Below are 57,671 nucleotides of genomic sequence, written 5' to 3' on the forward strand. Positions count from 1 at the left end.
GGATTCATGCCCGACTTCTTCGGCGTCTACGACGACATGACCGTTGTCGAATACCTGGAATTCTTCTCCGCCGCGTACCGCATCCCGTCAGCTCAGCGACGAAAGGTGTGCGAAGAGAAACTGGAACTCGTTGACATGGCCTTCAAGCGGGATGCCATGGTCAACGAACTATCCCGCGGCCAGACACAGCGCATCGGTCTTGCGCGGACGCTGCTGCATGATCCGCAGGTGCTGTTGCTGGACGAACCGGCCAGCGGCCTGGATCCGCGGGCACGCATCGAAATCCGCAACCTGCTGAAGCGACTGGGGGAAATGAAAAAAACGGTGATTGTTTCCAGTCACATCCTTCCGGAACTTGCCGACGTGTGTACTCGCGTCGGCATGATCGAAAAGGGAAACCTGATCGTGGACGGCAACGTCGCCGAAGTGATGCGGAAGGCTCGCCAGCGAATTTTGCTGAACATCCGCGTCCGTGAACGCACCGAAGACGCGGCGAGGCTGCTGGAACAGTCCGATCTGATCGAACAGGTCGCCATCGGCAAAAACCAACTGCTGGAAGTCACCGTCAAACCGGACACGATGGACTACAGCGACATCCCGCGACTGCTGATCCAGGAGGGCTTCGCTCTGACTCTTTTCCGTGAGGAAGACGTGAACCTGGAAACCGCATTCCTGCAGTTGACGAAAGGTCTCGTGCAGTAAATCGTCCGCCAGCCGGGCTGCCCCCGCCATCGTCGTGAACAAGGCTGCAGGTCCCGAACGTCGATCGGGGCTGCGTGACGGATGCATTCGACGACCGACATCCAAAGCCTCTCGCCGATTTGCGAGCGAAGCACACCATGGCGCCGCGGTCGGCTTCCTGCGGTGGGATTCAGCCGCCGATGGAATACATCGGGCGGACAGGCTGAATGAAGCGGGCCGTGTTGATTTCGTGGCCCTCCTTCTTTTCGGCGATGCAGCACAGCATTGCAGCGGCGATCTGACCGTTCGTTCCGCCGTTTCGCAGCAGGTCGCGGATGTCGGTTTCGTCCTGACTGAACAGGCAGTTACGAAGCTTGCCGTCGGCGGTCAGCCGGAACCGGTTGCAGCTTGAACAGAATGGCTGGCTTACCGATGCAATCATGCCGATCCGGCCCCGACCGTCGGCGAATTCGAAATCGACAGCCGGAGCATTCGGGTTCGTTGAGGGCACCGGCGTGAGTGCTCCGAATTCCGCTTCCAGAACGGCGATAATTTCGTGAGCGAACAGGACTTTGTCGCGTTGCCACTGGCTGTCGGCGTCGAGTGGCATGAATTCAATGAAGCGGACCTGAGTGTCGGTTTCGCGAGCCAGTTCGCCAAACGGAATGATCTGGCTTTCCGTCATGCCCCGGACGGAAACCGCGTTGAGTTTGATCGGGCTGAAACCGGCATCGCGAGCCGCCTGGATTCCGGCGATGACCGCGTTGTAGCTGTTGCGGCGAGTGATCTGTTGGAAGACCTGCGGGTCGAGCGCGTCCAGGCTGATGTTCAGGCGAGCCAGGCCGGCGTCGCGAAGCTGCTGAGCCTGTTCGGACAGCAGCACTCCGTTCGTCGTTAGTCCGACGTCGACAATGCCGGGAACCGCGACCAGTTTCGAAATCAGTTTGGGCAGCCCGCGACGGACCAGCGGCTCGCCTCCCGTCAGCCGCACCCGGTCAATGCCGACTGTCGTTCCGATGAGGACGACGCGTTCGATTTCCTCAAACGACAACAGTTCCGCGCGCGGCATGAATTCGGCGTTGTCCGCCGGCATGCAGTAGAAGCAGCGAATGTTACAGCGATCCGTCACGCTGACTCGCAGGTTGTTGTGAACCCGGCCGAACGAATCGATCAGTGTCAGCGGATTCGCCGTCGTGTTCACATTCGATGGTTCAGGGCTCATCAAAGTTCCTTTGCCGCAGGCTGCGATATCGTGTCGGCGCCGGGATGAATCCACTCAGTTCGTCCGCCGGCGTAGACTTCCTTCTTCCAGATCGGCACGCGTTGTTTCAGTGTGTCCATGATCCACTGTCCTGCTTCGAACGCTTCGCGGCGATGGGCGGAACTGACCGCCACGGCAACGGCGATGTCTCCCAGGTCCAGCGGCCCGGTGCGGTGAACGATCGAAGCGGCGACCAGCGGCCACGTCCGCGATGCTTCGTCCGCCAACTGTCGCAGAGCGACCATAGCCATGTCGCCGTACGCTTCATATTCCAGAGACGAAGTCTGCACGTCGCCGGTGAATTCCCGAACGGTGCCCAGAAATAGCACCACGGCCCCCGCACGGTGGTCTCGCACCGATGCCGTGACTGCGGCAACGTCGATTTCTGATGTCGTGATCTGAATCATGGCGTTGCGGCGGCGGGGAACTGAAAATCCACATTTGTGAGTGTTGCCCAATGGCGGCAGTCGGCAACAATCCCGCTCGATTCTCGCGAAATTGTCCGGGGCATCCAATGCACGGCGACGTTCCCAGCGCGGGAATGTTTCATTTCTCTGACGCCAAGACCGGAAACGTCATGCGCAACCCACGGCATTCTATCCGCCAGCGAGGTTTTACTCTGATCGAATTGCTGGTGGTGATCGCAATTATCGCGATTCTCATCGCGCTGCTGCTGCCGGCCATCCAGAACGCTCGCGAGGCTGCTCGCAGAACGCAGTGCCGAAACAATCTGAAACAGATCGGACTGGCTGTTCACAACTACGTTGATATTGCGACCGTGCTGCCGCCCAGCGCCTGTGTCGATACGGACGTGACCAGCACCGGCAACAACGGGTCATGGGGAGTTCACGGCCGAATTCTGCCGTTTTTGGATCAAAGCAATCTGTACAACGCGGTTGACCTGACGCAGGCCTGGGATTTTCAGCAGGCCATTGACGGACTCAAGATCCCCGCGTACTCCTGTCCCAGCGACCCGAAAAGTGATCAGGCCCGCAACGCCGGTGCCGGTCGTCCGATCCTGTACCCGACCACATACGGCTTCAACTTCGGCACCTGGTTTGTCTTCGATCCGCAGACCGGCCGCGGCGGCGACGGAGCGTTTTTTCCGAACTCGCGAATCAGCATGGCCCACTTTGTGGACGGAACCAGCAACACTCTGCTTGCCGCCGAAGTCAAAGCCTGGACGGCCTACCGTCGCAACGGCGGGCCTCCGTCCGTGAACGTGCCGGTGTCGCTGGCCGAAGCCGAAGCCGCTGTTGCCAGTGGTGCGGAATTCAAAGACACGGGCCACACCGAATGGCCGGACGGGCGAGTCCACCATCAGGGAATCACCACGACTCTGGTCCCCAACGCAACGCTGAACTGTTCGACCGGCTCATCTACGGTCGACTGCGACTACAACTCCTGGCAGGAAGGCAAGAACGGACGCAACGGCAGCCCCAGCTACGCGATCATCACATCGCGCAGCTATCACACCGGAAGCGTGATCGCCGCCATGGTCGACGGTTCCGTTCGGTCGGTGTCGGACAACATCGATGCAGCGGTGTGGCGAAGCCTGGGAACTCGCGCCGGTGGTGAAGTCACCGGCGAGTTTTAGACGCGTTCGGCAGATGAGAACCTTCGGTCAGCGGCTGGGTTAGATGTATCCACCGCTTGACCTCGGCGAGCGGTTGATGAGTTCTTGCCGGGCAGGTTTCGTTGGGACGGCGAGACTTCCGGCGAGCCGCTGCCATGTTGGGCGTTCGTTGGCACACGCGTATCGGCAGGAGCTTCGCCGTACCGGTCCCGGGAGCAACTCTTCCGCCGGTGCTCTTATCGCATTTGTTCGGCGATCAGAAACGCGATTTCCATTGCCTGTTCGTAGTTCAGTCGCGGGTCCACCTGGCTGCGGTAGTCGCGGTGCAGGTCGGATTCCGTCAGGTTGGCCGGACCGCCGACGCATTCGGTGACATCTTCTCCGGTCAGTTCCAGATGAATGCCGCTCAGACGTGTTCCGCATTCGTTGTGAATTCGGAAGGCGGTGATCAGTTCGGACGTGATGTCGTCGAAGGAACGCGTCTTCAGGCCGGTGCGAGTTGACTGAGTATTGCCGTGCATCGGATCGCAGCTCCACAGCACATTCGAGCCGGCTTTCTTCAGGGCCGAAGCCAGCAGCGGCAGCCGCGACGCAATCTTTTCCGCGCCGAATCGGTGGATCAGCGTCAGGCGGCCGGGGATATTTTCGGGATTCAGCACGCGGACAAGATCAACCAGTTCGTCGCCGGCGATGGTATTGCCGACCTTGACCGCGATGGGGTTGCGGATGCCGCGAAAGTATTCGACGTGAGCTCCGTCGATCGCGCGCGTGCGGTCGCCGATCCACGGCAGATGAGTGCTCAGGTTGTACCAGCCTCGCTGCCGCTGGTCGGTGCGAGTCAGCGCCTGTTCAAACAAAAGATGCAGCCCTTCGTGGGATGTGAAGAAGTCCACTCGCGTCAGTTGTTCCAGCTCGCCGGACGACACGGCTTCCATGAACCGGATCGAATCGCTCAGCGCGTCCAGCAACTGCTGATACTTGCGCGATCCCGGCGTGTTGCGGACGAATTCCAGATCCCAGTTTTCCGGATGATGCAGGTCGGCGAATCCTCCTTCACTGAGAGCCCGGATGTAGTTGATCGTCAGCGCGGCTCGTTCGTACGCGCGAAGCATGAGTTCGGGGTTGGGCCGCCGTTCGTCTTCGGTAAAGCCGCTGCGGTTGACGATATCGCCGCGGTAGCTGGGCAGTTCGACGCCATCGCGAGTCTCCGTGTTGGCGGACCGCGGCTTCGCATACTGTCCGGCAATGCGGCCGATGCGAACGATTTTCTGCTTCGACCCGCAGATCAGCACCAGGCTCATCTGAATCAGGACTTTCAGCTTCCGCAGAATGACGGTGGCGTTGCAGTCATCAAAGCTTTCCGAACAGTCGCCGCCCTGCAGCACGAACGCCTTTCCCGCGGCGGCGTCGCCAAGCTGACGGCGCAGGCGGTCAACTTCCCACGCCGTAACCAGCGGAGGAAGCTTCGCCAGAGTCTGCAGCACCGCCACGACTGCTGACTCGTCGCTGTAGACGGGCTGCTGCTGAGCCAGCTTTGATTGCCATGAATCGGGAGTCCACACGTCTTTCATGGGCGGGATTGTTTCGACCTGCGGCTCGGTTGTCACTTGAACGGAGTGGATTTGTGAATGTTCGACGGCATTGCCTCAATCGTCGTCATTTCTTCGGATCTGCCGGGGAATCGGTGTGTCGGAATGCTGATGCCCGGAGGGCCGGCACAGCCTCTGCCGGAGTCAGCCGGTTCCGGTAGCCGGCAACCTCGCGCCTGCAGGTCTGACGGGCCGACACATTGACGTTGCGAGGTTGCGCGACGCTGTGTCGGTCCGCCGGGCCTGAAACGCATTTGGAAAAACAACTCCAGTTCGAGAATGAACCATTTTTCGCACTCGTCTCTCGTCATCGTGTTTTCGTACTCGACGTCGCGAATCCGAGGACGAGGTACGACGACGGCGTCAAGTAATTGGGAGGGCGAGTAATGGGAGGGCGAGGCTCCTGCCGAGCCGCGTGCGCCAGAAGACGTCCAATTCGGCAGCGGCTCGGCAGGAGCCTCGCCCTCCCAAACGACAGGCTGACCAACTTGAAGACCGATTTCCGCCCGCTTTGTTTACGGCAGGAATCCGCGTTCTCGAAGTTCCTGAACGTTGCCGGGAGCACTCATGCGAACGCGTTCGGCGGCGTATTTCAGCAGGGCGAATCCGGCCATGCCGGACGGTGCCGACAGAATCGCGGTATGCTCTTCTTCTTCCGCATCCAACTGTTGGTTCAGACGTTCGACGGCTTCGTCCAGCGTGTCGGTGACGATCTTGTCTGGCCCGTGCCGGTTGCTGAGCTTCAGGTTGGAGAACGCGGCCGTGCGAGTCATCAGGAATTCGACGAATCCGAAATCGTCGTTGTCTTCAAAGAAGTCGCGAAACTCCGGCCGCATGCTGTCGGGTGTAATGATCTTCGGCCGAGTGATGGTGACCTGGCCGCGGCGGATGGCAACGGTATCGTCGTCGTGTGTGGCGGGAGTGACCAGAAAATACGGCAGGTCCGAGTCGCCGAACGTGAACAGCGAAAAGTGAACCGGCCGTTCGATCCGAACGGCCTTCCACAATCTTTGAAATCGCTGTTCCGGTCCGAAATCGTCAAACATCAGTCGGCTTCAATTCCCAAACTCGCGAAACGTCATGCGAACGCCTCCGCCGACAGGTGACCGACGGCCTGGATTCGTTCCAGCAGTCTCGCCGACGGGCAACTTTTGTCAACGATTGTTTCAAAACCAGGTCGCACGGTAGCCAACGATCAGCGATGGCGATATCAACCGCTCATGACAAAAATCGCACGACAATCCACGGGAATCGACCGGCTGGACGCCGCACTGGGAGGCGGGCTGATTCCCGGAACGCTGACGGTTGTCATGGGTGCCACCGGAATCGGAAAGACGCAGCTTGGCATCAGCTACGCTCACGCCGGAACCGCCCAGGAAGGCGAACCGGGGATTATTTTTGATCTGACAACGCGCGGCGATTCTCAGAACCAGCACGAATACGCGTTGAACATGCGGGACTGGAAACTTCGCCAGCGACAGCTTGTCGATCGCATTGATCCGGCCATTGTGTGGGACGCGGCGGACATACGTTCGGACTATCTGCACGTGTTCCACCGCGGCGGACGGCGAGTCACCATCGGCGACATGCAGCCGGAGGAATGGCAGGAATTCAAAGCCGACCTGATGAGGCGGCTCGATCAGACCATCGCGTTTTTCTACGGGAACTTCGTCCACGGCGTGCGGCGCTGTGTGATTGATGGTGTCGAACCGACCGACCGCGACGCGGACTCGTTTCAGTTCCACCTGTTCGACTACATCTATCACCAGGTGCTGCGCAAGGAACACGACTGGCTGGCTCGCGATCTGTTCCGCGTCCACTATCGTTCGCAGCAGGACGCCGTGCAGAAGCACGCGTATGATCATCGCGAAACCTGCGGAATGCTGCTTTACACCAGCCACGAAGTCATGCTGGACGGCCTGATTTCTCGACCGCTGCAGTCCGGCGACGTGCTGTCCAACGCCAACACCGTCATCCTGATGGGGAAGACTCGCGACGGAAACCGCATGGGCCGAGCTTTGTATATCGCCAAACATCGCGGCAGTGCCTGTGAAGAGACCATTCTGCCATACACGATTTCCGATCGCGGAATTCAGTTGCAATGACAAGTGCAGCGCGGTTCGGCGAGCAGCGCAACCTCAGTCCGCTTTCACGCGGCACGTCGCAGCCGCGATGTTTCCGTGAGCGGCGCTAGCCATCCACATCTCAGATTTCAAATCCCCGAATCCTGAATCCCGAACCCCGTGACCGAGCCTGAAGAATCATCCGCCCTGCACAATAGTCGCTTCATGAAGGCTGTGCGCCGTGAACCGGTCGACACAACACCCGTCTGGATCATGCGGCAGGCGGGGCGATACCTGCCGGAATACATGGCGGTGCGCAATAAGGTGACGTTCATGGAGTTGTGCAAGACTCCGGAACTGGCCTGCGAAGTCACGGTGACCGCTCGCAATGTCCTGGGCGTCGACGCCGCGATTCTGTTCGCGGACCTGCTGCCGATTCTGCAGCCGATGGGAATCGATCTGGAATATGTCAGGGGTGAAGGTCCGGTCATCCATAATCCTCTGCGCGAACCCGGCTGCGTCGACCGGCTGACAGTCCTGGATTCCGTCGAGCCGCTGGATTATGTATTTCAGGCCGTGAAGATGATCCGATCTGCGCTGCCGCACGACATTCCACTGCTGGGATTTGCCGGAGCACCGTTTACTCTGGCTTCGTACTGCATCGAAGGCGGCGGTTCGAAGAATTACGTGTACACCAAGTCGCTGATGTATAACGATGAAGGGGCATGGAATGTGCTCATGAATCGGCTGGTGGATTCCGTGAGCATTTACCTGAAGGAGCAGATTCGAAGTGGATGTCAGGCGGTTCAGGTATTTGACAGTTGGGCCGGCTGCCTTTCTCCGTCGGACTATCGACGGTACGTGCTGCCGTATACAAAACGTCTGATCGGATCGGTCATCAATGATGCTCCGGTGATCAATTTTCTGACCGGCAATCCAGCGCTGCTGCCGCTGCAGAAGGAAGCCGGCGGAACAGTGATGGGAATCGACTGGCGGACGGAACTGCGTGACGCCTGGGAAACTGTCGGACATGAATTTGCCATTCAGGGCAACATGGATCCTGTGGCCATTTATGCGAATCTGAAGATGATGAAACAGAAGGCGCGAGATGTCCTGAATTCCGCAGATGGAAGACCGGGACATATTTTTAATCTCGGACACGGTGTGATGCCGGACATGAACCCGGACCACGTGAAGGCGCTGGTAGATTTCGTCCACGAAGCCGGGGCAGCACGGTGACGCATCGCGCCGGCAAGACGCCTTCAGGCGGGCAGTTCCGCGTGGCAATCATCGGCGGAGGAATCACCGGACTGTCGGCGGCTCAACGGCTTGTTTCGGCGTCACCGCAGGTTCAGGTGACGCTGCTGGAAGCGTCGTCTCGCCTGGGTGGCATCATTCGCACGGAGGAAGCGGACGGTTTTCTGATGGAACTGGGCCCGGATTCGTTCATCACCAACAAGCCCGGTGCCATTCGTCTGTGCGAGGACATCGGATACGAAGACCGGCTGATCCCGACGGACGCCGCGTTTCGAAAATCGCTGGTGCTGCACCGCGGCCGGCCTCAGCCCGTGCCGGACGGGTTTATGCTGATGGCCCCCGCGAATCCGTGGGCCGTTGTGACGACACCAATTCTGTCGCTGCGCGGCAAAGCACGGTTGCTCGCCGAACGCTTCATTCCCCGCCGAACGACGGACGACGACGAAAGCCTGGCTGACTTCGTCCGTCGCCGATTCGGCCGCGAAGCGCTGGACCGACTGGTCCAGCCGCTGGTCGGAGGAATCTACACGTCGGACCCCGAACGGCTCAGCCTGAAAGCCACGCTGCCTCGGTTTGTTGAAATGGAACAGCAGTACGGCAGCATCATCAAAGCCACGCTGGCCCAGGAAAGGCAGCGGCACCGAAACGGCGCCGGTGGCGCCTTTGAAGAAGAAACCTCCGGCAGCGGAGCTCGCTACGGACTGTTCGCCGCTCCGCGAAACGGGCTGGGCGACATGGTGCAGGAAATCGAAGCCGGCCTGCGCGACAGCGGCAGGACCTGCATCCGGCTGCGGGCGTCGGTAAAGTCTGTGCAATCAGCCGCATGCGACGCCGACTGCACGCGGTGGAGAATTTTGTTTGAAGGCAGCGACCACGGGGAAGACTTTGATGCCGTCGTCATCGGCCTGGCCGCGTATCAGGCGGCTAACTTGCTGCAAGGTGACGGGCTGGTCGAGTTGAAGTCGGAACTGAACGCGATTCCGTACGCGTCGAGCGCCATCATCGTCAGCGGTCACCGGCTGGCCGACTTCGCTCATCCGCTGGACGCATTCGGTCTGGTGGTTCCCGCGATCGAAAACCGCGAAATCCTGGCCGTGTCATTCACCAGCCGCAAATTCCCCGGTCGTGCTCCCGATGGTCACGTTCTGCTCCGAACATTCGTCGGAGGAGCCATGCAGCCGGAACTGCTTCAGCGCGACGATGACGAACTGGTCGCCACCGTCAACCGCGAATTGCGGGAACTGCTGGGGATGAACGCAGAGCCGCTTTTCAGCGAAGTCGTGCGGTACGAAGACGCGATGCCGCAATATCACGTCGGGCACATTGACCGAGTGAAGCGGATCGAAAACGCGATCGGTAAGCAGCCCGGCCTGGCCGTCGCGGGCAGCGCGTATCACGGAGTCGGCATACCTGACAGCATCGCCAGCGGCCGCGACGCGGCGGATCGAGTCCTGGCCGTCGCGAAGTGAGCCGCGGAGTTCAGGACATCATGGTCGGCCGCAATCACCGTTCTTCCGCCGGAAGCGAACAGACTTCCGAGGCATCGGGCGAATTCAACACACTGCGGCTGAATGCCGGATGCCCGGAATCGCCCCCGGCGATGATCCATGCCAGCAGATCAAGCACTTCGTCGCGAGTCAGCGTGTCCAGCAGCCCTTCCGGCATGACGGAAATCATCGACTCACTGCGTTCGTCGATGTCGGCCTTCAGAATGTCGACAACATGTTTCGTCTGATCCAGCGGGCTGTGCGCGAGCCGGATGTGATCGTCGGTTTCTTCGACGACAATTCCGCCGTGCAGTCGCCCGTCGCCGGTGACGATGATCTGAGTCCGATACTTCGGTTCGATCTCATTCGACGGCTGCAGAATCGCCCGCAACAGATCCTTCGGTGAAATCGTTCCGGCAGCGAGTTTCTCGCCGACGATCGTGAGGTCCGGGCCAACGTCGCCGCCCTGACCCTTCATCCGGTGGCACTGCAGGCAGGAAAGTTCTTTGAACAGCGAATTCCCGCGAACGAACACGCGGCCTTCGTTCAGGTTGGCGAGTGCCGGTTCGAGTTCCTCCAGCTTCCACTTGCGAACGAACTGCCGCTGAGGCATCTCGCCGGCCTCAACTTCGCCTGCCGGGTTCGACTGATCGAACGGGATGTCGCTGACGTCGGCCACCACGTGCAGCGTTCCCCACATCGTTCGCCAGTGTCCGGGGAACGTGCACACGAACTGCAGATCGGCTGGTTCCGTCGGAGCCGTCAGTTGCAGCTTTTGACTCCCGCCCGGCTGCAGCATGTTCGTGCCGCGCAGAATTTTGTCGCTGTCGGGAATGAAATTTCTGGCGAACGCATCGGGCGACGCTCCCATTTGTTCGGCCAGCAGTCCGACTTCCGTCCGCGAATCGGGCTGTGTGACCACAAGGTTGTGCGGCATGATGTCCACGTTGTCCAGCACGATCTCAAACGGCCTGCCCGCCTGGACATACAGGTCGGTGCGGTCGTAAATCATGCGATGAGGCACCGGCCGCACGATGAACACGTCGACGGCCAGGTCGCTGATTCTGCGGCGCAGGTCGAGGGCTTCTTCCCGAGGCAGCGTGGTTGACAGATCGCGGGCAAGCTGGATCGCGTCCAGGACGTCTCCCGCAGTGCGATCCGTCGGCGGAACGGATTCGATCCATTTGATGAGTTCGTCGATGACCGGACGAGTTTCATTCGGCGGCAGTTCCCTGCGGTTCAGCTTCTGAGCGGCCCGGACGGCGATGTCGCGGAAGTCCGGCTGAACCATCAGCGGCTTCAGCGAACGGAAGGATTCGACGTCGTGGTTCGGGATCGAAGCGAGAGCAACGGCTGCGGAACGTCGAATGGACTCAGCCGAATCGCCGGACGCGGAAGTCAGCAGCGGCTGGATTCGATCGTACAGCGATTCTCGAACGCCGGCGTTTTGAATCAGCGGGACAGCTTCCAGCAACGCGTTGAGCTTCACCGCGTTTGACTTTGCATCGTCCCACAACTGATCGGCGGAACCATCGGCGGCGACCAAAGCGACCGTTGCCACTTTTCGAGTGATGCCGCGATTGGCGGATTCGGACAGCGATGCAATCTGATCTCGTTTGGGTTTCAGATCAGTGGGTTTCGTCATGCCGATCATGTGAGTCATGTCGGCGATGACTCGATCGGCCTGTTCCAATTCAGATTCGTCCAGTCGCCGGATTGCGGACAGAGTTTCGGTGACCGGATCGGTGCCCCGCAGTTGGGCCAGGCCGTTGATCGCTTCCATGCGGTAACTGTGAACGATGCCGTCTCGCGTCAGCAATTCGGTGTAAACCGGTTCGCTGCGTTTCATGCCCAACAGATCGGACGTGGGAACCCGGCTGACGATGTATTCGATGCCTTTTGGGTTGCCGACCGCGAACGGCTGCCCGGTACCCAGCGCCGGCATCCAGTACGGTTCGAGTCGGCGGATCGTGTGCCGCAACGTGTAGTCGATGTAGTAGTCGGTGGGATGTTTGAGAGCTTCGAGAGCGATCTCGGCAGCTTCCGGCGTTTCGAAGAAGCTACACGCTCGAATGGCTTCAAGACGGACTCGCGGGTGCTTGTCATTCACAGCGCTGCGAAGCAATCCCAATCCAGTCAGGCCCTCCGGCATGTTTGGTGGATGAGATCCTTCCCGCGAATGCCGTTCAAATCTCGTGGGAAAGACCGCTCTTGCGGGCTCCTCGTCCAATTGGGCCGCTGCAATGAGTTCATCGATGGCATGCCACCAGTGTCCGCATATCCGCGTTGCAGCAGCTCTGACGTGATAGTCGTCAGAAGTTATGCACAGCAATAGGTACCAGTTTGCCATACTGCGCAGTATCGGGTTCGACGAAGAAACGGTGTCGTGATGTTGCAAAACCCACAGTGCTTCCAAGATGTTGTGATCGTGACGCGGGCGCTCCTTAACGCTTCGTTCCAACCATCGCTCGAGCGCGATTGCTACCTCAAGTGTGTCGAATTTCCGCAACTTCAGCCTCGCCCGATAGCGAGTCCGATATTCCGGTTCGGCCAGCAACTCCACCAGACCTTCAATATCGTTATCTGCAACATCCGGCGGCGTTAAGAGATCCCTTCCCTTCGCCGTGATTCGCCAGATGCGGCCGTGAGTTTTGTCTCGGTTGGGATCTCGCAGACTGTGCTGCATGTGGCCGATCAGCGGGTTGAACCAGTCGACCACGTACAACGCTCCGTCGCCGCCGAATTCCAGGTCCACCGGGCGGAAGTTGCGGTCGGTTGAGTACAGCAGCGGTTCAATCTCCTTCCCTTCAAAACCGCTGCCGACTTCCTTCACCGTGTGCTGCAGAATTCCCTGAAAGCCAATGACATTGTTCAGCAGAAAATTGCCCTGCGCTTCCGGAGGGAAGTGGCGGCTGCTGACGAATTCGCAGCCGGATGTCGGCCGGACTCGCTTGGGAAACCACTGCTGTATTTGTTCCTGATACGCGAAACGAAACGGCCCGAAATCGTCCTGTCCGGTGTACTGCGGAGCCCGAGTGCTGAGCGGCGTGGCGAAATAGTTTTCGCCGCCGGACGCATCCGCGACGAACATGTTGCCCCATTCATCAAACGCCGAGCCCCACGGATTTGCGAAGTTGTAATGAATGAAGGTCTCAAACTTTTCGCGAGTTGGATCGAAACGATAGACGCCTCCAAATGCGTTTCGCACAGGTCCATACGGCGTTTCCACGGAGGTCACATGAAACGTGCCCTCGTGCATGTAGAGACCTCCGCCGGGTCCCCACGTGAACGCTCCGATGGCGTGGTGCGAGTCGGCGGAATCGAAACCATGCAGCACGATTCGGCGTTCGTCGCCGACCAGGTCGCCGTTTGTGTCACGAATATGAATCAGGTTCGGTTCCTGAGCGACATAGGCTCCTCCGTCGCCGAGTTCAAAACCGGTCGGCAGGTGCAGCCCGTCGGCGAAGACGGTTTGCTTGTCGGCTCTGCCGTCGCCGTCGGTGTCTTCCAGAACAAGAATCTTGTCGTCGGGTTTGTTCGGCGGCAGGTACTGAGGATACGACGGCATCGTCGCGACCCAGCAGCGGCCCTTCAGATCGAACGTCATTTGCACCGGGTTCTTCAGATCGGGGAATTCAACTTCGCTGGCGAACAGATTGACGTCGTATCCGTCGGCCAGAACGAATTTCTGTTTCGCTTCTTCGGGCGGCAGAATTCGCACGGGCTGGTGGAAATTGGTCGGCACGTCGTACAGCGGCCGAGTCGCACTGTCATCAATTTCGGCGGGAACCGTTTCGCCGCGAGCGACCGCCCAGATCCGCTGATCTCGCAGCGATACCATTTCATCGAGTTTGGCTCGTTCGTTTTCGACGACATACGAATCCGTGAACGGCGGGTTGCCGTGGTCAAGCTGAGACCGACCGCCGTAGATGTAGTAGCCGTTGACGGCTCGGTAGCGGTGGAAGAAGTGGAAGTTTTTTTCGAGAACCTCTGCGCGAAGGGGTACGAAGGACTGGGAGTAGCTTGCCATGTTTAACCGCGACCCCTGGGGAGCGCGTCGCTCTGGCGGCAGCTGATTGGTTGCGGCTTGCTTGTTTTCTGCGGGCTTGCGGTCTTGTTGTGCTGTTCCAGGTGCGTCCCCGCTGCCGTCGGAAGTCGGTGAGCCAAGCGCTCGCCAGGGCTCGCGGTTAAACAGTTGATGCATCAGCACCGGAGCCAGCGTCTTGTAACCGTCTTCGGAAAGATGCACGCTGTTGAGCGTCAGGTTTTCGTCGTGCTGGATGTACAAATCGAGCGTCGGGCCCATGAGGTCGACGAACGGCACGCCGTGCCTGTCGGCGATTCCCTGCATGGCTTGCGTGTAAAGTTGCAGGTTGACGTTTGTCGCGGAGGCGTCCGGCAGGTGAGGATTCCCGGTGTCTTCAGCCGCGATGGGAGACACCAGCACCAGCCGGGGAACTGATTCACCGTTGTATTTCTGTTCCAGCGTATGAGTGACGAACGCATCAAGCTCGGCTTCGAATGTAGGCAGTCCTTCCGGCCCGCTGAACGATTCATTGAAGCCGAAGAACGCCAGAACGACGTCGGCCTGCTGCATTGTCAGGTGCTGGTCGGGAGTTCCAAATCCCTTCGATCGCGGGCGAAAGCGAACTTCGTCGCCGGAATATCCCAGATTCCGCACGACCAGATTGTGACCTGGAAACTTCGCATGCAGCAGCGTTTCGAAGTAGCCGAAATGCTGCATCCGTTCGGCCAGCGTATTGCCGATCACGCAGACGCGATCGCCGGGTTGCAGCGTCAGAGGTTCGTTGGCCTGAACAGACACCGAAAGAAGCAGCATCGCGGCAACGGCCGGCAAGACAGCGACCATCTGTCGTGGGAAGACGTGTGTCACTAGAGACTTCCGAAAAAATGATCCATCGGATGCCGCCGCGTTCGCGAATGCCACAGTTGCCGGCTGACGAAGCTGTGGACACCGATGAAGCAAGCGTACGCGGTCCGACAGCGTCACTCAAGGAAGTTCGATCTGCCCGTCCGTGGCCTTGCCGCATACACTGCCGGCGGACGCGAGCTCCTGGCAGGCTCTCACCGCGATTTTTCTGGCGTACGCCGAAAAATCTCCCTCTCCCGCTTCTCGGCCGAGGGGATAATGCGTGACGCTCGCGGAGAAGATGAACGTTGTTGTGGTTAACCCGTGGTCGCCAGTCCGGGACGCGTACCGGACGACGATACGAAAGATGGAAACTCGGATGCTTCGTTCACCGGTCAGACACCTGCCTTCACTGTTGCTGGCGGTCTGCGTTGGCGCGACGCTGACTGTTCCGGCGCGCGGTCAGTCGCCGGAAGGTCTGCCGCTGATACCTCAGGAGTTCGCGATTCAGGAACCCATGCCGGTGTCGGAACCCGTGCCGCTGTCGGACGAAGCGACGGACTTCATTCGCGGGCTGATTCTGTTGATCGCGCCGCGACAATTCGAAGACGACGACGACTGGGGTCGGCAGAAGCGAGTGCAGTCGGGACTGAATGTCGGCCTGGACGGGTTCCGTCTGGACACAAGCCGCCGCTGGAAGAACGTCAATCACGGCACATGGCAGCGAGCGGTCGTGTCGCTGGTCGACCCGGAGCAGAACCTGAAACTGCAGGTCGTCGTGCTGCCTCCGGACGATGACGGAGTCCGCAGTTTTCGAGTCACCGCGTCGACTCGCGTGCAGGTCGCCGGTCGCCGGCAGGAATGGAACCGCGGCGTGCGCCTTTACAGCATCAGCGGACGGGCGCTGGCCGATCTGTCCATCGATGCTGTGTTCGATGTGACGAATGAAGTCGTGACGCGCGACTCCGGTATCGCCTTAAGTTTCGTGCCGCAAGTTCGTTCCGCGTCGCTGCGACTGGACGGTTTTCGTCTGCAAAGCGTTAGTCACCTGAAGGGACCGGCCATCCGCGAGTTCGGCCGGGCGATTGAATCGCTGCTGGACCGTCGAATTCAAAAAGAAGGCCCGAAACTTGCCTCGCGAATCAACGCCAAAGTGCAGAAGAAACCCGAGCGGTTTGAGATCCCCATCGGCCAACTGTCGATCTTCGGATCGGAAACCGCCAAGCCGGACGAAACGCCGGAAGGACCGCCAGAGGACACGCCGGTTTCGAACAGCCCGGTGAATCCCGAAGTGCTGATCATCCCGCCGGCGGAATAACAGACGCCGCGGACACGATGTTTCATGTCGTGGACCGCACCGGCACTGGCGCGTACGATCTTGTCGCTGTGGTTGTTCCTGCGTTCGTGTCGTTGAGTGACGCTGATTGCCGATTGAGGTGCCGGGTGTCGTCGTCCAGCAACAGATTCTCTCAACCTGATGACGACGAACAGGTTGCGCTGCCGGAGGAACATGACGAATCCGCGGAGGAAGCAGATTCGAAAGTTCGCAGGATGCAGAAGCTGGCCAACATCCGGGCCGCCATCGACGCGGGCCTGTTTGATTCTGACGAGGTTCTGGAAGAGGCCATGCGGCGGCTGGTGAAGCGGATTCAGTCGGGCGCCGAAGGTGAGTGAATTCCAGGTGCCCTGGCCAACGTGTTTTGATGCACGACACCGGCTGTGCCAGTGCGTCTGCGCTAAGGCGAGCGGCAGCTGAGCTGTTACCTGCCCGCAAGCCGCACGGCGCTAGCCGCGGTTGTGTACGCTGAGAACCGGGGCTAGCGCCCTGCGGCTGGCGGGTCGATTCTCATCGGCCGCACGCCTAAGGAAACCACTGGCGCTGCCGGCGCCACGCCACGCATCAACTCACTGCTGACAAGGCATTCGCTGACGAAGAGACGTCGCCCTGACCGGGCCGCATCTGCTATGTTCCTCCGCGAGCAATGCGATCGGACTTCCGAATGGCCCGATCCGTCGTCTGACCGGAGCCGGCGACCGGATGTCGCCGCGAAAGATCAACAGCATGGATGCTCGAAAACTTCGATACCTGGCCGAATACGGTGTGTTCTGCTGCCTGGTTTTCTGTCTGCGCTGCCTGCCGGTCGCGACGGCCGGGCGAGTCGCGGATTCGGTGGCATGGTTCGTTCGACTGCTGCCCCGCAGACTCACGCGATTCCAGGTGGCCGCTGACAACATTCGCACGGCGTTTGGCGAAGACACGCCGGACGCCGAAGTTGACCGCATCGTGCTGGGAATGTGGCAACACCTGTTCCGGATGGTGTGTGAAATTATTCAGTTGCAGCGTCGATTTCGCCTGGACCGCTGCGGCAGTTATCTGGATTTTTATCAGCGGAACGAATGTGTGCAGGCGGCACTCAGCGGGCGACCGGTGCTGTTTCTGGGAGGCCACTTCGGCAACTGGGAGATTTCCGTCAACACGTTCGGCCACTTTGGTTTTCCGATGGGCGTCGTCGCGCGCGACCTGGACAACCCGTACCTGCATCGCTGGTTTCTGAAGTTTCGGGAATCCAGCGGCAACTGGATGATCTCCAAGAGCGGCGCGGGAAATGAGCTTGTGGAGGTGATGGAAGCCGGCGGCATGGCGGCCTTGCTGTGCGATCAGGACGCCGGGCGGCGGGGAGTCTTCGCCGATTTTTTCGGTAGACCGGCGTCGACGTTCAAGTCGATCGGACTGCTGGCTCTGCAGTACGACGCATTGATTGTCGTCGGTGGAGCGTACCGGCTGCCCGCCGATCAGCAGCGCAACACAAACTGGGTTCGGTTCAATCTGGCCACGCAGCAGATCATCGACAGCCGCGAATTTCGCGATGTGGAGTCTCTGACGCAGCAGTTCACGTCGGCACTGGAAGACCTGATCCGGAAGGCGCCGGAACAGTACTTCTGGGTTCATCGCCGCTGGAAAACAGCGTTGCCGGAAAAGCGAGCGGCAAAGCGTCGCCAGGCCGCGTGAAAACTGCCGCACGATGTTGCATTGACAGCGTACCGCCGCGATCACGCTGCCGCCGTGATCAGCGTGCCGTCGCGCGAAAGGTTTCGATCGTCAGCCGAATCGAATTCCCTGCGCCAGCGGCAGTTCGTTTCCGAAATTGATCGTGTTGGTGGCTCGGCGCATGTAGGCCTTCCAACTGTCGGAACCGGATTCGCGGCCGCCGCCGGTGTCTTTTTCGCCGCCGAAGGCTCCGCCGATTTCTGCTCCGCTGGGACCGAGATTGACGTTGGCGATGCCGCAGTCGCTGCCGGCGGCCGAACAGAAACGTTCCGCTTCCTTCAGGTCACTGGTGAAGATCGACGACGACAGTCCCTGGCTCACGCAGTTCTGCATCGCGATCGCGTCGTCGAAATTCGAATACCGCACGACGTACAGAATCGGCGCGAAGGTTTCCTGGAACATGATGTCGGCGTGTTGCGGCATCTCGACGATCGCCGGAGTCACATAGCAGCCGCCCGCCGGAACATTGCGCGTCACGTATTCTCCGCCGAACACGGTTCCGCCCTGATCGCGCGCGGCCTGCAGTGCGGCCATCATTTTTTCACCGGCGGCCGAGTCGATCAGCGGGCCGACAAGAGTGCCGTCGTGCAGCGGGTTTCCGATCGGCAGTGACGAATACGCGCCGCGAAGTTTCGCCAGCAGCCCGTCCGCGATTTGGCTGTGAACGATCAGCCGTCGCAGAGTCGTGCAGCGCTGTCCGCAGGTTCCGGCAGCGGCGAACACGATGCCTCGCAACGCCAGTTCCGGATCCGCTGACGGCGTGACGATGCACGCGTTGTTGCCTCCCAGTTCCAGCAGACTTCGTCCCAGTCGGCGCGCGACAGTTTGAGCAACCTCGCGCCCCATCGGCACACTTCCGGTCGCGGAAATCAGCGGCATGCGAACATCCGCCGCCAGAGCCTGTCCGACGTCTCGTCCGCCGATCACGACTGAGAACAATCCCGGCGGCACATCGGTGACATCAGCAGCGGCGCTCATCAGCAGGCTGTGGCAGGCCAGCCCACACAACGGCGTCTTTTCGGACGGCTTCCACACCACGGAATCACCGCACACCAGTGCCAGCGCCGCGTTCCAGGCCCACACCGCGACGGGAAAATTGAACGCCGAAATCACGCCGACCGGGCCGAGCGGGTGCCATTGTTCCATCATGCGGTGAGCCGGCCGTTCTGTGGCAATTGTCAGACCGTGAAGCTGCCGGCTGAGTCCAGCGGCGAACTCGCAGATGTCGATCATTTCCTGCACTTCGCCGAGTGCTTCCTGGACGATCTTGCCGGCTTCCCAGGTCACGACGGCTGCCAGATCCGCCTTGTGTTGACGCAGGATTTCTCCGAAGCGCCGAACCAGGTGGCCTCGCACGGGAGCCGGAACGCTGCGCCAATTCAGAAAGGCGTCGGCCGCCGCGGCGATGGCAGTGGCCGTGTCGGCAGGGCGTGCCAGAGCGAACCTGGCAAGTTCGGAACCGTCGATCGGCGAAGTCGCCACGCATTCTTCACCGTTGCATCGAATCCGGTCACCGCCGACTGCGACCGCAGTGACTTCGGTGACTCCCAGTCGGTTCAGAATTTCGCTGATCGGATGCATCGCGTCTGCAGCGTCCCACGACAAAGACGAATGCCGCGAGATCTCGCCGATGTGCAAGGTCGCAGACTTCAACTCTCAACTCTCAACTCTCAACTCATCCTCATCCCCGCGCGTCTACTTTCGCTTGACGCTCCTTCGGCACATCTGAGCCAGGTCGTCGAACAGGGAGTCCATGACCAGGCGGATGGGCGACATGCCGGTGATCTGCTGAGACGCGGTGACGGTTCGTTCCAGCATGGGAGCCAGCAGGTCGACTCCGGGGCGAATTCCCAGCCGCTCGGTCAGCGGGTCAGACATTTCTCCCGCGGCGAGATTTTTCAGTCGTGTCCGAATCGCGTCGGCGACGAACTTCAGCAGCCACTGAGCGTTCTGGCGCTGTTCAGGAACTCCCGACGAGATCTGTTCGATGCCGCTGGTGACCTGCGCGGCTGTTTCCAGCGGCTTCATTCGATCCAGCAGCGCCAGTTGTTCGGCCACGGCAGTTCGCAGTTGGCGAAGTTCCGGGCTGAGCAATTGCCGGGCGGTTTCCAGGCTGCCTTCGGAAAGTGATGCGACCGCCGTGGCTTCGTCATCGGACTCCACGCTGCCTTCCGCCAGCAAAATGTCGGTGACGTCCGGCTGTGGCAGGGGGAAGAACCGGACAAGCTGGCAACGCGACCGAATTGTCGGCAGCAGAGCATCCGGATCGTCGCAAATCAGAAGAATCAGCGCCTGCGCCGGCGGTTCTTCCAGAGTCTTCAGCAGTGCGTTGGAGGTCGCGGCGTTCATGCGGCTGGCGTCGTTGATGACGGCCACTCGACGGTCGGAAGCCTGCGGCGCCATCGCCAGTTCAAAACACAACCCTTCGCGTCCGCGCTTGTCGTCGTCTCCGACCATCTGCGACATGACGATTTCGTTTTTGCCGCTCAGCAGACTCAGTTCGTGGTAGTCAGGCCACGCATTGTGTTCGAATGCCCGGCAGGCTCGGCAGTCGCCGCAGACGTCCAGTTCTTCGATGTCGTGATTGCGGCAGAAAACGGATTTTGCGAGCAGTCGGGCAAACTGCCGCTTGCCGATTCCTTCCGGCCCGGCCAGCACATACGCGTGAGACAGCCGGCCGCGCTGCAGCGATCGGCGGAAGAGTTCCCTCTGTTCCGCGTGTCCCCGAAGTTGTCGCCAGTCGGTCAGCATGGCGGCAGAGTAGCGATTCGTTCCGGGAATTGGCAACGACGTGGTCGGCGCCAAGAAGTGCTTGACGCGTCCTGGTGCTTTCTAGGTTCTGGCCACCGCTCACCCGCGTGGGCATTGCGAGTCGATTTGAACCATGAAAGCTGAGTCCGAATGTCTGACCTGATTGCTCCACACGGCGGCCTACTGAGCCTGCTGCTGCACCCGTTTGCAGTCCACTCGACGATTTTCCCACGAAGCTGTCCTTCTGCCGAAAGTCCCGGTTTCCGCGGCTGATCTTTCCACCGCCTATCGATCAACCATGATGAACGTCAGGGAACGTCGGAACCGGTCCGATAATCCGCAGCGCGCAGTGGAACCAGGTACTGGAAAACGCGACGGTCGATTCCGGCGGAAAGCATGCAAACGAACTGACTCCGCTGGCATTTCCGCCTGTGACGTCGTCCGCTCGTCACCCAGCGCAAAAAGAAGGTCTCACTGGCCAAACTGGAAGGTCAGATCGTCGCGACCGTGAAGTCTGCAGCGACACCCATCCCTCGGGACAAGATGGTGGATACCAGAACGCTACCCGCGGCACGGAACGCACCGATCATCCCGGGCGCGGACATGGTGCCTGAAGAACGATGAGAAAATATCTTTTCACCCGCTGGGAGGAACCATCCGTTCGCTGCCACAGTCGAAGAACCCGGACTTTGCGCTTGCCGTCCTTGACATCCGCGTAGGTTCGAGCCAAACTGGCCAAACCGGATGGAACGTCGTCGTTGCGTTCCAGACTGCGATCCACGCCGCAACGCGTTCCACGAATACGCTCTGTGCCGCTCTGGAGGAACTGATTCGAGCCGGCAAAAACGCGGGAGCCGTGCTGAATCCGCTGATCGAAGAACCAAGGGCGACGACGTCAACGCCGCCGGCCCGCTGGATGAAAACGTACGAGAAGCCGATCGAAACCGCGATCATGAAGGTGACGTCCAGATACGCTCGTGGAGCCTCCGCGGCGAAAGCGTCCCGGATCGCGTGTTGCTGCTGGGTCTGGACATCAAGATGTTCTATGGCGGCCCGAAGGAAGGCGTCATGCACGGCATCTACCGCCAGAACATGGGCTACACTCACATTGTCATCGGTCGTAAACACGCCGACGCGCCGTATCACGACGGCACGGCGATCTGGGGCGACTTCGACGCTCAGGAAATCTTCAACAACCTGAACGGTGACCTGAAGATCAAACCGATCAACGTCGGATTCGCCGCCTACTATGAATCCCTCGGCCGCGTCGATCTGATGTCCAATCACACCGACGAAAAGCCCGTGTTCATTTCCGGCAAGGACGTGCGAGCGACACTGCTGAAAGGCGAACTTGTCGACCCGCGCATCATGCGCGAAAGCACGTCCAGCATTCTGGCAGCCGCGATGAAACAGGCCTGACGGAAGCCGGTCAGCGAACAGCGTCACCGCAGTTGGCTGCTCGGGCCGCTTCCAGAAACGCCTTCACTTTCTCAGGTGACTTTTTTCCGGGGGACGTCTCGACACCACTTGCCGTGTCGACTCCCCACGGGCGGACTTCGGTGATCGCCGATTCGACATTCTCCGGTGTCAGGCCGCCTGCCAGAATCAGCGGCGGCCAGTTTTCCCTGAATGACTGTCTCAGCAGGTTCGCGTCGACTCGTTTTCCGGTACCTCCGAATTCTCCGGCAACGAAGGCGTCCACCAGAATCGCGTCCGGAACGACTCCCCTGTCCGCAAGCTGTTCCAGGTGGCGATCGACGGTCTGCGAACCGTCGCTGTCAACGCGGATGGCCCGAATCAGCCTGGTCCCCGGCAGCCGATTCTGAACCGCGGCGATCAAATCCGGTGGTTCGTCGCCGTGGAACTGAACTCCCGTCAGTCCGACATCGCCGACAACGCGGCAGATCTCGTCCGCGGAAGAATTCACAAACACGCCGATCACTTCGGCTCGGTCACCGACCCCGCGACGAATCCGCGCCGCGCGGGAGGCATCCACGAATCGTCTGGATCCGGGAAAGAAGTTCAGTCCAACGGCATCCGCTCCGGCATCGCAGGCGACCGCAGCGTCTTCCGGATTCGTAATGCCGCAGATTTTGATCCACATGGCTGCTTCAGTGTCGGTTGGTTCAATGAACGATGGCTGGCGGATGATAATACCGTAGTGTCTGACTTGGATGGTTTCTAATTGAACGCCACTCGGGCTCGGGCGCATGTTCCGGCGCATCAGGAGCACAGCGAAGTTTTCTCAAGTGCACGCAGGCCCGGCAGGCCGAAACTTCGCAGGCGCCGGCGTGAGCCACCGAATTGAATGTAATCACCACTCGAAAGCAACGGATCATGTTCACGCGGATAGCGATTCCCATGAACAATCTCGACTCGTTTCGAAGCAAATCGCGAATCGCCGGAGCTGACGATCAGTTTGGCGTGCGGTTTGATTCCGCGATAGAATTCATTTCGTACGTTGCCGTACCTGCCCTTTGCGCCTTTCGGTAAGCGAAAGGGTTTTGAGTCACGAGCAATCGCACGTTGACGTCGGTCGCAAGCAGACCTTGCTGCGGCTTTGTGATGCCGGTCGGTGGCTGGCGCGGAGGCATTCATGCGGTACGTGATTGCAGTCATTCTCTTCACGCTCGCGCCGGCAACTGCGTATGCCGACGAAATCCTGCGAGTGGCGTCATTCAACATCAATTGGGGAAACGTCGACCTGGCCGACATCGCAAGGGCGATTGGTGATTCCGATGCTGATGTGGTCTGTCTTCAGGAATCAACACCCGAGTCCGAAGGCTTCCTGTCTCGACAGTTTGCGCAAAAATATCCGCACATGAGTTTCGATGGAGACGCCCGGAAGTTTGCGGCAGGCCGTTTTGGATTCTTGTCCAGACATCGTCTCTCCGACAGTCGGTTCATTCCCGCCGAACACGGACTGTTCGGGACATACATTGTGAACGTAAACCAGGGGGCTCAGAAGATTCAGGTGGTCAACGTCCACTTGAGCCCTTTTCGCGTCCCTCGCGACGCCTCAGTCCCACAGGTTCTTGGCTGGTTAACCGCCGTCGAAGCCGAGCACGCGAAGGAAATCGAAGTTATCGCCGGCGTGATTGACCCCGGTGCACCGACGGTTGTCTGCGGTGACTTCAACAGCATCTCAACGCTATCGGCTCCGAGCCGGCTGCGCGAACTTGGTTTGACGGACAGTTTTTCCGCCGTCACAGAGAATGCCGATGCGCACCCGACGTGGCGCTGGCCTGTGGGAAGAACCCACATCCAGTTCAGAATCGACTATGTGTTCTGCACAGATCATTTCGAATCGCTCTCGTCCAGGATCGTACCAACCACCGGGTCAGACCATTCACTTCTCGTCACCGAATTGCGCCACGCCGGTGTGCAGGACAACTAACCGGCCGGAACCTGGTTCTCGCAATGCGCGGGAAACATCGTAACCGCACCTTTGAGCAATGCAGCACGGAGCGGTGAGCAAAGCGATGACGATACCGCATTTTTCGATTGATCGGCCAGCGGATTGTTCGTCGGCACCGTGATCGCCTCCTTCGTTCCCGCGGCAGTTCGAGAAACTGATGAGCTCTGTCCGTTGCCGTGCGACATCGATCGCCTGCCCATTGACCTTACGGAGAATTCAGGCCTGCCAGTGTCAGCGGTTCGAGTCCTGCACTGGGCGCCGAGTTAACCGGACGCGTCATCCCGATCGTCGCGGCCGATTCGCAGTGAGTGTCCGTGTGCGAGTCAGATGGTGGTCGAGATGAAGCCGCCGTCGACCACAATGTTCTGGCCGGTCACGAACGATGATGCCCTGTGAGCCGCCAGCCAGACGACCGCTCCGGACAGTTCTTCCGGTTTGCCGAAGCGGGCCATCGGGGTATGTCCGATGATCTGACCGCCGCGTTCGGTGTAGCTGCCGTCGTCGTTGAACAGCAGTGCCCGGTTTTGTTCCGCGGGAAAGAAGCCGGGACTGATGGCGTTCACGCGGACGCCCTTCGTCGCCCATTCACGGGCCAGAAACTGCGTGAAGTTGATGACGGCGGCCTTCGCGGCGGAGTACGCCACGACTCGCGACAGCGGAACCATGCCGGCCATCGATGCGATGTTGATGATGCTGCCGCGCTGATTGGCGACCATCGTTTCGCCGAACACCTGAGCCGGCAGCAGTGCTCCGCCGACAAGGTTCAGATCGAAAACTTCGTTCCACGCGTCGGTGGACAATTTGCAGAAGTCACTTCCGGGAGGCAGCGTGGCTCCCGGACGATTGCCTCCCGCGGCGCTGACCAGGATGCTGACCGGGCCGAGTTGTTCGTTGACAGAATCCCGCGCGGCAGTCAGGGAGGAAACGTTCATCGCATCGGCCGAACAGAACATTGCTGTTCCGCCGACGTCTTCGATGGCTTTCACGCGAGCCGCTCCTCGTTCTTCATTGCGGCCCAGCACCGCCACTTTCGCTCCGAAGGCCGCCAGAGCATCCGCCATGCCGCCGCCAAGGACTCCCGTGCCCCCGATCACGACCGCTGTATCGCCCGACAAATCAAATAACTCATTCTTCATCGCAATGCCTTTGGAAGCTGGGAGCCATCCCGCTGCGAATTGCGGCGGCGGCCGGATACGCATGTTTCTGCAAGAGTTCCGAAGCGTAGTGGCTGACCGGCGCAGGGAACAGCGTCGGCCTCGCGGACACAACGATCGGATTGTCATCGAATGGCAGATCGTCGCCGGCAGAAATTGCCGTCCGGCGTCAGAACGATGCGGTTCGCGCAGAGCCGTGAGGATCCACCGGCGCTGCGGACGCACAGACTCGGGACACGCAACCGCAAAGTCTTCGTGTTCGCCACGGCTTGCCAGAGGGCGGTGTCCGTTTGAAACGCCTGATGCGACTGTGGCGCGTGTCGCTTTCGTGCGGCGTGTTTCTGTTCGTGCGATTCAACGGTCCGTGAAGTCGGCAGGGCAGCCTGTTCGATGCTGTTGAACGGAACGCTGCAATGCCATTTCGTTCCGACAACGCCTCTCACATTTCAGGGAAGACTTGCCGTGAGAAAACTGCTGCTGCTGCTGGCACTCTGCTGCCTGCCCTGTGCTGCGACCGGCTGCCAGTGCTGTTCGCTGACCGAACGTTACTGCGACCTGATCGACGACGTCGCATATCCGAACGTCTGTTGTGAACGCTGGTACCATTCCAAGCTGGACCTGACACGCATCAACATGCCGGACGGCATTCAGTGCTGTCCGGGCGGCGGATGCTGCAATTGCTGCCGCTGATGGAGTATGCGGGCGGTCCGCGGACGACCGCCGAAAAGCCGGCGCAATCCGCACATTCGTCTGTCGCCGTATCCTCCGAAATGCCGATGGAATCATCTCGGGGGGAGCATTCTGCCGCGACACCGGTTCCTGGTGTGCCGCAGACTGGCCACGGCAGATAACGCTGTTTCGAAAGGGCGTTCGAAGCAGTTACGGCAGCGTTCCTGGCACTGGAATGGCTGTGAAGACGGGCCGCCGCGGGGTGATTGGTTCTGCGCGCACGTTCGGGAGTTGACGGCGATATGCGGAAACGCGTTGTGAATCAGCGGCGACAGAGTGCGCGCCATCGATGGCAAACGGCGCTCGCCGGGCTGACGGTCGCGGTCCTGTTCGCGGGGCTTGCGCCTGGCGCTCACGCTCAGTCCAACATGCAGGAACTGGCGGAAAAGGTGGGTGTGCGAGTCCTGTCGGAAGGGCAATCCGGCGACGTTCACAAGGAAGCCGCTGTCCGCGCCATTCCGATGCGTGTGCTGAATGCCGCCGGACGAAAACGTGTCAACGATGTCCTGCGCGACTGTGCTCAGCACCGCAGCCTGCCGCACCTGCAGTACGTTGTCGAACCTGCGATGTACCGCTATCTGGTGGAACATCCGGACGTCGCCGTCAGCACGTGGCGAGCGATGGAGATTTCCCAGTTTGAAATGTGGCAGACCGGTCCCTACGAATACGAAGTGTCCGCCTCGGACGGATCGTTCGGGACCGCCGACGTGATCTACCGCGACGGCAGCCAGTGTCTATTCGTCTGCGAAGGAACGTACAACAGTCCGCTGCTGCCAAAGGCCATCAGTGCGTCCGCGCTGATCCTGCTGCGATACAACTTTGTGCGGGCCGCCGACGGTTCCGTTCTGGTCGATCAGACGATGGATGCGTTTGTGGCTCTTCCGGGCAACACGGCTCAAACCATCGCGAAACTCGCTTCGCCGCTGACCAATGTCATTATGGACCGGAATCTGTTCGAAGTGTCGCTGTATGCTCGCATGATGTCGAAGGCAGCCATGACCGAACCCGGCTGGGTCGAACAGCTTGCAGGGCAGTTGGACGGAGTTCTGCCGCAGCGCAGGGACGAATTGACCGCGCTGGTTCAGCGACCGGCGCCGCGCGGTGCCGCGTCGTCGTCAACAGCAGCGGCTGACGGAACTCGAAATACGGAAAACGGCGGTCCGCGGGATTCTGCGGAATTTCAGATCTTTGAATCGTCACTGTCGCGCATGAACGCGGCACTGCCCGTCGTACCGCTGCCTCAGCCAGCGCCTCCGCCGCAACGGAAACGCGTTAGCGCCAGAGCTGCAGCTCGTTCTGCTGCGAAGTCGGACGCTTCGCCGGAACCTGCGGGATCGCGACGTCGCGGTGTCGGCCTGACGGAACCTCTGTCAAAAGCACAGCCCTATCCGCCGCCGGCACCGATATCCGCCACGATTCCCGCACCTGCGGACGTTCGACGCGGTGACTCCGACGCCTTCCAACTGCAGGACGTCGTACCGCCCGTCCGGCAACCGGTGATGGAAACCGGTCCGGTCCGAAAGCAATAACCGTTCGGTCACGGCAACCTGGCGATCTGTGAAAATCGTGTTCTGGACAGTGGGCGACGCGGACTGATAAACTGCGATTCCCGCCTGACACTCTCCCACCCAGCCGCGATCATGCGAAGTTTCCGCCCGCTTTCATGCTGCATTCCCCGTCGTGCCTGTTTGACGGCTGGAGCCGCTTCCCTGTTGAGCAGCACCATTGGCGCTGTGAATGCGCCAGCTTTCGGCGCGGAGTCGCCGGTGGCGGGAATCAACGGGTTCGGCGGAGCCAAACGCTGCATCCTGCTGTTCATGTGGGGCGGGCCGAGTCAACTGGATACGTTTGACATGAAGCCGGATGCTCCCGCGGAAGTGCGCGGGGAGTTCCGTCCGGTGGCGACCGCGGTGCCCGGGTTGCAGATCTGTGAGCATTTTCGGAAGCTGCCCGCGCTGATGGACAGGCTGGCGGTCGTCAGGTCGCTGACCCACGACGATCCGGCCCATTTGTCGAGCGCTCATACGATCCTGACGGGGCATCTGCCGCCGGTCAATAAAAGCGACGCCGAGCCGCCCAGCGATCGCGATACGCCGCATCTGGGTTCTGTCCTGCAGCACTTCCGCACGGCTCCGAATTCGCTACCGGCTTTCGTCACCATGCCCTGGAAGGCTCTGCACCCGGCGGCTCCCGGAGGCGAAGCGCCGGGACAGACCGGCGGCTGGCTCGGTCATTCCGTGGACCCGCTGCTGGTGACCGGTGATCCTTCGCAGCCAGACTGGAAGGCTCCCGCGCTGAGCCTGATTGACGGAGTCGACACCGTGCGGCTGGATCATCGCCGACAATTGCTGCAGTCCATTCAGGCTCAGCAAAGCCGTCTGGAACGCATCGCTGCCACGACGGCGACGACGCAATATCAGACGGCGGCGTTTGATCTGCTAACCTCGCCGGCTGTACGTCAGGCGTTTGATCTGACGGCGGAATCCGACGCGACTCGCGACCGCTACGGACGCAACATTCACGGACAATGCGTTCTGCTCGGCCGGCGACTGCTGGAACACGGCGTGCCGATGGTGTCCGTCAACTGGCATCAGGATCACCGCAACTTCTGGGATACGCACGGCGACAATTTCAATCGACTGAAGAACGACCTGATTCCTCCGGCCGACGCCGCTCTGTCGTCGCTGCTAACGGACCTGCAGGATCGAAACATGCTGGACGACACGCTGGTTGCGTGGGTGGGCGAATTCGGTCGCCGGCCGCAGATCACCGCCGGAAACGCCGGACGTGAACATCATCCGTTTTGCTATTCCGGACTTCTGGCCGGCGCGGGAATCCGAGGCGGCAACGTCTACGGCCGCAGCGATGCCCGAGCGTACTACCCGGAAGAAAACCCGGTCAGTCCTCATGACTTCGCTGCGACGCTGCTGCATGCACTGGGAATCCCCCGCGACGCGATTCTGCCGGATCAGGTCGGCCGCCCGCATCGCCTGTACGCCGGCGAACCTCTGCTGCCGCTGTTCACGTGATGCTTCGGAAGCCCAGTGGGATCGCTTCAGGAATGAATCGCCCGCCCGTCGACGGACAGCGCGGCTTCTTTGATGGTTTCGGCCAGAGTCGGGTGGGCGTGGCAGCAGCGGGCGATGTCTTCGCTGCTGGCTCCAAATTCCATCGCCACCGCCGCTTCCGCGATCAGTTCTCCCGCGTGAGCCCCGATGATGTGAATTCCCAGAACGCGATCCGTCGCTTCATCGGCAAGGACCTTGACGAAACCTTCCGTGTGTCCTGATGCTCGCGCGCGTCCGTTCGCGGCGAACGAGAAACGGCCGCTGCGATACTTCACACCGCGTTCCTTCAAAGCGTCTTCCGTTTCGCCGACGCCCGCGATTTCCGGAGACGTGTAGATCACGGTCGGAATGACGTTGTAGTTAATGTGGCTGTGACCGGTCACCATGCGTTCGACGCAGGCGATGCCTTCTTCCTCCGCCTTGTGCGCCAGCATGGCTCCGCCGATCACGTCGCCAATCGCGTAGATGCCCGGAGCCGTCGTTTGATAGGACGAATTGACCCGAACGAATCCGCGGCGGTCGGTTTCGACGCCGACCGTTTCCAGCCCCAGATTGTCTGTGCAGGGATTGCGTCCCACTGCCACCAGAACTCGGTCGCATGAAATCGGTTCGCTGTTCTCGATCTCCACGGTGCAGTTGCGAGTCTTCGCTGTCACCGCCGTCACTTTCGTACCCAGCCGAAACGTCATTCCCTGATGCTGAAGAATCTTCTGCGCTTCCCGTGCCACCTGAGAATCAACGCCCGGCAGAATTCGCGGCAGGAATTCCAGCACCGTGACCTGCGACCCCAGTCGTCGCCAGACCGTGCCCAGTTCCAGTCCGATCACGCCGGCTCCGATCACCACCAGATGCTTCGGGACATCCGGCCATGCCAGCGCTTCGGTGCTGGTCCCGATCCGGTCACCGTCCGGGCGCATGGCCGGAAAGGAGCCTGCGACACTGCCCGTCGCGATCAGAATCTTCCTGGCAGCCAGCGTCGTGGAAGAATCGTTGCCGGTGACTTCCACGCTGCCGTCGTCGAGCAGCCGTCCGTGGCCGAGATGCCGATCGACCTTGTTCTTCTTCAGCAGCCCGTCGATGCCGCCGGCGAGCGTGGCGATGACGCTGTCCTTATGTTCCAGCATCTTTGCGATGTCCACGGACACATCGCCGGCAATGATGCCGCGTTCAGCGAAATTCCGGCAAGACTGCTCGTACAGTTCGCTGGTTTCCAGCAATGCCTTGCTGGGAATGCAGCCGATTCGAAGGCACGTGCCGCCAGGCTTTGCTTCTCGTTCGACGATGGCAACTTTCAGGCCCAACTGAGCGCCTCGAATGGCCGCAACATACCCGCCGGGCCCGGCTCCGATGACGATCAGGTCGTAGGACTTTGACATGGGGAGTTTTCAGTTGGCAGTTTTCAGTTGGCAGTTTTCAGTTGGCAGTTGGCAGTTGGCAGTTGGCGGTGTTTAGACATTCGAGGACGGAGGGGCCAGTGCATGTACGGGAAAGGTATTGCGATCGCGAAACCTCGTGACGGCACGTCGACAGCAGTCACTCAGCGCAGGCCACCGCCAACTGAGAACTGCCAACTGAATACTGAATACTGAATACTGAATACTGCCAACTGCCAACTAGAAACTCCCGCTCTCACACTTCCAGCACCAGGCGAGTGGGGTCTTCGATCAGTTCTTTGATTCGACGAAGAAACGACACGGCTTCGCGGCCATCCACGACTCGATGGTCGTATGTCAGAGCCACGTACATCATGGGCCGAATGACGACCTGTCCGTTTTCGGCGACGGGCCGGTCGACGATACCGTGCATTCCCAGGACGCCGCTTTGAGGTGGGTTGACGATCGGCGTGGACAGCAGTGATCCGTAGACACCGCCGTTGGTGATCGTGAACGTGCCGCCTTCCAGTTCTTCCAGTCCGATCTGGTTCTGTTTTGCACGGACGCCGAAATCAGCGACCGCTCGTTCGATTTCCGCGAAGCTGAGATTTTCGGCATTGCGCAGCACCGGCACGACAAGTCCCTTGCCGCCGCCGATCGCAATGCCGATGTCGCAATAGTTGTGATAAACCAACTGCTTGTCGCGCATCTGAGCGTTGATCTGCGGGTATTGCTGCAGAGCGTTCACGGCAGCCTTCACGAAGAATGACATGAAGCCGAGTTTCAGGCCGTACGTCTGCTCGAACGCTTCCCGGTATGTCGACCGCAGATTCTTGACGGCGGTCATGTCGATTTCGTTGAACGTTGTCAGCAGAGCGGCCGTTTGTTGTGCGGCGACCAGCCGCTGAGCGATCGTCTGCCGAATGGGGCTCAACGGCACCGTCCTGGTTTCGCGTGAACCGGCGGCCGCGGTGCCTCCGCCCTGCATGTGGCGAACGACGTCTTCCTTCAGCACTCTCCCGCCGGGGCCGGAGCCCGCTACGGAACCGGGCGAAATCCGGTTTTCGCTCATCAGCCGTTCGGCCGCAGGCATCACAGTCGCGGCAGACTTCGATCCGGCCGAAGACGGCACCGCGGCTGATTTCGCAGACGTTTCCGGAGTCGCTGGCGCATCGTTCGCAGGGCGATTCGGTTCGGCTGTTTTCGGAGCTTCAGACGGCGTGAGATATCCGATCACTTCGCCGATCTCGGCCGTTTCGCCCGCGGCTTTCACGATCTGGCTGACGATTCCGCCGACGGGAGCCGGAACGTCAAACGTCGCCTTATCCGTCTCCAGGCCAACCACGCCGGCGTCCGCCGCAACGTAGCTCCCCTTGCTGATGTACCACTCGCCGATGAAAACCTCGGAGATCGATTCGCCAACGGCCGGCACCCGAATTTCGACTTCTTCACCCTGCTGGACACTCATTCGCGTATCGCTTTCGTCGAACATCCCGGACCTGGTTCCGGGGAACGCCATTCTTCCCAGCGCGATCATAGCAGACGCTGACCGTGACAATCATTCAGGCGCCATTTTTCGACGTCATGCACCGGCTGGAATTCACCCGGTGGAGAATTGCGACTTCAATGTGCGCTATGTCTTAGGCGTGCGTCTGTGCGAGAACGCACACTGGTTCCGGTCGCGTTTTCTCACGCTTGCAGTTGCACGTGCGTTACGGAATTGGACGGTGGAAATTTCGGCGACCAGCCCATACTACACAGCCAGTCCTCCCGCACGCTGCCTGCAATTGCTCGCGCTGCGGACACTGATGAGACGCCGTCGTCCACCTTTCCTGAAAACGAAAGCACAGCAGTTCATGAAGAAGAACGAAGCGGTTACCAAGATCATGACGCCCAATCCGATCTCGATTTCCCGCAATGAACCGATTTCGGCAGCGCGGCGACTGCTTGAGGAAGAAGGCATCCATCATCTGCCGATCACCGATGGCGACAAGCTGGTCGGAATTCTGACGTCGAACGATTTCCTGCGAGTTTCGTTTGGAGAATTCGGCAACCAGGACGCCCGAAGTCTCGACGCGATTCTGGACCACACGTACAAGATTTCCGAAGTGATGAATCCAAATCCCGTGTCGGTCAAGAGCAGTCAGACGGTCCGGGACGCGGCCACGATTTTGTCCGAAAGCAGCTTTCATTCGCTGCCCGTTGTCGAAGGCGAAAAGCTGGTCGGAATTGTGACGTCCTCCGACCTGATCAAGTATCTGCTGGATCAGTATTGAAAACTGCGGCGACGGATTCCGTGCGCGGTATCGTTGATGCGCGCTGCGGGGCTTGAACCAGCAGTGCTTTGGAGTGCGATGATTCAGCATCGCTTTGGTTTCTTTGCGGAACCGTCGAATTCCAGGCCGTCGTTCGATCTGCGTGACATCGCCGATTCCGTGAAAAGCGAAGCGGCGACAAGCCACCGCCTTCCAGCGGCGTCGTTTGTTCGAAGCGTGGCGGCGTCCTGGAAACCGGAAGAATTCACCGACATCGCTGATGCACGGACGGCGATCGACGGACGCTTCGGTTTCGGAAGAATCTCCGTTGTGAGTCACGTAGGATATGCGCGTCTCGGATGTCCGGTGACGGCGGTTTGAAATTCCCCGCAGCGGCGCGATGGCGTTTGCGTCACTGAATTCCTGCGGGTTGATCCGGGATCGTGAGCAACGAATTCTGTGTCGAAATCGCCGGCTGACGACCAGGTCGAACGGCAAAACGAGTGTCTTCCGATGCGACGTCGAGCTTTCACGCTGATCGAACTGCTGGTCACGATCAGCATCATCGCCATTCTGATTGCTCTGTTGCTGCCGGCCGTTCAGCAGGCGCGAGAGGCCGCTCGGCGAACGCTTTGCCGAAACAATCTGCGGCAACTGGGGCTGGCGCTGCACAACTATCACGACAGTTACGGACAGTTTCCGCCGGGTTCGGTGTGCACGGCGAACAACTGCGGCGGCGACTTTCGTCACGGCAACTGGAGCACGACGTGGACGATTTCGATCCTGCCGAACATGGATCAGGCGGCGCGGTTTCAGCAATGGAACTCTGACATTCCCAGCGATCAGCAGCCGCGCGTGACGGGTGTCGCTCTGACGATCATGAAGTGTCCTTCAGCCCTGGACCGTCCGGCCGCTGTCGGGCTGGAAGCGGGCAATCGAGGAACACCGGCGGCTCCCGCGCTTTACGACAAGGGCAACTACGCCGCGAACTATGGCGGCGGCTGGGCCAATGAGCCCGCTGGAGTCAACGGCTTCGACGGTGCCGTTGCGTGGAGCGGTTCGAATCGGGGAGTGTTCAGCAGCCGGCGAGCCGGCGACGCACCCTACGGCGCGCGAATCAGTGAGATCACCGATGGAACGGCCAACACGATTCTGCTGGCGGAAATTCTGACTCGCGATTCCAACTGGGACTGTCGCGGCTGCTGGGGCCGCGCGATGGGATCGGTTGTCTCCGCGTTCACGGGAGCCGCACCGGAAAACGGGCCGCAGGGAATCGCGACTCCCAACGTGCCGGCGATCGGCGATGGCCGCGACTTTCCTGTCTACTGCGGAGGCGACGGCGACCCGGAAACGAATTGCGACGACGCTCCGGGTTCCGGTCGCGGCGGCGTCGCGGCTCGCAGCCGACACACCGGCGGAGTCCAGATTCTGCTGGCTGACGGCTCTGTTCGCTTCGCAGGCAATTCCATCGACGCCGCGCTTTGGCGAAACCTGCTGACGATTGACGGCGGCGAAGTCACCGGTGAATTCTGATTCGCCGCCCATGCGACGACGGCGCGAGCGTTCTCAATCCGGGTTACGCAAATCGCGAGGTGGCAGCCAGGCGGCCGGGTCAAGGTGATAGAAGTCCCGCAGCACTTCATAAACCGCCGGATGATGATTTCTCAGCGACCGCGGACGTTCAAAGAATGCTTCCGTCAGCACGGCAAAGAATTCCGCGGCATTCTTTGAACCGTAGCAATCAATGAACCCGTGATGGCCGCGGCGGCAGTCTTCCACCAGGCGATCGAATTCGGGTTCCAGGACCTCCACCCAGCGTTCGAACTGTTCCTGAGTTTCCATCAGCGGCGTGCCGTCGACGAACCGGCCGTTCATCATGTCAAGCTGATGAGCGAACTCGTGCAGCACCAGGTTGTGCCCCGGCGATTCCATTCGACCGCCGGCCAGCACGTCCGACCACGACAGAATCACCGGTCCCTGCCACCAGGCTTCTCCCAGCCGAGGCTCGCCGCCGTGAATCACCAGGCCGGCACGCGTGATCTGAGTTCCTGCCGCCACATAGCCCGTCGGGTAAACAAGAATTGAAAGGACATGATCGAAGTAGACATCCCGGGGCATTCCGACGACCAGCAGGCAGGCCTGCGCAGCCACAGTTACCCGGATTTCATCCGTCAGCGTAAGTCCGCCGCAACCTTCCCAGTTCTTTTCGGCGACGAACACCGGGATCAAGCGACGCAGCCGGTGCTGCTGTTCTTCGGTCAGCTGTCCGGCATGAACAACGTTGTTGGCGATGTACGATTCCCATGCGTCGGGAAACGGCCGCGCGACCAGCTTTGCCCGGCGACGGTTGCGAAACCAGTTGAAGATCATCGAAAACGCCTGCTTCCCGCGCCATCATCCACGCTGTTTTCGTCGGATCATTCGACGATGACAATTGGCCGATCATCACGGTGCTGCAGTAGATCGTTCAGGCGAGAGTCGTCGAAAACTCCGTCATGAATCAGCAGGGAGCCGTCCCGGTCAGACGTCGGTGACGGCGCAACCGGCTGCCAGCGACTCCGCAATCGCTCAGCCGCGCGACGGCGATCGTCAACCGATTCTGAAACGGACAGCGGTACAAGCACGTCTCGCTGTTCGGGGAACAGGGATGCCAGTGCTTTTGCGGCATTGAGCCGGACCGCCGCATAGGGATCGTTGAGCATCGCGGCCAAAAACGGAGTCATCCAGTCGGTGCTCGAAACGGCCGCCGCGTCCGGCTGCGCAAACTGCCACGTCGAAATCACGCGCTGCCCGGCGTCTCCCTTCAGCATCCACAACACCGCCGCGGAAACAGACTTTTCGTCATCAGAAAGTTCCGGCGCTTCGGACTGATACCATTCCGACAGAACATCAGCCGTCCACTGCTGAGTGCGGTCAAGGTGGCACAGATTGCACGCATTCAGCCGAACGTTGGGGCCAAACGAAGCGACCGCCGGGCTGTCGATCCGATGGCTGCGAATTCCCTTCAGCAGCGCGAAGCTGCTGTACGGCATATGGCAGTTCATGCATTCGCTGCCGGATGATTCCGCCGGATGATGCGTGTGCCGGGAAACATCATCCGCAAAGTCCGTGTGACACTGCAGGCACGCGTGATTGGTTCTCATGCCAGGCTTCAACTGATCGTCCGGATCGCTGCCATGCACGGCATGGCAGGACAGACATGTCAGGTTTCCTCGAAGGTAGCAGCCTGATTCGATCAGTCCGTTGTATTCGCGACCGCCGCTGCGGCAGGCTCCGTCCGACCAGAACCGGCTGACCTGAATCTGTTCCTTTCCATCGTCGAACACCGTTTCGTCGTCGATCGTCAGGAACCGAGCCACGTCGCGCATGTCCCGGCGAGGATCGTGTTCGCGACCAAGCGTCTGATGGTCCCTGTTGGCGGGATTGCCGTGATCGTATTCGTAGTGGCTGTGACACGTGCCGCACGCCTGGCTGGACAGATGCGGATTCTCCTTCGCGGGATTGAAGACTGTGCGGTCGCTTTCCGTTTCATTCAGATGGAACTGATACCGTCGAACAGGATTGCGGTTTTGCGCGACGTGCTGACCGCAGGCACCGTGGCACGATTCACACGAGATGCCCAGTTCCGCAGTTCTTGTGTGACGGTATCGGCCGCTGAGTCCCTCGAAGCCGGGCTGGCCGCCGACGCTGTGACAGTTGATGCACACCTGATTCCACACCTGGTGCCCCATCGCCGGCCGAGTCACCGGCGGCTGCAGGAACACGTCGTCGCGATGCATCCACAACCGGTCAGTGATGTTGTAGCGCCACGGAAACTGCCAGAGTTCTCCGGCATCATTGCCGACGTACCAGAACGCCTGAAACGCATGTGACCCGGTGGTCATGACCAGTTGCCGTTCGACCAGCGGAAAACCGCCCTCCGGAAGCGCCGCGCCAACCGTGGCGAACTGCAGCGTCAACTGCGGATCCTGCATCGTCGCCCAGAATTCATCGCCGCGCCGTTCGATCCGGGCTGTCTGCCCGTAGCGAGTCAGTTCCTGGCCGTCGAACGGAGCCACAACAGTTTCGGGCGTCGCCACCTGAGTCATCGTGCGGTGGAAGCTTCCGTGCCACGTGTCGTATTGCTCCGCATGGCACGAACGACACGCCGCCGAACCGGCGTACAACCCGTCAGTCCGAATTTCCGGGATGGCAACCTCGGCGGTCAACCGGCGGTTTTCCCACAGGTTCCGTTGCAGCGTGACGCCGACAGCGACTAACGCAATCGCGGCGATCGCAGCTGCCATCGTCGACAGCGATATGAGCCCCAGACGAACCGGCAACAGCCCGACGATCAGCAGCCCCGCCAGTCCCAGCAAGCCATACAGAATCCACTCAACGAACATAGCGACGCCGCTTGGAAGTTGACGGTCAGCGAACCCTTCAAAGCTTACGCCATGCCACAACGAAACGCGAGTTCCGTGCGCGGCCGGCCTCCCCCGAACTTGCTTCGCTCGTTCGACCCCTCCCTGATGGCCTTCGGCCGGGAGGGGTGCACAGGACTTGCGCGTCCGGCGCGTCCACCTCTCCCAGGCGAAGCCGGCCAGGAGAGGTCGAGCAAGCGAAGCGATGCTCGCGAGAGGGCCGAGTGGCGTTCAGCGTCCGTCGCACACAGCACGTTCAACGCGCGGCCGTGCCCTCCCCGAACTTGCTTCGCTCGTTCGACCCCTCCCTGATGGCCTTCGGCCGGGAGGGGTGCATAGAGAGCTGCGCGTCCGGCGCGTCCACCTCTCCCAGGCGAAGCCGGCCGGGAGAGGTCGAGCAAGCGAAGCGATGCTCGGGAGAGGGCCGAACGCGCGTTCAGTGTCCGTCGGTCGAGCAGCACGTTCAACGCGCGGTCGTGTCCCTCCCCAGAACTTGCTCCCCGCTCGTTCGACCCCTCCCTGATGGCCTTCGGCCGGGAGGGTGCATGGAAAGCTGAACGTCTGGCGCGAGAGGGCTGCGGACGAAGTCACCCGGCGGCGTTGTTATTCGGACCGCTGTGTGACCTGCGTGCCGGCTTCGACACGATCGCCGGGATACAGAATGACGCGATCGCCTTCCTGCAGCCCGTCGAGAACTTCCGCGTTGTCGTCGTTGCGGTGGCCTGGCTCCACGTCCCGCAGCTCCGCTCGTCCATCGGAAATCACGAACACCGCCCAGCGCTGTCCTTCACGGAACAGGGCTCCCGTCGGGACGGTAATGACGTCTTCGGACGACCATTTCACGATCTCCGCTTCGACCCGGTAACCGTCGCCCAGCGCGGGGCGCTTTTCCAGGGGATCAACGAAGTCGATGATGACATTCACGCGCTGTTCTTCGATTCCCAGCGCAGAGATTTTTGTGAATGCCGCCGGCTCGACCAGTCGCACACGGGCTTCCAGCGGATGGTCGCCTCCCCATTCCTTCAGCAGGACTCGAGCGCCCGGATGAATCTGAACGGCCGCCGACGACAGAACATCGACTTCGACTTCCAGGTCTTTGGGGTCGCCGACTTCCAGGATCTTGTCGCCGGCGTTCACGACGGTGCTGCTTTCCTGATACACCTGCAGGACTCTGCCCGACACGGGCGACGTGATGGGAAAGCTCCATTCCGTGCCGGCGGTCGCTTCCTGGCCTTCGCCGGTTCTCAGCAGCGCGGCTCTGGCCTGATCGAGTTCAAACGACGCGATCTGACCTTCCAGGCGAGCGGCGTTGTAGTCGTTTTCGGCCTGCCGAAAGGCGACTCGCTGACGATCCAGATCCTGCTGCGACGCCGATTGTTTTTCGAACAGCCGCTGAATTCGCGCGAATTCCGATTCCTGCAGGTTCAGAGCGTCCCGGGTCGTGGCGAGTTTCGGTTCCGCCTGGCTGACTCGCGCTTCGGCCGCCTTCACGCGGGCTTCCGCCTGAGCGACGGTTCGCGGATCCAGCAGCGCCGGATCGGTCGGTTCGATTGTTGTCAGCAGAGTCTGCTTCGCCACAACTTCGTCGCCGGGGTGCAGACTGATTCTGACCAGCCGGCCGTTCAGCGGAGCGGACACGACATACCGTTCGCGGATGCGGGTGCGGCCATCGTCGCTGATCGTGACGACCAGCGGCCCGCGGGCGATGACGGCGGCGTCCACCTGCACCGGTTGCGGCCGCATCGCCATCAGCACCGCGGCGATCAGACTTCCAGCCACAGCCACGTAGAACAATCGCCGAATCCAGACACCCATGAAATTATTCCTGCGCCTTCAGCACGGCGAACAAGTCGAGATGATCCAGACGCCGTCGCACCAACAGCCCTGAAATCACAGCGGCCAGCAACACAATCAGCACGGCTTCCGCATACGTTGAATCGTCAATGATCAGCGGGAACCGAAACAGGTCGGTCTGCAGAGATCGTGTGGTCAGCCATGCCATGCTGTAGCCGAACGCGAGTCCCGCCGGAAGCGCGGCCAGCGTCAGAATGGCCAGTTCACCCAGCAACACGACGGAAACTTCCGCGTGAGTGAACCCCAGAACTCGCATCGTGGCCAGTTCGCGATCCCGCTCAGACAGCGTAATGCGAGCCGTGTTGTAGACGACTCCCGCGGCGATCACGATGGCGAATCCGACCACGAAGCTCTGCATCTGCAACTGACTTTCGGCAACCGTATCGTAGAAACTCTGAATCATGGCTTCCTTCGAAACCACGCCGACGACATACGGCGTCTGCTTCAGAGTCCGGTACACGTCGTTCAGATGATCGTGGTCCACCGTCAGCCACGCGCCGGTGACTCGCGGTCCTTCGCGCCCGATGCGGCTGACCAGACTTTGCGGCGCATAGACGTTTGTGCCGGACAGATCGTCGATGGCCGCGACGACCCTTGCCGTCACAACGGGACGTTCGCCTTCCAGCACTTCCACGGTCACGGTGTCGCCGACCCGGATGTTCAGGATTTCCAGCAGAATGTCGGAAACCACCAGCCCGTCGCCGTTCAGCGGCTGTTCGATTCCTGCCTGGTTGACGACGCGATAAATCTGCCGGTCATCTTCCAGTCCCATGATGGCGGTTCTGTGGGAACGCGGTCCGTGCCGCAGCCGCACCGCGAGTCCTCGAAAAGTTTCCACCCGCCGGACGCCCTTCATGTTGCGGAAGTCGTTTGCGACATCAGTCGGCGACGGTTCGATCAGGTTGACCCACAGATCCTGTCGCTGCACGCGTCGAAACTGAAAGTCGATCAGAAACTCCAGAGCGTCGTAGCTGAAGTTGCCGACGACCAGGATTCCGACAGCCGCGGCGATTCCCATCACCGAAAACGCCGACTTGACGGGCCGTCGGCGCAGTTGTCGCAGAATCATCCGCCATGTCTGAGGCAGCAGACGCTCCACGCCAAAGCGTTCCAGAAACGATCGGCGATACTTCCCCGGCGGAGCGGGACGCATGGCTTCCGCCGGTGGCAGCCGAGTGGCCGCGCGCAGGGAATTCAGCGTCCCCAGAATGGCGGCCGCCGAACACAGCCCTGCCGTCACAACGGCCGTGCGCCAGTCGAAGTCGAAATAGAACAGGGGAAACTTGAAGTACTTCGCATACATAGACGCCATGCCGTGCCCCATCCACACGCCAACGCCCGTGCCGATTACGACTCCCACCGCCACGATTGCGCCCACGATCCGGCAGTAGTGCCAGCCGACTTCCAGGTTGTAATAACCGAACGCCTTCAGCGCCGCGATCTGCTGCCGGTGAGTATCAATGACCCGCGTCATCACCATGTTCAGCAGGAACGCGGCCACGGCCATGAAGATCGCGGGCGTGACAATTCCCATGACCTTCAACTGCGCAAGTTCGTCGGAGATAAACCGGTGCGATCTCTGGTCGTTCCGCCCGAAGCCTCCCACGCCGCCCCACGGAGCCAGCAGATTGTCCAGCCGACGAATCACGTCCGCTTCGCTGGCTCCCCGCATCAATGTCAGAGAGATGTCGTTACAGGCGGCCTTCATGTCGAAGGCCGCTTCCATTTCCGTTCGCGGAACCCAGAACAGTCCGAATCGCCTGAAGTCGGGAAGAATGTCGCCGGGATTCGATTCCACGATGTATTCGGGCGACATCACGACACCGACCATTTTCAGTGCTCGCAGCCGGCCGTTCAGAATCGCTTCCACGGAATCGCCGGGATGAAAACCGTGTTCGTTGGCGAACGATTCCCCGACCAGGACTTCCAGGCGGCCGGGCTGAGGAAAGCGGCCCCGTCGCAGATGCAGCTGATTCAGTTCCGGCTGACCATAGTCGGGAATGGAAATCAGTTTGCCGACCGCCGGTTCACGCAGACCGGGCACAATCAGATTGACGTTCTGAACGATGCGTGCCTCCACGCGCGCGACCCCGGGAATCTGCTGCACGCGCGATTCCAGAGTTTCCGGTCCGCGTTTGAAGCCGGCAAACACGTCGGCGAACCGGTACCGCTCGTAGTACGCCGCCCGCGTTCCGTCCAGCGTTCGCAGTGTGCTGAGCGACATGACCGACATCGCCACACCCGAAGCGATTACCAGCGCAATCGCAAACGCCTGGCCCTTCATCTCCAGCAGGTTGCGAATCAGTTTTCGATTGATGGCTTTCATGTGTCGTGACGCTGAAGATGTGCCGTGACGATGAAGGAACGGCCGACCCGCCGCGAGCGAACGCGGCCGGCACTGCGGACAATCCGCGAACTCACGCCGCGAGGCGCCCGTTGCTGCGGTGAACGACTACCACTGAATCTCCCGGGCGGCTCTCTTGTTGTCGTTGGTGCGCATGTCCGAAATCCTTCCATCGGAAAGGCTGATGATGCGATCCGCCATTTCGGCGATCATCGCGTTGTGAGTAATCAGCGCGGTGGTGGTGCCCATTTCGCGATTGATGCGTTCCAGCACTTCCAGCACAACAACGCCGGTCTTTGCATCAAGCGCGCCGGTGGGTTCATCGCACAGCAGAACTTCCGGACGCTTGGCGATGGCACGGGCAATAGCGACTCGCTGCTGTTCGCCGCCGGACATCTGCGACGGGAAGTGGTCCATCCGGTCGCCCAGATGAACCAGGTCCAGAGCTTCGGCCGGTTCCAGAGGATTCGTGGCGATTTCTGTCACCAGAGCCACATTTTCCCGCGCGGTCAGGCTGGGAATCAGGTTGTAGAACTGAAACACGAAACCCACGTGATGGCGGCGAAACCGGGTCAGTTGCGTGTCATCGCCCGACGTCAGATCTTCATCCAGAAACCTCACGGTACCGGACGTGGGCGTGTCCAGGCCGCCCAGAATGTTCAGCAGCGTCGACTTCCCGCTTCCCGACGGCCCCAGCAGTACCACCAGTTCGCCGCCGAACAACTGCAGCGACACACCCCGCAGCGCATGCACCAGGACTTCACCCATCTGGTAGACTCGGGTGATGTCACTGGCGGCGAATACCACGCGCGGCGATGTCTGAACCATGTTCGACATTCGAATAGCGTCCTGTTCGGTCCAGCCGGGTCGCAGCGCGAAATTCGGATCACCGCATGTCGCGAATTCGGCGGGACCATCTTCGGTCGCACGGCGTCAGCGGCCGGGAGAATGGATGACGACTGTTTTCATTTCGGTCATTTCGTCGATGGCGTACTTCGGACCTTCTTTTCCCAGACCGCTGTTTTTCAGACCGCCATACGGCATCAGATCGGTCCTCCACATGGGACCCCAGTTGATGTGAATGTTGCCGCTGTGAACCTCGCGCGCGAAGCGAAGGGCGGCGTCGATGTCCTGTGTGAACACACCGGCGCTGAGGCCGAACGTTGTGTCGTTTGCCATCCGGACGGCATCGTCGATCGAATCAGCCCGGAGAATTCCGACCGCCGGACCAAACAGTTCATCTCGCACGATTTTCATGTTCGCCGAAACGTTGTCCAGCAGCGATGGCTGCATTACGGCGCCGGAACGTTCGCCACCGCAGACCAGTCGAGCTCCCTGACTCACGGCCTCGTGAACCCATTGGCGAACACGTTCCGCATCAGCCTCGCGAACCATGGGTCCCATCTGAGTCGCTTCCTGCAACTGATCTCCGGCCGCGATGCCGGCGACGCCGGATTGCAGTGATTCCAGCAGCGAATCGTAAACTTCGCCGCAGACAATCAGTCGCTGAGCCGAAATGCAGACCTGTCCGGCGTTCGCGAAGCCGGATGTCAGCGTCGCCTGAGTCACCTTCTGCAGGTCGGCGTCGGGCAGAACAATCAGCGGACTGTTCGAACCCAGTTCCATCGTGACCTTTTTCAGTCCGGCGATCCGGCAGATGTGTTCGCCGACGTCCTGGCTGCCAGTGAAGCTGATCTTGCGAACTCGCGGGTCGCGGCAGATCGCGTCGCCGATCGTCGATCCGCTGCCCGTGATGCAGGAAATTCCCAGCGGAGGCAGACCGGATTCCAGCAGAATCTCTACCAGCTTCAGCGCCACCAGCGGAGTGTCACTGGCCGGTTTCAGAACGACCGAATTTCCCGCAGCCAGCGCCGGTCCGATCTTGTGACAAACCAGATTCAGCGGAAAGTTGAACGGAGTGATCGCCGCCACGACACCGCACGGCACGCGCAGAGTAAATCCCAGCCGTCCTTCCGTGCCCTTGCCGCCGTCCAGCGGCAGAAGTTCACCGCCCAGCCGCTTGGCTTCTTCGCCGGAAAGTTCCATGGTCTGAGCCGAGCGATCGACTTCGCCGCGAGCTTCGCGAAGAGTCTTGCCTTCTTCCCGGCTGATCGTCTGTGCCAGGTCTTCGGATCGCTGACGCATCAGTTCAGTGGTCTGACGCAGAATCAGAAAGCGGTCATAACCCTGCAGCGCGGCCATGTCTCGGGCGCCGGAGACAGCCGCGTGAACAGCCGCTTCGACATCCGCCGCCGATCCCTTCGGCACCGTGTCGACGACTTCGCCGCTGTACGGGTTCAACACGTCGATCACTTCGTCGCGATCCTGCCATTTTCCGGCCAGATAAAACTTCATCGCTGAGTTCTCCGAAAGTTCGTGACGGCACCAGCTTCCATGTCGATCAGGCGACCTGGTAGGCTCAACGTTTCGCCGGACATTGTCAACTGCACTGTGATTTGGTTCATGGCATCTGTGCGCTACGACCGAGACCCCTTGCCGGATCGTCCGGAGTGTCGTGGTCGCGCGCCGCAGCTTCGCTGGTGGAATGAGGTTTTTACCAACCGGCAGACGCAACCAACGGACGCAGCGGGAAAATGCTCAGTTGGCGGCGATCGCAACGGCAACCAGCGGAAATATCGCAAGCGCCTCGCTCTCGGAATTCGACACGACTGCGACAGTTGTTGCCAGCGCCACGACGTTGATTGACACAATCGTAAGACAGAAGACTTCGGGAGCCGCCAAAGCCACACGCAACACCGGTAAGATACGACGACTCTGCTTCGCCGGGCGTGGCTGCAGTGTTGCCAAAAGATGCACACCAGCAAACAATGACCAAACAAGCCAGGGCACCAGCGATGTTTGGAACGATTTCCCAGACAAACAGTACTTCGCAATAGGCCCGCCAACGCGGCGCAACGCAATCGCAGCTTCAACCGGACGCTTTGAATAGTTGCCTTTGAAATAAACAACGCATCAATCCGACGCCGCGCCCGTTCCACTAAAACCTCCTCCGCAGGAATGCCACATCGCGTCGTTCAAGGCAGGACCTGAAATCTTCCAGACATCCACTTTAACCACCGGCCCGAAAGCCGGTGTCCCCTTTACAGCTCAGAATGGGTAGCTTGCAGTTTTGTCATCAGATCGTTTCGGCGACGGAACACGCGGGCGATTCGGAGAGTTCACATCATGCATAGTTATCTCTCAGAACTCGTCATTCTGCGGCCGGTGGTCGCTTTTGCAATTCTGTTGTGTATCACCCCGGCAACTGCTGAAGACCGATTTGCTGGTGTTGATCAATACATCACGGCGGCGATGGAGAAATGGCAGGTTCCGGGCCTGGCAATTGAGGTGGTGAAGAACGGCGAGACGGTGCTCTCGCGTGCTTATGGCGTGCGAACCGTGGATGCACAGAACGAACCGGTGACGATCGGGACTCGGTTTTCGATCGCTTCCTGTACGAAGTCGTTCACGGCCTGTGCCATCGCGATGCTGGTGGATGAAGGCAAGCTGCACTGGGATGACACGGTCCAGTCCCACCTGCCTCAATTCAAAGTTGCTGATCCCTATGTCACTCAACACGCCACGGTCCGCGACCTGCTGTGCCATCGGACGAATCTTGTGGCCGGTGAACTCCTGCTGATGCGTGGCGATGTCTCGAACGCGGAAATGCTCCAACGGCTCGGGGACCTGCCACTGGCGAAACCGTTTCGCAGCGGATTCGCATACAGCAACCTGATGTATGATGTGCTCGGGCAAATCATTGAAGCGAAAACGGGGCAGCCGTGGCAGGCGTTTGTCGCAGAACGGATTTTCACGCCACTCGAATTGGGATCGACGGCAATCGATCGTGGCTCCATTCCCGAAGATCTGATTGCAACTCGTCATCGCATCTACGACGCCACCGTGTCACCTCTGCGATCTCAGGAGTATGACACCTACACATCGGCTGCGGGGGCGATCTATTCGACCGCGGGCGACATGAGCAAATGGTTGCAGTTTCATTTGAACGAAGGACACGTGGGAAACCGGCAGCTCGTCAGCAAAAACGTGATGCGGGAAATGTGTGCCGTTCAGCAGTCCATTCCTGTCCGTTGGCGACCGAATTCCGATGTGTATGATCCACGATTTACCGGATACGGCCTCGGCTGGTTTCTTCGTGATTATCGCGGTCGCAAGGTCGTTCAGCATGGCGGCGCGTGGGGCGCGGAAACGGCGATTCTGCCGGAGGAAGATCTGTCGATTGTTGTGTTGACCAACCGCGACTGGAACGGGCTGACGTGGATGCTGATCTTCGATGTGATCGACGCCTGCCTTGACAGCCCGGAGCGAGCGTGGCAGAAAGGCAGGAAGTGGGACAAGTGGCTGCCGCTCGGCGGACCCGACGCCCAGGACAGAACGCGGGCCGAGCAGTTTGCGAAGTTGGCCGCATCGAGAAAACAGGGTTCCCAGCCGTCGGTGGCCCTCGAGTCGTTCGCAGGCGTGTACCAGATGCCGTTCTACGGGGACCTGATCGTCAAAGTGGAGAATCGTCGACTTCACGCCGACTTCGGCCAGTATCACGTTGTTTTCGACCACTGGGACGACAATCGATTCTACGCCAGAGGCGCGATCGTTCCGCTGTTCGACTGGCTGGTTTCGTTCGACGTCGCAGACGACGGGACGGTCCGGGCACTGGAAATCAACCACATCGGCTGGGACAAACCGGACGAACGCTTTGTGTTTCGCAGGATGTGACCGGAGCTGCTGTGTGGCACGGGGAGTGTGAGTAGTTTTTTCGAGTCGACGCGACCAGAAATGATTCCTGATCGTCCTCCATTCCGATCCTGCCGTGTGAAGCGTTCAATGGCTGGAAGAATGCCGTGCTTCCGTTTCGCCATCCCATGGAGAGTGCGGTCCCTTGTGCGGCAAACGATTTGACAATTTGCCGAATCGCGCGGGCAGGAGGCTCGCCGGTCTGCAGATGGTTTGCAGAACACTCATTTGACATGAATCAATGGGAATTCGCTCACTCGCAGTCGCGCGCTGCCGTAAGGGACGAGTTGCACGCGCGTAATCGGCTCACCGGATTTCTCGATTCCCTGAGGCGGATCATCCGCCGAGTGGTTCCTCAATTGCCAGTTCGCGATCTGTTGCGCCGGCAGGCTGATGATGACCGGCGCGTCGTGTTCCCATGGCTGATACTCGCCACGGTCAGCCAAAAAGACCATCTCGCCTCGATCAGCGAACGGGAGTCCCGTGATGGCGTGCCGCTCGACCGCGGCCTCGACCGGGAGCGACTGTTCGGTCACGAGCAATCCATAATTCCAGTCGGTTGTGGGATAAATCTGCCAATCCACTGAACCCTGGTATGGAATGCTTATCGCGTTGCGCTCGCCCGTGAACGTGATTCGTTCATATTGCTTTCCCATGCGGAGCGCGAAGTAGAGCGGGCCTCGACGAATAGCGACAGCCCCCGTTGGGCGCTGCTCCAGTTGCAAAGGCATCGCCAATTCAACGTGAATCGTGTCACCGGCGCGCCATTCCCGTTCGAGGCGCACGAATTCACCACCAGGACTCTCCTGTGCCGCGACGCCGTTGACTGAGACGGAAGCTCCAGCCGACCATCCAGGGACGCGGATCGATAGAGGAAATGCCGCGGGCCTGGAAGGATTCACCTCGAAATCGATTTCTCCGTCGAAGGGATACTCTGTCGATTCACGGATCGTCACTGAAGTCCCGTTTGACAGTTGCGTTTGCACTTCCGAAGGTCCAAGAGCCGCGGCACAGAGGCCTCCGTCAGGGGTCTTCAACCACAGTTGCTGCACATAGCGCGGCCATCCCTGGTGAAACCCGACCAGACAGCAGGGATAGTTCGGCATCAAGCCATAGATATTTGCGGTGCGATCGTTCGACTGCCAGTCTCGTTCGGCAACGCTGACGACAACCTGGTTGGCCTGCTGATCGTACTGATGTGCCCAGCAGTCTGCCGTCATCCCTCCGGGAAGAGCATTGAACGCCAGCAACTCAAGCCGATCGAGCAGCCTCGGATCGCCGAAGGTGAGAAACGATCGTTCCAGCGAGTTCATGAACAACACAATCGTGCACAGTTCTGTTCCCTGAGTCGGACGCCTGCCGGCCAGGTGCTCGTCCGCAGCGTATCGCCCGCCGATTTGCCCGTGGGACTTGTCGAGAACATCCAGAATCTTCGCCAGCGTTCTGCGGTAGAACGGGTCTCCAGTCAGTTCGTACCGCAGGGCCGGATACTTAATCGCTTTGGCAATCGTGTAGCCGTGTGACGTGCTACCGTCCGAACCAAAGTTCGTGGGCAGCGTTTCCGGATCTGTCCAGGGAAAATGAGCGAAGTGCAAAGACCAATTGAAGCTTTTCTCATTCAGCTTGTCGATCAGCGGCAGAACTTCGGTATCGCCAGTTTGGCGGTAGTACCAGACTGCGGAGGCAAGATGCTCCTTGATCCGGCTGTTCCAATGCGGCGACAGTCCAAAGCTTTCGTAGGCCGCGTCCAGAAACCGGAAATATCCCTTCATGAGAGGTAAGATCCGTGAGTCCTGCGTGACCTCGTAATAGTCGCAGAGCATCATCAGCAGAATGGCATTGTATTCCGTCATATGGTCCGGGTTCCAGCCACGAACGCCACGGTCGAGACCGAACCATCCGTCAGGGCGCACACTTTCCAAAATCCAGTCCACGTATGGTTGGGCTTTGGCTTTAAGGCCGGCATCGTCCAAGACCAGACCCGTTGCGACGAGACCTTCAAGATACACGGCCATGAACTTTGCTCCACGGCCCCAGGTTCCCCCGATCAGTTGATCGCGGTAGAGCTCGCTGTCGCCACCTTTCCACACCGAATTTGTCAACCAGAATTCATCCAGATGACCAGTCAGGCCGTCACGCTGCGCCTGAAGCTGCGCGCGCAGCCAGCCCTGCGGCCGAACTGTTCCCAGCGGCAGCCTTTCGAAAGCTGGCTCAATTAACTGACGACGTTTCTGACTCTGAAGGCCCGGCTCCTCCGCAACTGCCGACGCTGTCTGCGCATGGCAGACCAACAGAACTGCAATTGAATAAAGCAACAGCAGCCGAGAAGCAGTCGCAATCAGTTCCCTGCGTCGCACCTTACCCGGCACAGGGAACGGCATGTGCCGGAGGCTGTACTTTTTATAACTCACAGACACATCCTCATCGAAGAAACGACACGCAAGGCGAATTGGAGTCGCCAATTGAGCTGTCCCGAAGCAAAGTCGACAACCTGTGGTATCTTGCGAACAGGAATCGCCGCGCGTCGGCGTTTAACACATTAACGGCAGCCAGTATCGACGGATGGGAGCAAGCGAGCCATCCTTTTGGACCAATACGCGGTCGAGCGTCTTGACTTACATACAAAACGGTCCAATACTCATGCCATGATTGGCCGACCGAGACAATTCGACAGGTGTACCGCCCTTTGCGCGGCGACTGACATGTTCTGGAAGCGAGGCTTCACGGCAACGTCGCTGGATGATTTGCTGAGTGTGATGTCGCTGTCCAAGAGCAGTTTCTATGCGGAATTTCGAAGCAAGGAAGATCTGTATCGTGTTTGTTTGAGGCACTATCAGGATACGATTGTCGAATACCTTTCGCAGTTGCGAGCAGATTCGGCGTCGACCTGCAACTTCTTCACAGCCATCTTTGGCGAAGCAGTTGAGGATGGGGCAGCGGGAGATCCGAAAGGATGCTTCATCGTCAACTCGGCAATTGAATTTGGCCAACACGACTCGCGATTTTCAGACGACGTCCGGTCCGCTCTGACAGAAGTGCAAAACGCGTTCGAGGCGGCCATACGGCAAGGCGTTCAAAGCGGAGAACTGGCAACAACTCCTTCGCCAAAGGTCATGGCCAAATATCTCCTGACGTGTTTGAGCGGCGTGCGAGCGATGGTAAAAGGTGGAATGCCTGTGACGGATGCCCGTGCGGTTGTACGCAAAGTTCTTGATTCCCTGGTGGAAGACAGCTAGTCCTCAAACCAACGAGCACGGACGGCTTTGGGCGAGCGCAGGACCGGCGGGGCGTTGGGGTTGTTGCCGGGTTTGCTGCTTCAATTGCCTCGGCCTCGCTGGTCTGATTTGTCAGAAGTGATTGCTGGCTACTTACCTATGCAGTCTACTTCCGATGCAATAGAGTGTGGTCTCTGAACGCACGAACATTTTGCCGTCGCTGATGGCGGGGGTTGAGTCGAAGCCGCTGGTATCGGCGGTCATGTCGGCAGATCCAATAATCCGGAACTCCGGTTCCGGCGCAACGATATGCACCATGCCCGACTTCTTCAGGATATAGATTCTGCCATTCGCCATGACGGGCGAAGGATAGTCGCCACCGCCGCCGCGCCCACCGGAACCGCCACGCCCGCGTCTGCCGCCGAAGCGTCCGCGACCTTCGGAAGGTCGTTCCTGGCTGGCCTCGCCGCCTCGGTTGACCTGCGGCTCCGGCTGGCCGCTTCCCGACAAGCGCTCCTGGAAGATTCGTTCTCCCGTGCGGGCGTCCAGACAGGTGATGACGTCGCCGTTAATCGCGAAGACATGACCGTCCACCACGAGCGGGCTGGAGTAGCGGCTTTGAATGGTCGATGTCCACACCGACTCTGCATTCGGCCCGTCTTCAACCAGCGCGACGGAGGAACCGTCCCGTGATGCCTGCACAAAAATGAACTTGCCATCGACATCAACCACCGGACCGATGTTCGTCTGATTTCCACCCGGCCCCGGTACCGACCACAGTTTCTCTCCCGTTGCCGGGTTGATTGCCCAAACTGATCCGGAAACAGCGGCGATCAGTTTGCCATCGAGAAGTACGGGCGTGGCCCACACGTTTGCCAGAGCCGGGTCTGAAATTCGCCACCGCTCGTCCCCTGTCTTCGCGTCGAGTGCAACCAATGACTCTGCTTCGTCAGACGCATTGATCACGACCAGATCGCCTACGAGGACGGGACTTGCGGACGAACCCCAGCGCTGGCGACCGGATCCGGTTCCAACACTGGTCTGCCAGAGCTTGTGTCCTTGCAGATCAAACGCCAGAACACCCGACTTACCAAAGAAGACGTAGACTCGTTCACCGTCAGATGTTGGCGTATGACTGGCGTATCCGTGTGAAGGAACTCCTGCGCCGGAAAACGGATCTTCAGGCTGCACGGCATCAATGTCAGCCTGCCAGATCTTTTTGCCACTTGATGCATCCACGCATAACAGATGTCGCCTGAGATCCTCGATTTGTCCTTGATCACGGCCGTAACCACTATACGCAGTCACGAACACGTTGTTTCCGACAACAATAGGACCCGACACTCCACGACCGGGAAGCTCCAGCTTCCATTTCGTCCCCTCGGTCAGTGTCCATGTTTCCGGTAAAGGCGGACCGTTCTCAGCGATTCCGGAGCCGTTCGGTCCACGGAACCGTCGCCAGTCGGCGAAACCATCGCTTTCGAGGCTTAACAGAATGACTCCCAGCAAGAGAGCCCGGTGAATTTGACGTGACATGGTGATCTGTTCCTCCATCAGGCTTCGAACGGGCGGGCTATTCAAGAATGAGTCAAGGAAAAATCACTTCAGCTTCGCCAACTCCTCAAGCACATCATTCGCGCTCGCGCGTCCGCCGTGGGAGGTGCTGGTCATGCCGAACTTCACTTTGCGATCTTTCCCGATCACGAAGGTCGATGGATACGCCGTTTCGCGCGGTGCTTCCCAGCGGAGACCCCAGGCATTCGTAAATTTATAATCCGGATCCGTCACATAGTGAAAGTTGTCAGGGAAGTCCCTGGTCCCCTGAAACTCCGTTGCGTGTTCCGCCAGAAGATCAGCCGGTCCGGGGTAGATCATTACCACCGATGCGCCTGCTTTTTGGATCTCATCCTTTTTGGTCAGAAACTCGCCGACCTGGCGGCTGCAAATCGGACACTGGTACCCCGGCCAGCCACGCAGAACGAGAACTACGACCGGTCCGCTTTCAGTCAGCTTCTTCAGTGAAACAACGTGCTCTTTAAGATTATTCAACTCAAAGTCCGGAACTTCTTCACCAACCTTCGGCGGATGAGGTGGCTCTTTTCCGGGGACTGCCTGTGATCGACGCCCTCTCTGACGTTCCTGAGACATGGCGGGCGAAGCGAGCACCATCGAAACCGTCAACAGCACCGTGAGTCCAACGAGAAATCTCGACATCAGGATGACCTCCAATAGCCGTGCTTGTGGTCCACGAACTCGATCAGGCGAAAACCCGAGGCGCAGTGTCACTTCCCTGGTCGAGCAAGATCGTTTTGAACCGAACGGTCCAATACATCAGCATTCTGAGTTCGCAGCAGGTCGTCGTCAAGCGAGGCGCAGGAAACGTCGGCAATCGGGATCACGCTCGCAATGCAAATTGATCTTCGCGCGGGATGGCTGGAAGTTCTTTCCTCCGGCGGTTTCAGCCCTCTGAACAGCAACCTCGTCCGAAGTCTGGAGGCGTGGCGAATCACGTCCCGCGCTCGCGTCGATCCGAAACGCTGGAAGAATATCCCGCGATACGACACACCGATCGGGGACGACGATGCTGGCCGAAACTGATTCCGGTCAGCGATTCCATACCTACGGCAAGTTGATTTTGAAAGTGGGCCGGTCCCACAACGGCTTCAGGTGCTTGTCGGAGAAGCGAAAGATCGCTTCGTTTTCAAAGACGTGCCCACCGGGGTGAAAGTTGAAATCAAATCTCTCTGTCACGCCCAGCCGAACTGGCGCAGCCGTTGTGAGATCGACTTGAACAGGAAAGCTTCGCCGACTTGCCCGTCGCGGGCTAAGAACCGTCCGCAGATTTCTCGCCGTCATTTCGTCGCGAATTTCTGGATCCGATGGTTGTATGAATCGACGACGAACAATTCGCCCTGGGGATTAATGGCGATGCCATGCGGCGCAGAAAACTTGCCCGCTTCGGCTCCCTGTCCCGTCTGAATGCCGCCGAGATATTTTCCGTCGGCGTCAAATTGCTGAATTCGGCCGCTCAGCGAAGCGACCCAGATATGATCATCCGCATCGACCGTGATACCCACGGGGCCTTCGAGGTACGATCCAGTGAAAGTGCCGCCGAAGTGGCCCGGCGCGTCTTTGTTCGTGCCCCACTGCAGCAGCGGCACACCTGCTTTCGTTAGCTTCTGAACACGGCAGACCATCCCTTCCGTCGTGTAAAGGTTCCCGTCGTGATCGAAGGTGAGAAACTGTGGCCCACCGACTCGCGACTGCGGATTCGTCGTTCCACCGAATTGACCGGGCTCCGTGCCGTACTCACCAAACTTCGCCAGAAAACGGCCGTCTTTATCAAAGACCTGCACTCGGCGATTCGTCTGATCGGCGACGTAGACATGGCCGTCCGGCCCGATCGCTACGCCGCCAGGCCAACTCAACTCCCCATCTCCACTCCCCGAGCGACCGAATTTCCGGAGGAGTTTTCCTGTAGAATCGTAGACCGAGATGCAGTCTCCGGACTTCACGGAATCGCTGCCGCCAGCCGGGAAATGAGAGATATACAGCAGCCCGTCCTCATCTGCTGTAATGCCTCCGGGATTGGCAATCACCGGAATCGTGGCGAGATGCGTGCCGTTAAAGTCGAACTTCTGCACGCGGTTGTTGTAATGGTCTGTGACATAGAGCGCTCGCGATGCAGAGTGACGCCAATGCAGAAGTTAAATTGGCCGTCTTCTGTTCCTTTTTCGCCCCAGGCTTTAACGAACCGGGGTTCGGCGGCAGTGACGAGGGCAGGGAAAATCAATCCCGCGACCACTGCAACGATAGACAACTGTCTCATGATGAACTCCTCGAAGATCCATTTTGGGTAAGCCTCACGAAAAACTCACGCCGGTGCCATTTCGTCGGTTTGATCGGCAACCGACGCAAGGTAACGGATTAAAGGTGCGCCTGCTGGTTGGAAGCAGCAGACGCGGCGACCCGCGCAATGCGATCAGCGTTCCGGACGTCACACTTCCGCACGCCGCGAGAACCTGACGGACAAACAGACCGTCAAGCTGAAGGACAATCTTCGCAGCGTGCGCGCCTATTTGATGCGAGGAGCCCCCCGATAAACACAACAGGGGCAGCGATTCTGGGAATACCGCAGTCCGGCCTCGGCGGGAAAGTTTCCGGACGAATGGTGCATGCGGGCTATGCGGTCAAAGATCGAACCGATGAAACAGATGGCGAAGGCTCTGCGAGGCCACCGGGAATTGTTACTGAACTGGTTTCGAGCCAAAGGCGAACTCAGCGGCGGCTGTGTGGAAGGTGTAAACGGCAAGGCCAAACTGGCGATGAAAAAGGCCTACGGTTTCAAATCCTTCGAAACCAGCGAAACCGCCCTGTATCACCAGCTGGGAAAGCTCCCCGAGCCCGAATCCACCCACAGATTCTGCTGACGAGGCTGAATTCGCGGCAAGTGCGCCGGCAGGACTGCTGAGACGGTGGCGACACCACGCCTTCACCACGTAAGATTGCAGTCTGCGCCTAACCCGTGCGATGGCGCCTCCCGCCCGATTTCCTTCCCGAGTCTTACCTTCGCGAGTCTTCCTGTCATGCGATTTGTTTTGTGCCCAAATGTGAGGCTGCGTGCCGCGCGATTGCTGCTGTTCGCGATTTGCTTTCTGTCGCCGTTCGCTTCGGGAGACGAATCGTCCGATACCGGCTCCGACAATAAGTCAGCGACCGTCGAGCCGGCAACCGATGCCGATGACAGCGCCGACGATTCCACTACCGTTGACCCGGCGCCGGATGCGGTCGTCGTGCCGGATGGGATCCTGGAAGGCGGATCCGGATGGCTGAATACGTCGAAGCCGCTGACGATGAAGGAACTGCGGGGGAAAATCGTGCTGCTGGATTTCTGGACGTATTGCTGTATCAACTGCATGCACGTTCTGCCCGACCTGAAGTTTCTGGAAGAGAAATATCCCAACGAGCTGGTGGTCATCGGTGTGCATTCCGCAAAGTTCGACAACGAGAAGGACTCCGACAACATCCGCAACGCCATCCTGCGATACGAAATCCGTCATCCCGTCATCAACGACAGCGACATGGCGGTGTGGCAGAAGTTTGGCGTGCGAGCCTGGCCGACGCTGGCTCTGGTGGACGCCGAAGGACGTTACATCGGTTCGCAGGGCGGCGAAGGTCATCGCGAACTGTTCGATCAGGTGATTGGAAAGCTGGTCGCCTATCACCGCGCGAAGGGAACGCTGAACGAAAAGCCGCTGGCATTCGATCTGGAAGCCGGTCGCGTCGAAGACACGCCGCTGCGCTATCCGGGAAAGGTCCTGGCGGATGAGACTTCGGACCGGCTGTTCATCAGTGACAGCAACCACAATCGCATCGTGGTGACCGACCTGAACGGATCACTGAAGCACGTTATCGGAACCGGTGAGATCGGTGCCGCGAATGGTGCCTTCGAAGAAGCACAGTTCAGTCGTCCGCAGGGAATGTGCCTGGTCGAATCCACGCTGTATGTGGCCGATACGGAAAACCACCTGCTGCGATCGATCGATCTGGATGCGATGACCGTAAGCACGCTGGCCGGAACCGGAAAGCAGGGCCGAGTGGGAGCGATCGACGGCAGCCTGGCTCTGACGGCGTTGAACAGTCCGTGGGACGTGTGCGACATCGGCGGCACGCTGTTCATTGCTATGGCGGGGCCACATCAAATCTGGGCTCACGAACGAGGCTCCGACCGGATCCGCATCCACGCGGGTAGCGGTCGCGAAAACGTCACCAATGGCCCGCTGCTGACGTCCGCATTCGCGCAACCGTCCGGTCTTGCTGTTTCTCCTGACGGCGCATCGTTCTTCGTCGCCGACAGTGAAGGATCGGCCATTCGCCGCGTGCCGGTTGCCAATGACGGTCTGGTCACCACGCTGGCGGGAACGTCGGAATTGCCGTCCGGTCAGTCCCTGTTTGCGTTCGGCGACGTTGATGGAGTCGGTGACGCGGCCAGGTTTCAGCATCCGCTGGGCGTCGGCGTTCTGGAAGGTTCGCTGTACGTGGCCGATTCGTACAACCACCGGATTCGCCGCGTCAACCTGAATTCGGCCGAAGTTACTTCGTGGCTGGGCACGGGGAAACCGGGTTCCGGACTGGCTCCGCCGCAGTTGGATGAGCCTGCCGGGCTGAGCGTCGCGGGCGGCCGGCTTTACATCGCCGATACCAACAATCACAGGATCTGTGTTGCGGATCCTGCTACAGCCGAAATGACCGTCCTGTCGATCGACGGCCTGATGCCGCCGGCGGCGGTCTCGGAGCAGAAGCCGGAAAAGGCGAACGATGGCAACTGAACCGTCTTCCTCGATGCCGAAGAAGGGGCGGTTGTTTGGCATCGACTACGGCACGAAACGCGTGGGAGTCGCCGTCAGCGATTTGTTCCAAAAGCTGGCGTCGCCGCTGCACAACTACCAGCGCAACGGAGCCCAGGCGGACGAACATTTCTTCCGCAAGCTGGCCGAAGAATACGAAGCTGTGGGTCTGATCGTGGGCCTGCCGGTTCACCTCAGCGGCGACGAAAGTGAGAAGTCGCGCGAGGCCAGACGTTTCGCGTCATGGCTGTCAAAGGTCACGCGGCTACCCGTTGCCTTTCAGGACGAACGGTTCACCAGTGCCGAAGCGGAGTCGATGCTGCTTCAGGCCGAACTGACGAAGAAGCAGCGCAAGGCCAGAATTGACAAGCTGGCCGCTCAACTGCTGCTGCAGGCCTGGCTGGATGCAAGAGAACAGCCGCAGCAGCCGCTGGAGTCGTATCATCCGGCCCCGCGGAGCTGACGGCACGGGCATCGGCATGCCCATCGCCGGAAACAGCAATTGTCAAATTCTCATTTGCAAATCAATATCCGTATTGCCTTACTGCGAATTCTGACCAAGAATCACTGACTTGAGCAGGTGTCTTGCTGCTCTTCGTATCTTGTTCTCAGGGAAGATCTGGAATGATGGTAACGCAGACTCACTTTCAACCCGGCGACCTGGTCATCTATCACAAGACCAAGCACAGCACGACTCCTGGTCCGCGCGCATCGGACGTTCAGCCGGCGAGAAACGGTGACACCTACAGCTATACCGTCGATAAATTCTGGATCGTCCGCGATGTTCTGAGCGATGGAACGGTGATCGCCGAAACTCGCCGCGGCAAGCGGCATCACATCAAGCCCGGCGACCCGCTGCTGAAGCGCGCCAGTTTTCTGCAGCGGCTGATGTATCGCTCGCGATTTTCCGCGCTGGCAGCCCGCGTTGAGAACGAACAGGTGGCGGCGTCGCAGAACTAAGGCGTGCGGCTTGCGGACAGGTAACAGCTCATCTGCCGCTCGCCTAAGAAGTCAGCGACTTCCCTTCGTGTCGGATCGCATCCAGCAGCGCCGACAGGTCGTCTTCCGTCGTTGTGGGATTCATCACGCACGCTCGCAGTGCAGCCTTCCCGTCCAGTTGCGTCTGGACGATGTAGAATGCTCCGGATTGAATCAGCGACGTTCGCAACTGTCGCTGAAACGTGTCGATCGTTGCGGGAGCGGCATTCCGAACAGCCGCCGGAAGATGGCGGAACGCGACGATGTTGCATTCCGGCACGTGCAGCGTTTCAAAGTCTTCCGCATCGTTCAGCATTCCGTGCAGCGTTGCGGCGAGTTCAAAAACACGGTCGACCATCGCTTCAAACAACGGCTCACCAAGCAGCGACCACAGCCCCCACAGTCCGAACCCGGTGGCTCGCTTGGTGCATTCCATCGTCGCCGTGCCGCTGTCGAACGCAGCCATCCCCGGTGCGGACGGATCAAACAGGTACGGAGCGTTCTGCCGAAACGTCTCGAACCGGTGCGACTGCTGACGATACAACACGGCCGTACACAGCGCCGGAACGAACAGCATCTTGTGAGCGTCCCAGACGACACTATCGGCGCGTTCAAGGCCGGTCAGCAGGTGTCGATGCCGGCGGCTCATCAGGACGGCTCCTCCGTGTGCCGCGTCGACGTGCAGCCAGACACGGTGCCGCTGGCAGACGTCCGCAACGTCGTCCAGCGGATCGAAAGCGCCGATCGGTGTCGCGCAGGCGCAGGCCGTAACCGCCATCACGCGCCGTCCTTCGCGAGCCAGCTTTGCCAGCAGCCTGTCCAGGGATTCGGGATCCATCCGCCGGCGATCGTCGATGGCGGTTGAAACGACCTGACGAGTGCCCAGACCGAGCACTCCCGCCGAGCGGGTCACGCTGTAGTGAGCGTCCGAGTGGGCCACCAGCACGGCATCGGTCGGCACGCCGCTTTCCCAGCAATCCGGGAACGTCACATTGCGAGCCGTCAGCAGAGCAGTCAGGTTGGCCAGCGACCCACCGTGAGTCAGCAGCCCGCCGGCCTGTTCCGAATCCCAGCCGACAAAGCGGCACAGGCGGTTCAGCAACGCGAACTCAACCGCGGTCGCCCACGGGCCCATTTCGAACACCGCCATCACCTGATTCGTTACTGCTCCGACGGCATCAAACAGCGCGGCGATCG

The 57,671-nt window shown here is 59.9% G+C and carries 45 protein-coding genes and 1 pseudogene (2 of these 46 cut by a window edge); 23 read left to right on the forward strand and 23 right to left on the reverse strand.

The window, feature by feature from the left end:
- A protein-coding gene (locus tag R3C19_07515; GenBank protein MEZ6060191.1) for an ABC transporter ATP-binding protein crosses the window boundary here: on the forward strand, positions 1 to 702 show its 3' portion. The gene continues 228 nt to the left of window position 1, outside the view; the window shows 702 of its 930 coding nt (coding positions 229–930); the start codon falls outside the window, past its left edge; it ends in the stop codon at positions 700 to 702.
- 169 nt (positions 703 to 871) lie between these two features.
- On the opposite strand, the gene moaA is transcribed toward R3C19_07515, so the two are convergent.
- Together moaA and R3C19_07525 are read right to left on the reverse strand one after the other, a co-directional pair.
- On the reverse strand, positions 872 to 1,903 hold the full coding sequence (gene moaA / locus R3C19_07520; protein MEZ6060192.1) for a GTP 3',8-cyclase MoaA: 1,032 nt from the start codon (positions 1,901 to 1,903) through the stop codon (positions 872 to 874).
- Positions 1,903 to 2,349 carry a molybdenum cofactor biosynthesis protein MoaE gene (locus tag R3C19_07525; protein MEZ6060193.1) on the reverse strand — a complete coding sequence of 149 codons (447 nt, stop codon included), beginning with the start codon at positions 2,347 to 2,349 and terminating at the stop codon, positions 1,903 to 1,905. Before R3C19_07525 ends, moaA begins: the two co-directional genes overlap by 1 nt.
- A 170-nt stretch (positions 2,350 to 2,519) precedes the next feature.
- On the opposite strand from R3C19_07525, the gene R3C19_07530 reads away from it, so the two are divergent.
- Positions 2,520 to 3,539, forward strand: coding sequence for a DUF1559 domain-containing protein (locus R3C19_07530; protein MEZ6060194.1), 1,020 nt, complete (start codon positions 2,520 to 2,522; stop codon positions 3,537 to 3,539).
- 215 nt (positions 3,540 to 3,754) lie between these two features.
- Here R3C19_07530 and R3C19_07535 read toward each other — a convergent pair whose 3' ends face one another.
- Together R3C19_07535 and R3C19_07540 are read right to left on the reverse strand one after the other, a co-directional pair.
- On the reverse strand, positions 3,755 to 5,089 hold the full coding sequence (locus R3C19_07535) for a 3-deoxy-7-phosphoheptulonate synthase class II (protein MEZ6060195.1): 1,335 nt from the start codon (positions 5,087 to 5,089) through the stop codon (positions 3,755 to 3,757).
- A 533-nt stretch (positions 5,090 to 5,622) separates the two neighbouring features.
- On the reverse strand, positions 5,623 to 6,153 hold the full coding sequence (locus R3C19_07540) for a hypothetical protein (GenBank protein ID MEZ6060196.1): 531 nt from the start codon (positions 6,151 to 6,153) through the stop codon (positions 5,623 to 5,625).
- A 174-nt stretch (positions 6,154 to 6,327) separates the two neighbouring features.
- On the opposite strand from R3C19_07540, the gene R3C19_07545 reads away from it, so the two are divergent.
- From R3C19_07545 to hemG, 3 genes are all read left to right on the forward strand, one after another.
- A complete protein-coding gene (locus R3C19_07545) occupies positions 6,328 to 7,212 on the forward strand; it encodes an ATPase domain-containing protein (protein ID MEZ6060197.1) in 885 nt (294 codons plus the stop codon).
- 138 nt (positions 7,213 to 7,350) lie between these two features.
- The gene (gene hemE / locus R3C19_07550; GenBank protein ID MEZ6060198.1) at positions 7,351 to 8,409 is read left to right on the forward strand and encodes a uroporphyrinogen decarboxylase; all 1,059 of its coding nucleotides are present in this window, start codon (positions 7,351 to 7,353) and stop codon (positions 8,407 to 8,409) included.
- Complete coding sequence (gene hemG, locus R3C19_07555) at positions 8,406 to 9,896, forward strand: protoporphyrinogen oxidase (GenBank protein ID MEZ6060199.1); 1,491 nt, start codon at positions 8,406 to 8,408, stop codon at positions 9,894 to 9,896. Before hemE ends, hemG begins: the two co-directional genes overlap by 4 nt.
- Before the next feature lie 34 nt (positions 9,897 to 9,930).
- On the opposite strand, the gene R3C19_07560 is transcribed toward hemG, so the two are convergent.
- Positions 9,931 to 14,808, reverse strand: a complete 4,878-nt coding sequence (locus tag R3C19_07560) for a GDSL-type esterase/lipase family protein (protein MEZ6060200.1) — start codon at positions 14,806 to 14,808, stop codon at positions 9,931 to 9,933.
- A 355-nt stretch (positions 14,809 to 15,163) separates the two neighbouring features.
- Here R3C19_07560 and R3C19_07565 point away from each other — a divergent pair, with 355 nt between their 5' ends.
- The 3 genes from R3C19_07565 to R3C19_07575 all read left to right on the forward strand — a co-directional run bounded on the left by R3C19_07565 (position 15,164) and on the right by R3C19_07575 (position 17,794).
- Positions 15,164 to 16,102 (forward strand): hypothetical protein, encoded by a 939-nt coding sequence (locus R3C19_07565; protein MEZ6060201.1) that lies wholly within the window; start codon positions 15,164 to 15,166, stop codon positions 16,100 to 16,102.
- 125 nt (positions 16,103 to 16,227) lie between these two features.
- The gene (locus tag R3C19_07570) at positions 16,228 to 16,458 is read left to right on the forward strand and encodes a hypothetical protein (protein MEZ6060202.1); all 231 of its coding nucleotides are present in this window, start codon (positions 16,228 to 16,230) and stop codon (positions 16,456 to 16,458) included.
- A gap of 364 nt (positions 16,459 to 16,822) precedes the next feature.
- Positions 16,823 to 17,794, forward strand: coding sequence for a lysophospholipid acyltransferase family protein (locus R3C19_07575; protein MEZ6060203.1), 972 nt, complete (start codon positions 16,823 to 16,825; stop codon positions 17,792 to 17,794).
- 90 nt (positions 17,795 to 17,884) lie between these two features.
- Here R3C19_07575 and R3C19_07580 read toward each other — a convergent pair whose 3' ends face one another.
- Both R3C19_07580 and R3C19_07585 read right to left on the reverse strand, forming a co-directional pair.
- A complete protein-coding gene (locus tag R3C19_07580; GenBank protein MEZ6060204.1) occupies positions 17,885 to 19,486 on the reverse strand; it encodes an aldehyde dehydrogenase family protein in 1,602 nt (533 codons plus the stop codon).
- Between the two features lie 42 nt (positions 19,487 to 19,528).
- Complete coding sequence (locus R3C19_07585; protein ID MEZ6060205.1) at positions 19,529 to 20,584, reverse strand: DNA polymerase III subunit; 1,056 nt, start codon at positions 20,582 to 20,584, stop codon at positions 19,529 to 19,531.
- 1,014 nt (positions 20,585 to 21,598) lie between these two features.
- Between R3C19_07585 and R3C19_07590 the strand changes: the two genes are divergently transcribed.
- A complete protein-coding gene (locus R3C19_07590; protein ID MEZ6060206.1) occupies positions 21,599 to 22,003 on the forward strand; it encodes a hypothetical protein in 405 nt (134 codons plus the stop codon).
- A gap of 10 nt (positions 22,004 to 22,013) precedes the next feature.
- Here the strand turns inward: R3C19_07590 and R3C19_07595 are convergent, their stop codons facing one another.
- On the reverse strand, positions 22,014 to 22,688 hold the full coding sequence (locus tag R3C19_07595; protein ID MEZ6060207.1) for a phosphoribosylanthranilate isomerase: 675 nt from the start codon (positions 22,686 to 22,688) through the stop codon (positions 22,014 to 22,016).
- A 492-nt stretch (positions 22,689 to 23,180) separates the two neighbouring features.
- Between R3C19_07595 and R3C19_07600 the strand changes: the two genes are divergently transcribed.
- Complete coding sequence (locus R3C19_07600; GenBank protein ID MEZ6060208.1) at positions 23,181 to 23,981, forward strand: endonuclease/exonuclease/phosphatase family protein; 801 nt, start codon at positions 23,181 to 23,183, stop codon at positions 23,979 to 23,981.
- A 344-nt stretch (positions 23,982 to 24,325) separates the two neighbouring features.
- Here the strand turns inward: R3C19_07600 and R3C19_07605 are convergent, their stop codons facing one another.
- Positions 24,326 to 25,138 carry an SDR family oxidoreductase gene (locus R3C19_07605; GenBank protein MEZ6060209.1) on the reverse strand — a complete coding sequence of 271 codons (813 nt, stop codon included), beginning with the start codon at positions 25,136 to 25,138 and terminating at the stop codon, positions 24,326 to 24,328.
- Positions 25,139 to 25,618: 480 nt separating this feature from the next.
- Between R3C19_07605 and R3C19_07610 the strand changes: the two genes are divergently transcribed.
- The 3 genes from R3C19_07610 to R3C19_07620 all read left to right on the forward strand — a co-directional run bounded on the left by R3C19_07610 (position 25,619) and on the right by R3C19_07620 (position 28,914).
- Complete coding sequence (locus tag R3C19_07610; GenBank protein MEZ6060210.1) at positions 25,619 to 25,846, forward strand: hypothetical protein; 228 nt, start codon at positions 25,619 to 25,621, stop codon at positions 25,844 to 25,846.
- A gap of 281 nt (positions 25,847 to 26,127) precedes the next feature.
- Positions 26,128 to 27,414, forward strand: a complete 1,287-nt coding sequence (locus R3C19_07615) for a hypothetical protein (GenBank protein ID MEZ6060211.1) — start codon at positions 26,128 to 26,130, stop codon at positions 27,412 to 27,414.
- Positions 27,415 to 27,651: 237 nt separating this feature from the next.
- Positions 27,652 to 28,914 carry a DUF1501 domain-containing protein gene (locus R3C19_07620; GenBank protein MEZ6060212.1) on the forward strand — a complete coding sequence of 421 codons (1,263 nt, stop codon included), beginning with the start codon at positions 27,652 to 27,654 and terminating at the stop codon, positions 28,912 to 28,914.
- A 26-nt stretch (positions 28,915 to 28,940) separates the two neighbouring features.
- On the opposite strand, the gene lpdA is transcribed toward R3C19_07620, so the two are convergent.
- Together lpdA and odhB are read right to left on the reverse strand one after the other, a co-directional pair.
- A complete protein-coding gene (lpdA, locus tag R3C19_07625; GenBank protein ID MEZ6060213.1) occupies positions 28,941 to 30,329 on the reverse strand; it encodes a dihydrolipoyl dehydrogenase in 1,389 nt (462 codons plus the stop codon).
- A gap of 253 nt (positions 30,330 to 30,582) precedes the next feature.
- On the reverse strand, positions 30,583 to 31,818 hold the full coding sequence (odhB, locus tag R3C19_07630) for a 2-oxoglutarate dehydrogenase complex dihydrolipoyllysine-residue succinyltransferase (GenBank protein MEZ6060214.1): 1,236 nt from the start codon (positions 31,816 to 31,818) through the stop codon (positions 30,583 to 30,585).
- Positions 31,819 to 32,182: 364 nt separating this feature from the next.
- Between odhB and R3C19_07635 the strand changes: the two genes are divergently transcribed.
- The 3 genes from R3C19_07635 to R3C19_07645 all read left to right on the forward strand — a co-directional run bounded on the left by R3C19_07635 (position 32,183) and on the right by R3C19_07645 (position 34,114).
- Positions 32,183 to 32,602 carry a CBS domain-containing protein gene (locus R3C19_07635; GenBank protein ID MEZ6060215.1) on the forward strand — a complete coding sequence of 140 codons (420 nt, stop codon included), beginning with the start codon at positions 32,183 to 32,185 and terminating at the stop codon, positions 32,600 to 32,602.
- Positions 32,603 to 32,680: 78 nt separating this feature from the next.
- Complete coding sequence (locus R3C19_07640; protein ID MEZ6060216.1) at positions 32,681 to 32,962, forward strand: hypothetical protein; 282 nt, start codon at positions 32,681 to 32,683, stop codon at positions 32,960 to 32,962.
- A gap of 132 nt (positions 32,963 to 33,094) precedes the next feature.
- Positions 33,095 to 34,114, forward strand: coding sequence for a DUF1559 domain-containing protein (locus R3C19_07645; protein MEZ6060217.1), 1,020 nt, complete (start codon positions 33,095 to 33,097; stop codon positions 34,112 to 34,114).
- A gap of 33 nt (positions 34,115 to 34,147) precedes the next feature.
- Here the strand turns inward: R3C19_07645 and R3C19_07650 are convergent, their stop codons facing one another.
- From R3C19_07650 to R3C19_07680, 7 genes are all read right to left on the reverse strand, one after another.
- Positions 34,148 to 34,951, reverse strand: a complete 804-nt coding sequence (locus tag R3C19_07650; GenBank protein ID MEZ6060218.1) for a zinc-dependent peptidase — start codon at positions 34,949 to 34,951, stop codon at positions 34,148 to 34,150.
- Between the two features lie 47 nt (positions 34,952 to 34,998).
- Positions 34,999 to 36,966: a multiheme c-type cytochrome gene (locus tag R3C19_07655; GenBank protein MEZ6060219.1), complete on the reverse strand. Its 1,968-nt coding sequence runs from the start codon at positions 36,964 to 36,966 to the stop codon at positions 34,999 to 35,001.
- 621 nt (positions 36,967 to 37,587) lie between these two features.
- On the reverse strand, positions 37,588 to 38,799 hold the full coding sequence (locus R3C19_07660) for an HlyD family efflux transporter periplasmic adaptor subunit (protein ID MEZ6060220.1): 1,212 nt from the start codon (positions 38,797 to 38,799) through the stop codon (positions 37,588 to 37,590).
- 4 nt (positions 38,800 to 38,803) lie between these two features.
- Complete coding sequence (locus tag R3C19_07665; GenBank protein ID MEZ6060221.1) at positions 38,804 to 41,164, reverse strand: ABC transporter permease; 2,361 nt, start codon at positions 41,162 to 41,164, stop codon at positions 38,804 to 38,806.
- Between the two features lie 126 nt (positions 41,165 to 41,290).
- Positions 41,291 to 42,019 carry an ABC transporter ATP-binding protein gene (locus tag R3C19_07670; protein ID MEZ6060222.1) on the reverse strand — a complete coding sequence of 243 codons (729 nt, stop codon included), beginning with the start codon at positions 42,017 to 42,019 and terminating at the stop codon, positions 41,291 to 41,293.
- 96 nt (positions 42,020 to 42,115) lie between these two features.
- Entirely contained in the window at positions 42,116 to 43,537 is a 1,422-nt protein-coding gene (locus R3C19_07675) for an aldehyde dehydrogenase family protein (protein ID MEZ6060223.1), read from the reverse strand.
- 243 nt (positions 43,538 to 43,780) lie between these two features.
- Complete coding sequence (locus R3C19_07680; protein MEZ6060224.1) at positions 43,781 to 44,062, reverse strand: hypothetical protein; 282 nt, start codon at positions 44,060 to 44,062, stop codon at positions 43,781 to 43,783.
- 306 nt (positions 44,063 to 44,368) lie between these two features.
- Between R3C19_07680 and R3C19_07685 the strand changes: the two genes are divergently transcribed.
- Positions 44,369 to 45,916 carry a serine hydrolase gene (locus R3C19_07685; protein ID MEZ6060225.1) on the forward strand — a complete coding sequence of 516 codons (1,548 nt, stop codon included), beginning with the start codon at positions 44,369 to 44,371 and terminating at the stop codon, positions 45,914 to 45,916.
- 242 nt (positions 45,917 to 46,158) lie between these two features.
- Here R3C19_07685 and R3C19_07690 read toward each other — a convergent pair whose 3' ends face one another.
- Complete coding sequence (locus R3C19_07690; GenBank protein MEZ6060226.1) at positions 46,159 to 48,396, reverse strand: glycoside hydrolase family 127 protein; 2,238 nt, start codon at positions 48,394 to 48,396, stop codon at positions 46,159 to 46,161.
- A 240-nt stretch (positions 48,397 to 48,636) separates the two neighbouring features.
- Between R3C19_07690 and R3C19_07695 the strand changes: the two genes are divergently transcribed.
- Positions 48,637 to 49,170, forward strand: coding sequence for a TetR/AcrR family transcriptional regulator (locus R3C19_07695; protein ID MEZ6060227.1), 534 nt, complete (start codon positions 48,637 to 48,639; stop codon positions 49,168 to 49,170).
- 132 nt (positions 49,171 to 49,302) lie between these two features.
- Here the strand turns inward: R3C19_07695 and R3C19_07700 are convergent, their stop codons facing one another.
- Positions 49,303 to 50,685 (reverse strand): PQQ-binding-like beta-propeller repeat protein, encoded by a 1,383-nt coding sequence (locus R3C19_07700; protein ID MEZ6060228.1) that lies wholly within the window; start codon positions 50,683 to 50,685, stop codon positions 49,303 to 49,305.
- Positions 50,686 to 50,748: 63 nt separating this feature from the next.
- Entirely contained in the window at positions 50,749 to 51,363 is a 615-nt protein-coding gene (locus R3C19_07705; GenBank protein MEZ6060229.1) for a peroxiredoxin family protein, read from the reverse strand.
- A gap of 192 nt (positions 51,364 to 51,555) precedes the next feature.
- Here R3C19_07705 and R3C19_07710 point away from each other — a divergent pair, with 192 nt between their 5' ends.
- The gene (locus R3C19_07710) at positions 51,556 to 51,747 is read left to right on the forward strand and encodes a hypothetical protein (GenBank protein MEZ6060230.1); all 192 of its coding nucleotides are present in this window, start codon (positions 51,556 to 51,558) and stop codon (positions 51,745 to 51,747) included.
- A gap of 254 nt (positions 51,748 to 52,001) precedes the next feature.
- Here R3C19_07710 and R3C19_07715 read toward each other — a convergent pair whose 3' ends face one another.
- On the reverse strand, positions 52,002 to 52,793 hold the full coding sequence (locus R3C19_07715) for a hypothetical protein (protein MEZ6060231.1): 792 nt from the start codon (positions 52,791 to 52,793) through the stop codon (positions 52,002 to 52,004).
- 483 nt (positions 52,794 to 53,276) lie between these two features.
- Between R3C19_07715 and R3C19_07720 the strand changes: the two are divergent.
- The 4 genes and pseudogenes from R3C19_07720 (at position 53,277) to R3C19_07735 (ending at position 56,456) form a co-directional block, all read left to right on the forward strand.
- Positions 53,277 to 53,579, forward strand: a pseudogene (locus R3C19_07720) (transposase).
- A gap of 156 nt (positions 53,580 to 53,735) precedes the next feature.
- A complete protein-coding gene (locus R3C19_07725) occupies positions 53,736 to 55,478 on the forward strand; it encodes a thioredoxin-like domain-containing protein (protein ID MEZ6060232.1) in 1,743 nt (580 codons plus the stop codon).
- Positions 55,468 to 55,959, forward strand: a complete 492-nt coding sequence (gene ruvX, locus R3C19_07730; GenBank protein MEZ6060233.1) for a Holliday junction resolvase RuvX — start codon at positions 55,468 to 55,470, stop codon at positions 55,957 to 55,959. The genes R3C19_07725 and ruvX overlap by 11 nt, the downstream gene beginning before the upstream one ends.
- A gap of 161 nt (positions 55,960 to 56,120) precedes the next feature.
- Positions 56,121 to 56,456, forward strand: a complete 336-nt coding sequence (locus R3C19_07735; GenBank protein MEZ6060234.1) for a hypothetical protein — start codon at positions 56,121 to 56,123, stop codon at positions 56,454 to 56,456.
- 43 nt (positions 56,457 to 56,499) lie between these two features.
- Here the strand turns inward: R3C19_07735 and R3C19_07740 are convergent, their stop codons facing one another.
- Positions 56,500 to 57,671, reverse strand: the 3' portion of a protein-coding gene (locus tag R3C19_07740) for an aminotransferase class I/II-fold pyridoxal phosphate-dependent enzyme (GenBank protein ID MEZ6060235.1). It continues 187 nt past the right edge of the window; only the last 1,172 of its 1,359 coding nucleotides appear in the window; its start codon lies beyond the right edge, outside the window — the gene reads right to left on this strand; it ends in the stop codon at positions 56,500 to 56,502.

The organism is Planctomycetaceae bacterium, assembly GCA_041398785.1.
GTDB lineage: Bacteria > Planctomycetota > Planctomycetia > Planctomycetales > Planctomycetaceae > JAWKUA01.

Bases quoted from the DNA above. Each gene is read 5' to 3' on its own strand.
- ruvX (MEZ6060233.1), top strand. From the start codon at position 55,468: ATGGCAACTGAACCGTCTTCCTCGATGCCGAAGAAGGGGCGGTTGTTT.
- R3C19_07675 (MEZ6060223.1), bottom strand. From the start codon at position 43,537: ATGAAGTTTTATCTGGCCGGAAAATGGCAGGATCGCGACGAAGTGATC.
- R3C19_07650 (MEZ6060218.1), bottom strand. From the start codon at position 34,951: ATGATCTTCAACTGGTTTCGCAACCGTCGCCGGGCAAAGCTGGTCGCG.
- lpdA (MEZ6060213.1), bottom strand. From the start codon at position 30,329: ATGTCAAAGTCCTACGACCTGATCGTCATCGGAGCCGGGCCCGGCGGG.
- R3C19_07640 (MEZ6060216.1), top strand. From the start codon at position 32,681: ATGATTCAGCATCGCTTTGGTTTCTTTGCGGAACCGTCGAATTCCAGG.
- R3C19_07565 (MEZ6060201.1), top strand. From the start codon at position 15,164: ATGCTTCGTTCACCGGTCAGACACCTGCCTTCACTGTTGCTGGCGGTC.
- R3C19_07660 (MEZ6060220.1), bottom strand. From the start codon at position 38,799: ATGGGTGTCTGGATTCGGCGATTGTTCTACGTGGCTGTGGCTGGAAGT.
- R3C19_07685 (MEZ6060225.1), top strand. From the start codon at position 44,369: ATGCATAGTTATCTCTCAGAACTCGTCATTCTGCGGCCGGTGGTCGCT.
- R3C19_07605 (MEZ6060209.1), bottom strand. From the start codon at position 25,138: ATGAAGAATGAGTTATTTGATTTGTCGGGCGATACAGCGGTCGTGATC.
- R3C19_07700 (MEZ6060228.1), bottom strand. From the start codon at position 50,685: ATGTCACGTCAAATTCACCGGGCTCTCTTGCTGGGAGTCATTCTGTTA.
- R3C19_07545 (MEZ6060197.1), top strand. From the start codon at position 6,328: ATGACAAAAATCGCACGACAATCCACGGGAATCGACCGGCTGGACGCC.
- R3C19_07525 (MEZ6060193.1), bottom strand. From the start codon at position 2,349: ATGATTCAGATCACGACATCAGAAATCGACGTTGCCGCAGTCACGGCA.
- R3C19_07735 (MEZ6060234.1), top strand. From the start codon at position 56,121: ATGATGGTAACGCAGACTCACTTTCAACCCGGCGACCTGGTCATCTAT.
- R3C19_07705 (MEZ6060229.1), bottom strand. From the start codon at position 51,363: ATGTCGAGATTTCTCGTTGGACTCACGGTGCTGTTGACGGTTTCGATG.
- R3C19_07530 (MEZ6060194.1), top strand. From the start codon at position 2,520: ATGCGCAACCCACGGCATTCTATCCGCCAGCGAGGTTTTACTCTGATC.
- R3C19_07585 (MEZ6060205.1), bottom strand. From the start codon at position 20,584: ATGCTGACCGACTGGCGACAACTTCGGGGACACGCGGAACAGAGGGAA.
- R3C19_07535 (MEZ6060195.1), bottom strand. From the start codon at position 5,089: ATGAAAGACGTGTGGACTCCCGATTCATGGCAATCAAAGCTGGCTCAG.
- R3C19_07595 (MEZ6060207.1), bottom strand. From the start codon at position 22,688: ATGTGGATCAAAATCTGCGGCATTACGAATCCGGAAGACGCTGCGGTC.
- R3C19_07615 (MEZ6060211.1), top strand. From the start codon at position 26,128: ATGCGGAAACGCGTTGTGAATCAGCGGCGACAGAGTGCGCGCCATCGA.
- R3C19_07600 (MEZ6060208.1), top strand. From the start codon at position 23,181: ATGCGGTACGTGATTGCAGTCATTCTCTTCACGCTCGCGCCGGCAACT.
- odhB (MEZ6060214.1), bottom strand. From the start codon at position 31,818: ATGTTCGACGAAAGCGATACGCGAATGAGTGTCCAGCAGGGTGAAGAA.
- R3C19_07670 (MEZ6060222.1), bottom strand. From the start codon at position 42,019: ATGTCGAACATGGTTCAGACATCGCCGCGCGTGGTATTCGCCGCCAGT.
- R3C19_07635 (MEZ6060215.1), top strand. From the start codon at position 32,183: ATGAAGAAGAACGAAGCGGTTACCAAGATCATGACGCCCAATCCGATC.
- R3C19_07575 (MEZ6060203.1), top strand. From the start codon at position 16,823: ATGTCGCCGCGAAAGATCAACAGCATGGATGCTCGAAAACTTCGATAC.
- R3C19_07645 (MEZ6060217.1), top strand. From the start codon at position 33,095: ATGCGACGTCGAGCTTTCACGCTGATCGAACTGCTGGTCACGATCAGC.
- R3C19_07695 (MEZ6060227.1), top strand. From the start codon at position 48,637: ATGTTCTGGAAGCGAGGCTTCACGGCAACGTCGCTGGATGATTTGCTG.
- R3C19_07540 (MEZ6060196.1), bottom strand. From the start codon at position 6,153: ATGTTTGACGATTTCGGACCGGAACAGCGATTTCAAAGATTGTGGAAG.
- R3C19_07665 (MEZ6060221.1), bottom strand. From the start codon at position 41,164: ATGAAAGCCATCAATCGAAAACTGATTCGCAACCTGCTGGAGATGAAG.
- R3C19_07655 (MEZ6060219.1), bottom strand. From the start codon at position 36,966: ATGTTCGTTGAGTGGATTCTGTATGGCTTGCTGGGACTGGCGGGGCTG.
- R3C19_07710 (MEZ6060230.1), top strand. From the start codon at position 51,556: ATGCAAATTGATCTTCGCGCGGGATGGCTGGAAGTTCTTTCCTCCGGC.
- R3C19_07725 (MEZ6060232.1), top strand. From the start codon at position 53,736: ATGCGATTTGTTTTGTGCCCAAATGTGAGGCTGCGTGCCGCGCGATTG.
- moaA (MEZ6060192.1), bottom strand. From the start codon at position 1,903: ATGAGCCCTGAACCATCGAATGTGAACACGACGGCGAATCCGCTGACA.